We start from the raw sequence: 57,671 nt of genomic DNA, 5'->3' as shown, positions 1-57,671 counted from the left end.
TAAATGATTATTTTATCCAAAGCGAAGTTAGTAACAGCTCTGGTAATCTGTACATTTTTCCATCAGGTATAAATAGTGACACTACAAGTTACATTGATAAAATCTCAAAGATTGATTTTAATTCTACTAACTATAGTAATAGCTTTATAAAATTACTGAACCATATTAACAGCACTCTAAAACCAGACGTTATTTTTATAGATTTACGTGCAGGCATCAATGAATCAAATGGATTAGTATTGAATGATATATCTGGTACCAATCTGCTGTTTTTTAACAGCGAAGAGCAAAATGAAGATGGCTTAAACGTAGTACTAAATTCTATTGGTAATTATGAAAATAATTTTATTATGAATAGTACTATACGATTTTCTAGTTCAGATGTTAGAAGTATTAAAGAAAAAGCACTCTCAAATTATTTAAGTGATAATTTTAAGGCCTTTCCAAAAGATCATATAATTCCGATTCCTTTCCACCCTATTTTGTTAGAAAGTAACATAGATGACTTTAAAAACTTTGTTTCCACTCAATTCGAAATATCTAAAGCAAAGAAGGATACTTACCTTTCCAGTTTGATTAATGTCATTGGAGATAGATTAAATTTAAAAAACAATGGATTATCTTTAATTAAAAAAAATGATGAAGTCATAGATGAAGTCAATTTAGATCCTATTTTTAAAAAGCTCGAAAATGTATTCTCCCGTCTTACTGGAACTGAACAGTTTAAAAATGATGATGATAGTAAGTTTTTCTATTTGAAAGAAGATTTATCCAAAATTGTAAATGAGCAAATATTTTTAATTTTAGGTGCTAAAGGTAGTGGGAAATCAACCCTTTTTGAAATGTTTACTAAACCTCATCAAGCTATTTTAAAAAAACTAAACACTAAAAATAATTCATACATAGCAGGATTTTCAAAACCTATCCTAAATGACCTTACCCAAGATCATTTGTCGTTAATTTTACAAAAGTCAGTAAACAAAATACTTGATATCAAACGCTTTTGGAAATGTTTAACATTATTCCAACTAGAAAATCAATTACAGACAACAAGTAAATACTTTAATGATATTAACAACATAGTAGAAAGTTTCAATACTCCAGAGACAGGTATATCTGTTGATGAAAGATTAAAGTCAATAAATATAGAATTATATCAATCAGACAAATCAATTACATTAGTATACGATGAGCTTGATATTGGTTTTTCAGATACCGAATATCGACAAATATTTATTACAGCTTTAGTTTCATACTGGCAGGATAATATTTATAAATTTAGTCAAATAAGATCAAAAATATTACTACGAAATGATATATTTTCAACATTATCAATTGAAAATAAAACACACTTAGATTTAAATAAATATGAGCTGCAGTGGAGTGAAAAAGAGATTTTATCTTTGATACTTAATACGTTTATTTCTGCTTTATCATGGGATGAGTTAGAAGCTATTAATCTATCCGGTATCGTTAAAACTAAAAACCCAGTCAAAAATGAAGTCCTTGATGATATTGATGAAATTAGAGCTGCGATGTATCTAATATTTGATCGGAAATTAGCTGGAAATAGACCATCTATGGATAAATGGATAATGACCCGCCTTGCTGATGCTCAAGGATTAATTACTCCAAGAGTAATATATAAATTTATGTCTGAAAGTATAAAACATGAAAGAGCTTTGAGTCACCGTACAAATAAAAAACATCTGCTTACATCTTTCTCTAAAAATAATACCAGCATACTTAAAAAGGTATCAGAACATAAGCTTGTCGAATATAGGGCAGAGTACCCAGAATGCGTAGATTTATTTGTAAATATACAAAAAATAGGCCAAAGAACATTCAGTTTTGAAGAGTTTAAAAAATCTTACCAAACCCCTAATAAAGCATCAACAGAAACAGTGCTAAAAGGTTTAAACATGTTGATTAATAGTGGTTTTATTTTAATTAGTGATGAAAGGTTAAAGAAATATCAAGTTGCATACGTATACTTATATGCTTTAGGTTTAAAAATTAATCGAAGTAATACAGGTAAAAAACGTAAAAAATAATTCACTTTATGTCTACTTAGAAGTACGTTAAAACGGACTTACTTCTTACCAAGGTCAAACACCAATTACACGTTTAACACCCTTCCCCGTCATCACGCCCTGAAAATAAGCAATTGATGAGTAATATCGCGCATGGATGTGCGGTAAGGCGAAACTAGGCCATGGATGGCCTATCTTCGCCGTTTACGTTCACATCAACTGTGTTTTGAAGGGAATAGCGTGATGCTCGGGTGCGCTGAGAGTGTCCAGAGAGGGACCAGCGGCAGCCCCTCTTTGGCTGCCGTCGCCAGCGCGACAAACCTTGAATAAGGTTTTTAATCTTTAGAAAGTACCAAACGTATTCGCGTTATCTGTGATGATAACCTCAAACACCTATTTAAATACTTATTCGGGCTGCCGCCCGCGCGCCAGCAAGCTAAACGCCTACAATAAATAACACATACTCTTGGCTTTTGAGCGAGTAAGTATATTTGTGATTTGTTGGGTTTCGTTTCACTCAACCTAGAGGAAATACAGAGGGTCAGTCTTGCTTCTTGCCAAGACCAAACACTAACCTCACGTTTAACACCCTCCCCCGTCATCACGCCCTGAAAATAAGCAATTGATGAGTAATGTCGCGCATGGATGCGCGATAAGGCGAAACTAGGCCATGGATGGCCTATCTTCGCCGTTTACGTTCACATCGATTGTGGTTTGAAGGATTAAGCGTGATGCTCGGGTGCGCTGAGAGATGACGAATAACCGAAGCGCAGCTTCGCAGTATGAGGAAGTGAAGGCATGGATGCCGACAGTAACCCAGCTTCAAGGATGAATTACTTGCAGCAGCGTTAAGTTTGAAAATCTATAGCCCCTCTTTGGCTGCTGTCGCCAGCGCGACAAAACCTTGAATAAGGTTTCTAATCCCTCAATGAGCCAAAAGGAAACAAAGTATGCGCCTTCAATAATTAAACACCTTTTGGGCTGGGCCCAACACGCCAGCAAGCTGTGCGTCTACAATGTTTAAACACACACAAAAAAGCCGCTACATTGCTGCAACGGCTTTTTCAATTTTATAAATTCCCAATCTTTAATTGGAAATTTTAAAAATTATCAATCTCTATATGTCTCAACCGCTGGGCATGAACATACTAAGTTACGGTCGCCGTACACGTCATCAATACGTGTAACGGTTGGCCAAAACTTGTTTTTAGCCACTGCAGGCACTGGGAATGCAGCGTAAAAACGGTCGTACGCGCGGTCCCATTCGTTACCTAACACGTCGCCTTGTGTATGCGGTGCAAATACTAGCGGGTTGTTTTCGATTGACCATTCGCCAGAGATTACTTTTTCAATTTCGCCTTTAATTGACACCATTGCTTCGATAAAGCGGTCAATCTCACCTTTTGATTCAGACTCAGTTGGCTCAATCATTAATGTACCAGCTACTGGGAACGACATAGTTGGTGAATGGAAGCCGTAGTCTTGCAAGCGCTTAGCTACGTCCATTTCTGTAATGCCTGATAGCTCTTTAAGCGGACGCAGGTCAACAATACATTCGTGAGCAACACGGTTGTTACGGCCACGGTATAAAATTGGGAAGTGCTTGCTTAGCTCATGCGTTAAGTAGTTAGCATTAACAATTGCCATTTCAGTGGCTTGTTTTAAGCCCTCTGAACCCATCATGGTGATGTAAGCCCATGAAATAGGTAAAATAGCAGCTGAGCCGTAAGGCGCTGCCGATACCGCACCGTTACCGATGTTAGTACCTGGTACGTTAATTACGCTATGGTTTGGCATAAACGGCGCAAGGTGTGATTTAACACCAATTGGGCCAACACCTGGACCACCGCCACCGTGTGGAATACAAAACGTTTTATGCAAGTTTAAGTGCGATACGTCTGAGCCAATAAAGCCTGGGCTTGTTACACCAACTTGCGCGTTCATGTTTGCGCCGTCCATGTAAACTTGGCCGCCGTGCTCATGAATAATGTCGCAAATTTCGCGAATTGTTTCTTCGTATACGCCATGCGTAGACGGGTATGTGATCATGATGCACGATAAGTTTTCAGACACTTCCTCAGCTTTCGCTTTAAGGTCTGCCATGTCTACGTTACCGTTTTTGTCGCAGTTAACTACCACAATTTTCATGCTCGCCATTTGCGCTGATGCAGGGTTAGTACCGTGCGCAGAGCTTGGTATTAAACATACATTACGGTGTGCGTCGCCGCGTGACTCGTGGTATTTACGAATCGCGATTAAGCCTGCGTATTCACCTTGTGCACCAGAGTTTGGCTGTAGTGATACTGCATCGTAACCGGTAATGTTTACTAGCCAATCGTGTAGCTCGCCAATCATTATTTGGTAACCCTCTGCTTGATCTAGCGGGCAGAATGGGTGAAGGTTTGCAAACTCAGGCCACGTAATTGGGATCATCTCAGCAGTCGCGTTTAGTTTCATGGTACATGAGCCTAACGAGATCATTGAGTGATTAAGCGATAAGTCTTTGCTTTCTAGTCGCTTAATGTAGCGAAGCATGTCTGTTTCGCTGTGGTAGCTGTTAAAGTTTGGATGCGTTAGTACTTCGTCGTCACGTACTAAACTTGCAGGAATTGACTCGCTGCCATTTGCTTCAACGTCGGCTGCAATAGCGTCAACACTTAGGCCATGGCCTTCGCCTAAAATAATATCAAATAACTCAGTAATATCGGCGCGTGTTGTTGTCTCTGATATCGAAATTGAGTACTCGCCTTCGTGGTTTGTTGCAAAGTTTACGCCTTTTGCAATTGCACGTGCTGTTACGTCGTTTTTGTTGTCGCTTACTACTGTTAGCGTATCAAACCAAGTACTGTGCTTAAGTGCAATGCCTTTAGCTTTAAGGCCACTTGCTAAAATATCAGCAAAGCGATGTATACGCTGCGCGATAGTTTTTAAGCCTTGTGGGCCGTGGTACACCGCGTAAAACGCAGCCATGTTGGCAAGTAATACTTGCGCTGTACAAATGTTTGAGTTGGCTTTGTCGCGGCGAATGTGTTGTTCGCGCGTTTGCATTGCCATACGTAGTGCGTCGTTACCTAAACGGTCTTTAGATACACCAATAATACGACCTGGTAATGAACGTTTGTATGCGTCACGTGTTGCAAAAAATGCAGCATGAGGACCACCGTAACCCATAGGTACGCCAAAACGTTGAGCCGAACCAAGTACTACGTCTGCGCCTAGTTTACCCGGTGCTTTTAACAGTAATAAACTCATTATGTCGGCAGCAACACAGGCAATGGCCTTTTTGCTTTGTACGCCAGCAATTAGGTCAGTTATGTCTACCACTTCGCCTGATGTAGTTGGGTATTGGAACAATGCGCCAAAAATGTCGTGGTTAACGGCATCTTCTGCTTTACCGACAATTATTTCAAAACCAAACTGCTCGGCACGCGTTGTTACTACGTCGATTGTTTGTGTGTGTACGTCGTCAGCGATAAAGAAGGCATTGGCTTTTTTAGCTTTTGATACGCGTTTTGCAAGGCCCATAGCCTCTGCAGCCGCTGTTGATTCGTCAAGTAGTGATGCGCTTGCTAAATCAAGACCGGTTAAATCTAGGGTCATAGTTTGGAAGTTTAATAATGATTCTAAACGCCCTTGAGCAATCTCTGGCTGATACGGTGTGTACGCTGTATACCAACCTGGATTTTCTAGTACGTTACGTAAAATTACGTGCGGTACGTTAGTTGGGTGGTAGCCTTGGCCAATGTACGATTTGAAAACTTTATTCTTGCTTGCTACTGATTTTAGGTAGCTTAGTGTTTCAACTTCAGTACGACTTTCGCCAACTGTTAATGGCTGCTCTAAGCGAATGCTTGCAGGTACAGTTTGGTCAATGAGCTCTTGCACACTCGATACTTCTAAAGCACTTAGCATATCGCTTACTTGTGCTGGGCTTGGCCCAATATGGCGGCGAATAAAATCTTGCTTTTGCTCTAGTTCTTCAAGAGATTTGGCGTTTGACATGAATCCAGATTCCTATGATCCTAAATGCTAATGGGTAACTAGCATTAATTAAAATATTTGACGATTTAACAGCTCACTCAGTATGGGGTTGTGCGCTGTAAAATCATAAAAGCCCCATTTTTATACATTAAACGGGGCTTTTAGTTATCTACAAAAAATGATTATTCTTCGTCGATAGTGTGCGAGTAACCTTCAGCGTCTAATAAGTTGTCTAGCTCAGACTCGTCAGATGCTTTAATACGGAATAACCAACCGTCGCCGTAAGCGTCGTTGTTTACTGTTTCAGGTGAATCTTCAAGTTCTTCGTTAATAGCAACAATTTCGCCACTGATAGGTGCGTAAATGTCTGATGCTGCTTTAACAGACTCTGCTACTGCACAGTCTTCGCCGGCGTCTACTTCGTCGCCAACTTCTGGTAATTCAACAAATACCATGTCGCCAAGAAGTTCTTGTGCATGCTCAGAAATACCAACAGTAAATGTACCGTCGCCCTCGTTACGAACCCACTCGTGTGAAGGTGCGTATTTTAACTCGCTAGGAATGTTGCTCATTTTATTTGTCCTTTGGTTTATATTGGGAGGATACCAATCAAAATAATGATTGTGATTGGTATAACCAAATTATTTAAATTATTGATTTACCGTTACGTACAAAGCTAGGCTTTACTACTTTAACGTTTACTAATTTTTTACGCATTTCTACTTGAGCTGTATCGCCTGTTGAACGTGGTACACGTGCAAGGGCTACACTAAAACCAAGTGTTGGTGAAAAAGTACCTGATGTAATAATACCTACCCCACCGTCAACAATTACTTTAGAACCACTACGCAAAACGCCTTTTTCTTCAAACACTAAGCCAACTAGTTTGTCAGTGCTTTTTTCTGCGCGTTGCTTAACAAGTACGTCACGACCAATAAAGTCGCGATCTTCTGGTTCCCATGCAATGGTCCATGCCATGTTAGCTGCAAGTGGTGATACGCTTTCGTCCATATCTAGGCCGTAAAGGTTCATACCTGCTTCTAAACGTAGCGTGTCGCGTGCACCTAAACCAGCAGGCTTAACACCTGCGTCTAGCAGTTGTTGCCATAAATCGGCTGCTTGGTCGTTCGGTACTACTATTTCGTAACCGTCTTCGCCAGTATAACCCGTTGTGGCAATAAATAAATCACCTACTTGAACACCAAAAAATGGCTTCATACCTTCAACAGCGGCTTGTTGCTCAGCATTTAAAAGAGTGGCTGTTTTTGCTTTAGCGTTAGGGCCTTGTACTGCAATCATTGCAAACTCTGGGCGCTCTGTAACAGTTATGTCAAAGTCGCTCGATACGTTAGCTAAATGCGCTAGGTCTTTTTCGCGCGTTGCTGAGTTAACAACTAGGCGGTAAAACGTTTCGCTAAAGAAATAAATAATTAAGTCGTCTATTACACCGCCTTGCTCGTTAAGCATGCCTGTGTAAAGCGCTTTACCTGGTACGGTTAATTTTGCAACGTCGTTAGCTACTAGCTTACGTAAAAATGCTTTTGCTTGAGGCCCTTCAATATCAACAATAGTCATGTGTGATACGTCAAACATACCAGCGTCGGTACGCACGCTATTGTGTTCTTCTATTTGTGAGCCGTAGTTGATTGGCATTTCCCAGCCATGAAAATCAACCATTTTTGCGCCCGCTTCTAGGTGCTTAGCATGTAGTACAGTTTTAGAAGTCATAACATTCCTTCACGTTTAAATTAACCCTGTTTAGGGTGTGGCTTAAATAGATATAAAAACAGGCAAGCATTGTTATGCTTACCTGTTGTTTGTATTCGTTATGCGGCTTCACTATGCATAAGTGCAAAACCTTGCGCTTGCATGTAGCTTTGCCATTTTTGTAATTCTTGTTGTTTAGCGACTAATACAAAGTGTTGTTCGTCGTTATTATCAATGGCGGTAATAAATACATCACCGCTTTGTGCACCGTAACAAAGTTGCGCGTCAGAAAGGCGCAAACCTGGTGTTAATTTAAAAGCATTTACTAGGGTGTCAAATGCATTGCTACCGCTTAGAGTAAAAGTAGCTAGGTCGGTTCGCATTACATAATCGATATCAAAACGAAGTTGTTGCTCATTTATAAGCGCTTGTAATTGAAGGCTTGCGCTGTGTGGCAGTACGAATCTAAACGCAGTTTCACTAAAGTAATAAACAGCAAAGCTGTAGTCAGAATTATAGTCGCCATCAAGCGTGCCTTTTAAGCCTAAACCGCTGGCGGTAAGCTTAGTTAAATCAAGGCCTAAAATAGAACTTAAAAATACACTGGTTTCGGTGCCACTAAAATCCATTACAACATTGCTGCTGTTTGCTTGCAAAGCGTTAGTAACCGCACTACTTGCGTTGCTGTGGCGGGCAAACATTATTGGGTTAAAAGTCATAACAAACACCTGTGTATTTTCAATGCTAAAAGTATATTGCGCGAGGTGTGTAACAACAAATTGTAATTATTTATCAATTGATAAATAATACTTATATATATAGCCATATAAATTGTAATTATAAATATGAAAAACATATCAACCGACAGTTTACGCACCTTTGTAATGGTAGTTGAAGTGAGTGGTTTTGCTAAAGCAGGCGACTTACTTGGCCTATCGCAACCTGCGGTAAGCCTACAAATAAAACGTTTAGAAGATGTGCTTGGCTATAAACTATTTAAAAAACAAGGACAGCGCCAAGTATTAAACCAGTACGGCGAGCTATTACTGCCTATGGCAAAGCAGATGATGCAGCACAACGATGCTATTTTGCAGCAGTTCACCTCAGAAAACATTGCAGGTAAAGTGCGCTTAGGTATTCCGAGCGAATTTGCAGCGCGTATTTTACCCTCAATTATTGGCGACTTTGTGGCACTCTACCCAGAGGTATCGTTAGAAGTTAAATCGCGTTTAAGTAAACATTTGCTTTCGGCCTCAAGGCAAGATCAGTTTGATTTAGTGCTGGCGCTAAATGAGCGTCTCAGCTCTGAAAAATTCCCTATTTTTATGCAAGACAAACTCGTATGGGTAGGCGATTTATCACTTGCACAAAACGACGTGGTTACGCTAGTTACCGCACCAGAGGGGTGTATTTATCGTCGCCGTGCTACTGATGCATTAAAAAGTGCAGGTATAAAATACCGAATTGTCTATAGCAACGCCGATTTAACCGGTCTTATTGCCGCGTTAAAAGAAGGCTTAGGTATTACGGTACTTGCTAAAAGCACAGTACCGAGTGAACTTAACTATCAAGTTCAAACCAAGCATTTACCTGCTCTTGGTAATATTGGTATTAGTTTGGTTAAAAGTTCGGGCGAATCGGAAAATGCAGTAGATAAACTTGCTGAGTTTATCGCACTACGCTTAGGCTAACACCAATAAACATAACCAATTGAAAAATAAAATGAATTAACGATAATCACATCTAAACCAGTTAATATAAAGCGCTTAAAAGTAAATATACCTAGTTCAAACTTTATAACTAGTTAAGTAATTACAAACTGCTACAAAAGAAATAATTTAGTTAACTAAGTTGCATAAGTAGGTGTTTTTAGTTCTAAAAAACTGAATCATTAAATAGTTAATAACATTGATTCGTATTCGTTAACGTGTTCCAATTACGCCAATTTGGATAATTGACATAATTAGGAACACAATGAACCCTAAATTTTTAGTATCTACCCTAGCAACTGCGGTTGCTTTGTCTTTTAGTGCTACTGCAATAGCAAAAGACACCAGCAATAAAGAACAACGCTTTGAACAAATTACCGTTATTGGTTCACAACAAGCAATAAACGATATTCCTGGTTCGGCTACGTTTATTTCTGAAGAAGAGCTTCAAAAATTCCAGTTTACCGATATTTCTCGCGTTTTAGCGTCTGTTCCGGGCGTTTACGTGCAAGAAGAAGATGGCTACGGCCTTCGTCCTAATATTGGTATGCGCGGTACAGGTACTGGCCGTAACGATAAAATATCAGTAATGGAAGACGGTGTGTTAGTTGCACCAGCGCCATATTCGGCACCTTCTGCTTACTACTTCCCTACTATGGGTCGTATGGAGTCTATTGAAGTATTAAAAGGCGCAGCCTCAGTTAAGTACGGCCCTCGTACTACAGGTGGTGTTTTAAACTTACTTTCACGCAGCTTACCCACTGAGCCAAATAGCTCAAAAGGTATGGTAGATGCAGCCCTTGGTAGCGACGGTTACTACAAAGGCCACGCTTACTTTGGTAAAGAAAAAAATAACACAGCAGGTTTAATTGAGGTATTTACTTACGGCGCAGATGGCTTTAAAGAGCTGCCAGTAGGTAATGACAACACCGGTTTTGAAAAAACAGATTTACTATTAAAGTTTGGCCACACGTTTGGTCAAAACGATGCGCATAATCTTGAGCTAAAAATTAAGTACTCTGACGAAACATCAGACGAAACATACATGGGCTTAACTGACGAAGATTATAAACAGAGTCCTTACCGTCGTTATGCTGCATCGCAAAACGATGAAATGAATACGCGCCACAACGCATATCAACTTAACTACGCGTACCGTTTTGGTGATGGCTATGAGTTTTTAGCAACCGCTTACTTAAACGATTTTCATCGCAACTGGTACAAAGCCAGCAAAGTAAGCGAAAGCTACCTTGAGCAATACAGTGAATTTGAAGCAAACCCTACAAGCGAAGGTATTGAAGGTATTGGTATTAAAGCTAATAACCGCGATTACCAAGCTAAAGGTATTCAGTCTGAATTACATATTCCTGCAGGCGATCACTATGTGACTGTTGGCGTACGTTACCACGAAGACGAAATGGATCGTTTTCAGTGGGAAGACAAATACACACTTAATCAAGACCTAAGCTTAACGCTTACAGAGCAAGGCGTTCCGGGCTCTGATAGCAACCGTGTAGATAGCGCAGAAGCAAGCACCTTGTTTATTCAAGACGAGTGGACAATTGATGCATTAGTAGTAAGTGCTGGTCTTCGATATGAAGACATTACTATTACGCGTGAAGAGTGGTCTAAATCAGATCCAACGCGCAGCAACGGTTTAACTAAAGATGTGTCGAACGATACCGAAATTTTAGTTCCGTCGTTAGGTGCTACTTACACGCTTAACGAAAACGTAACGCTACTTGCGGGCATTCAAAAAGGTTATGCGCCAGCAGCACCTGGTAATGCAGACCAAGAAGAAGAAGAAAGCGTAAACATTGAGTTTGGCTCTCGCTTCAACATGGATAGCTTTAGTGGTGAAATAATTGCCTTTTATTCTGACTACGACAACATGCACGGTAACTGTACTGCAGCGGTTGGTTGTAGCGACGACAACATTGGCGACCAATACAACTACGGTGAAGTAGAAGTAGCAGGCTTTGAATTTAGTGCAGCACGTACGTTTGCAACTGATACAGCTATGTTCCCAGTTAAATTAACATACACCTACACAGACTCTGAGTTTAAAAACGATTTTGATTCAGAAATTTGGGGCGCGGTAGAAAAAGGCGATGCAATGCCTTACGTACCAGAAAACCAAGTAGCGTTATCGTTAGGTGCAGAGTTTTCTGCGTTTGTAGTTAACAGCCAAATACGTTACGTATCTGATGCGCATGCTAATTTAACGCAGTCGGGCTTAAACGCAATTGATAGCCGCGTAGTATGGGATTTAGCCGCTAAATACTTAATCGATGAAAATCAAAAAGTATACCTAAGCGTTGATAACTTGTTTGATAAAACATACGTTGCTAACCGTTCAAACGGTGGCATTCAGCCAGGTAAGCCGCGTACTGTTCAAGTAGGCTACACATACTCATTCTAAATTAAAAGCTGGTTAAACGGTTCACTAACAGCGTTAATAATTTTTTATGTAAAAGCACTACACATCTAAATTATTGCCTTGTTATTAAACCGTTTACCTGCGCTTTGTATAGGAGAAATAGTTCACTAGCTACGTTAAAAGTAACTCATATAAGAACACTATATTTTGTTATTTTTGCCTTATACCAATCTGCTTATATATGAGGTCTATTTAACGTTAAGAAAATTACACTAGATTGTTCTAAATAAAAAATTTTTAACGACGTTATAGTGCAATTTAATTCGTTAAATTGATCAAAGATTTATGCAGCTTGGTATTACTATAGAGCTATTTTCCTATCGCTATAATAGAGCATCAATTGGTGTAAAGTTAAAGCGTAAATTACAGAGACAAAAAAGCCGAGATTGAATTTCAATCTCGGCTTTTTTAATACTTAATTTAAATTAGGTATTATTTATTAGGTATTAGTTATTTGCGTTACGTTGGCGTAAAACTTCAAACAAACAAATACCCGTGGCTACCGATACGTTTAAGCTTGAAACTGTACCCGCCATTGGAATTTTAACAAGCATATCGCAATGCTCACGCGTTAAGCGTCGCATGCCCTCGCCCTCTGCACCCATAACAATAGCCATTGGGCCTGTTAAGCTTGCATCAAATACGTGGTTATCAGTTTCGCCAGCAGTGCCTACAACCCATACGCCTGCATCTTTAATTTCGCGAAGCGTACGTGCAAGGTTAGTCACTTGAATAAGCGGTACTGTTTCGGCTGCGCCACATGCCACTTTACGTGCTGTGCCGTTAAGCTTTGCAGAGCGATCTTTAGGTACAATGATAGCGTGAACACCAGCAGCGTCTGCACTACGCAGGCATGCGCCTAAGTTATGCGGATCGGTAATACCATCAAGCACCAGTAAAAACGGTGTGTCTTCTCGAGCGATTATCGCATCAAGATCTTTTTCGTTAAACGTTGGCGCTGCTTTTACGTTGGCAATAATACCTTGATGCTGCTCACCTTTTGATTTGCTATCAAGGGCTTTGCGCTGCATAAACTGTACTGAAATACCAAATTTACGTGCTTCATCAATAATCGGAGTTGAGCGTTTGTCGTCACGACCTTTAAGGGCATAAATTTCTACAAAGCGCTCTGGTTCGCTTTCTAAAATTGCTTCAACAGAATGAAAGCCAAAAATTAATTCATTACTCACGTATTGTCTGCTCCTGGGCTAGTACGTTTACGGGCATTTTTGCCTGCTCTTTTAGGCTTTTTAACGGCCTTTTTCTTCGGTTTTTTCTTTACGGCAGTGTCTGCTGCTTTTTTATCTGCAGGTTTTGTTGCAGACTTATTTGCAGGCTTGCCTTTATCTTTATTTGCTGGCTTTTTTTTACCTTTTGGTTTGTCATCGCTGTGCGACTTTTTACCCGGTACTTTGCCTGCTTTTAATTGCGAACGCACACTTGCTGGCGCATGCTCAGATTTTCCTGAGCCTTTTTTAGGTGCACGACGACGTGAGTATCTGTCTTGTGCAACATCGCCTTTAAGCGTTAAGTTTATACGGCGATCGTCTAAACTAACCGATGCAACTTTAACTGTTACTTTATCGCCAAGGCGATAAACAGTATGCGAGTGCTCACCTATTAGGGTGTGTTTTGCAGCATCATGTGCAAAAAACTCATCGCCTAAATTAGTAACGTGAATAAGCCCATCAATTTGTAAATCATCTAAACGAATAAACAAACCAAAGTTAGTGACCGATGAAATAACACCGTTAAACTCGTCACCTACGTGATCTTGCATAAACTCACATTTAAGCCAATCCGCTACTTCGCGAGTTGCATCATCGGCGCGACGCTCTGTTGTAGAACACTGCTCACCTAGTTGATCAACTTCGTCGTCGGTATAAGCGTATTCGCCAGACGTTTGCTGACCTTGTGCTTTTATAACTGCTTTAATAGCACGATGCACGACTAAATCTGGGTAACGACGTATTGGCGATGTAAAGTGCGCATAAGCCGATAACGCTAAACCAAAGTGACCAATGTTATCTGGCTGATATACAGCTTGTTTCATTGAGCGCAGTAGCATAGTTTGAATAAGCTCAGCTTCTGGGCGCTCACCTAATCGCGCTAATACTTGCGTTATTTCTTTTGGTGTTGGTTCGTCGCTTAATGTACTTTCGATACCTAACTCGCCTAAAAACTTAGTAAAGTTACCTAGTTTTTCTTGGTCTGGTTCGTCATGCACACGATAAAGCGCACTCGCTTCATGCTTTTCAAGAATTTTAGCCGCCGATACGTTGGCTAAAATCATACATTCTTCAATGAGTTTGTGCGCGTCGTTACGAATAACAGGCACTATTGATTCTATTTTACGTTGAGCGTTAAATACAAAACGTGTTTCTAGAGTTTCAAACTCAATGGCACCACGGTCTTGGCGTGCTGCTTTAAGTGCCATGTACATCTGCTGTAAATCAGTTAAATGTGGCACAACGGCTGAGTATTCTTCGCGTAGTTTTTCGTCGTTTTGTAAAATGGCATTTACTTTGGTGTAAGTTAAACGTGCATGCGAGTTCATCACGGCTTCGTAAAACTTATAACCCGAAAGTTTACCCGCGCTCGATACGGTCATTTCGGCAACCATACATAAGCGATCTACTTTTGGATTAAGCGAACATAATCCGTTAGAAAGCACTTTTGGTAGCATCGGAATTACTTGCTCAGGAAAATACACTGAGTTACCACGCAAAATTGCTTCTTTGTTAAGCGGCGTGTTCATTCCTACGTAATGCGATACATCGGCAATGGCAACCCATAAGCGCCAGCCACCTGATTTTTTAGGTTCACAGTATACGGCGTCATCAAAGTCGCGTGCATCTTCGCCATCAATAGTTACAAGTGGTAAATCACGTAAATCTACGCGACCTTGTTTGTCAGCTTCTTCAACAAATTCACCTAGATGAGCAACTTGTGCTTCAACTTCTTCTGGCCATACATGTGGAATATCGTGATTGCGCAGTGCAACTTCAATTTCCATACCTGGGGCTAAATGCTCACCAAGTACATCTATAACTTTACCTACCGCGTTCATGTTACGGCTTGGATTTTGCGTAATTTTAACCTGCACCATTTGGTTATGGCGGGCACCGTTTTCGTTGCCTGGTAAAATCATTATATCTTGCGTTATGCGCGGGTCTTCAGCGACTACCACAGCAACACCGTGCTCAACAAAGTAACGGCCAACAATTGGCGCGCGCTCGTTAGTAAGCACTTTTATAATACGTGCATCGCATTTTGAGCCAGAACCACGTTTAGTGCCTTTAGCTAGTACAATGTCGCCATGTAACACCATATTCATTTGGTGCTTAGCAATAAACCAATCTTTACTCTCGCCTTCAACTTCTAAAAAGCCGAAACCGTCTCTGTGGCCTATTACTTTGCCTTTGGTTAAACCGGCTTCGTCAATTAGGGCGTAGCATTTAAATTTATTGAAATACAGCTGTCCGTCACGCTCCATAGCGCGAAGGCGGCGTTTAAATGCTATTTGGCGTTCGTCATCGTTTACTGCTAGTTCTTCACATAATTGCGCGTAGTTAGCAGGCTTTGAACGCTCTTGAAGGTGAGTAAGTATAAACTCACGACTAGGGACTGGGTTTTCGTACTTTTCTTGTTCTCGACTGAGATTTGGATCTTGGTTTGACATTCACTATCTTGTTAGTTGGTTATGTAGGTATTTTAACCCATATAGTTATAATGAGACAGGTAAAAGCTATTAAACTTTTAAGAAAGCACTTTTACCTTACTGTTTACCTTGGTGTATAGTTGAAAAATCTAGCGCAATGGAGCTTAACGATCCCTTAACTGCAAAGCATTTAGTCATCTAGTAACAATACTAAGACTTATACTATTTTTTTTGTAGATTTTTCCACAGCAGTTTACTTATATTATCAATAAAGCTTGGGTCTTCTTCTTTCATCGTAAGTAAAATCTGCTTATTCATTTGTGTTTTATTTTGAGCGTAAATCCAACGGTTTTTATTAAACTGCTGGGCAAACTCAAGTGCACCCGCTTGTAGTTCGTCATTATTTGCAAACACAGCTTCAACTACTTTGTTCTCTAGCAGCTGCTCTGCACCAACCCGCTCTCCTGACATAGCTAGACGATTAAAGAATGTTTGCGAAATTGCTTTATTAATTATAGGAAACATCGACGGAACAAACGGCACCATTACATCCACTTCAGGAAAACAAAAAAAGCCTTTGTCTGATTTCATAAATCTAAAGTCGCACGCACACGCGAGTACAGCACCATTACCATAGGTATGCCCGTTTAACGCAGCAATAATAGGCATAGGAAAAGTAACGATGCGTTTAAATAAATCGCCTATTTGCACCATAAAGTCAGAAATTGCTGCTGGTAAAATACTTGGATTAGACATCCATTGAAGGTCGATACCCAATGACCAATTTTTATCACTCGAAGACGTTAAAATAACTGACTTAATATTTTGATCTGCTTCAATGTGGTCTAGGTGTAAATTAAACTCAGCCAAAAACGCTGGATTATGACGGTTTTCAGCGGTATTCATGGTGAGTATAGCGGTGTTATTTTTAGTTGTTAGTTCTATTAAATTTGCCATTAAATCCTCTTTTTTGCTTTTTAAGTTAACTTTAAGCGCAGTTCATTATTTTTATAGTTATCAATAATACCAACTCGATTAATTAAGTGGTCTATTTTGGGGCAAGAAAACCTTGTCGATTATAAGGCAAATTAGTTGTTCTATATCAGAAAATTTTAACACAGTTAGTGTCAGATTTAATCCCTCAAATTGATTAAGTATTATTGCGGATTGGTATAAGGCATGTTTATTTTTTGAGGTTAAATTTCCAGCGGTATGTTTAACTTGGCGCTTGTAATATTCGAGGTTTGGTAATTAATCGTCTTGAATTCAAGTGTTTAGTTTGGATGAATTTCAAAAAATAAGAAGCACTTAATTTAACTCAATATAAACATTAAAAAAGGCGCTCTTAAATTAAGCATCGTTCTTTACAAAACTTATTGTCGATGTTTTTACTTTCCTATCGCTTCTTTGGCGAACAAGTGTTTTATTGGCCCTAGGTTATCAACTAGCGACAACCCTACTCCGCGAATAAGCTTTTTAAACGGATTAGCCCCTTCAAATAACTCTTTTAGCCCTTGCATCATGGCTATGTGTTTTTGTGCGTCGAGCTTACGAGTGCGCTCGTAATCGCGCAGTGTGCGAGTGCTTGCAAACTCCTTGCTATCACTTGTTAAAAGCTCAATTAAATAAGCCGCATCTTTTAGGCCTAGGTTCATACCAAGCCCTGCAAGTGGATGGATTGTATGTGCAGCATCGCCAATGAGTACCACTTTGCCTGAAACCCATTGCTGGGCGTAGCGCATTTTAAGTGGGAAAGCCACGCGCTTACTTTGCACTTCACACAAACCGCATTGACCATCTATTGCAGCCATAACGGCTTTATTAAAGGTGTTATCATCCATAGCAAGGAGCTCATCGCAGTGGTTTGGGCTTGTAGACCATACTATTGAATGCGTATTTGCATCGCTCAGAGGCAAAAATGCCAGTGGCCCGGTTGGTAAAAACACTTGGCGTGCGGTATTTGCGTGCGGCTCTTTAGTTTTAACAGTCGCAACTAGCGCATGATGGTCGTAATCTTTAAAGCTCAGCGCCATATTAAGTTGTTTACGTATAGCTGAATTTGCACCATCAGCCGCCACCAGCAGTTTTGCAATAATTGGCTCGCCGCTTTTAAGCGTTATAAATACATCAGATTCGCTTTGATGTATTTGCTGATACTGCGTATCAAACATTAGTGTTGCACTGCTTTGTTGCTCTAGCTCTTTTATAAGCGCGTAGCGGATAATGTCGTTTTCAACAATATGGCCTAAATGTTCAAGCTCAAGTTGTTCGTTATCAAACGCTATTTTGCCAAAACTGTCGGCATCACGTACATCCATATGTGTATAAGCGCACGCTCGCTGTGCGATAATTTCGGGCCATACGTTTAATTGCTCAAGCAAGGTTTGACTTGCAATGCTTAGCGCACTTACGCGCAAACCATATTCGTCAGTTGGCAACGCTTGTGTTGGTGCGCCGTCGAGTACAAAGACGCTTATATCGGCTTTTGCCAATCCAAGTGCCAGTGTTAGCCCTACACAGCCACCACCTACAATACAAACCTGTGCTTGCTTCATAAACGCCTACCTTGTTTAACTTGCCCCATTAACTGTTTGGCTAATGGCGCTTTTAATGCGGGAAATAAATCCATCGAGAACAACCCAATACTGCGCCCCAATGCGAGCACTCGCGATGAATTTGAAAAAATCCTAACAAGTGCATCGGTTAAGCTCATTACGGTTTTTATATCATCACTGCGCTTTTTTGAATATTCACGTGTAAACGCATAACTGCCTAAATCGTGTTGGCTGTTTGCTATTAAATTACTAAGTACTTGCACGTCGCGAAGGCCTAAATTAAAACCTTGCCCTGCAATAGGATGAATAGCATGTGCAGCATTACCAATAACCACTGTACGGTGCGCAGTCAAAGACTCGACTTGCCCGTAAACGAGCGGGTAACTCGTGCGCATGCCTACTTTAGTAAATTGCCCACCGCGATAACCAAACGCGCTTTGCAGTGCACTTATAAAGCCTTGTTCATTAAGTGCCATGAGCTGTTCAACTTGATCTTGGTTCATACACCACACCAACGAATAACGGTTATTGCTCATGGGTAATAACGCCATAGGCCCGCTTTGTGTAAAACGCTCAAAGGCATGATTATTATGCCCACCAGCCACTTCTACATTAGCAATAATTGCGCCTTGTTCATATGGCTGGGTATTAAAACCAAGCCCGAGTAAATTACGTGTGGGTGATTGTGCACCATCAGCAATAACCAATAGCGCTGCGTTTAATTGCTCGCCGCTTTGCAGTGTGAGTGTATTGCTATGCAGTGTTTGCTCAATGGCAATTACGCTATCGGGGCACAAAAGCGTAATATTTGACTGCGTTAAACGCAGGTGGAGCGCTCGGCCAAAAGGGTTAACTTCTACTACGTAACCAAGTGAAGTCTTAGCAAATTCGTCGCAATTAATGTGCGCTTTGCCAAAGTGGCCTCTATCAGACACGCTCACTTTTTTGATTGCGGCGGTGTAAGGGGCATTTTGTTCAAATAAATTGAGGCTTTGTAAATACTCTACCGATTGCTGAGCAAGTGCAATGCTTCTGTCGTCAAAGCTTGGGTGGTAGTCGCCGGTAACTTGATTAGCTTCTACAACGGCAATATTTAACGCGGGATTAGTTTTAGCCACACTTAATGCGCAGCTTGCTCCCGCTAAACCACCGCCAATAATAACTACATCAAACTGCTTAGCCACTTTACTCTCCGAGCTTTATACGTTTTTAGCACTTTGCATAAGTGCTTCTATATCGCTAATTTTTTTAGGTACGCTTAGGGTCAAGTTTTCATGGCCGGTTTCGGTAACTAGCAAGTTATCTTCGATACGAATACCAATGCCTTTGTATTTTTGCGGTGCGCTTGAGTCTTCGCTGATATAAAGCCCAGGCTCTATGGTGAGTACCATACCCGGCTCAAATGCACGCTCAACGTTATTTACTTTGTAATCGCCAACATCATGTACATCTAAACCAAGCCAATGCCCAAGCCCGTGCATGTAATATTCTTTACATGCCCCTTTTGCCATTAGCTCGTCAAAGTCGCCGGTTAAAATACCTAAATCAAGTAAACCTTGAGTCATTACTTCCATAGCTAGTTTATTAGCATGCGACATGTAACCACCTGGTTTTACTTCATCAAAAGCAACTTCTTGCGCTTTAAGAACAATATTATAAAGCGCGGCTTGCTCTTCGCTAAATTGACCATTTACTGGAAAAGTACGGGTAATATCGGCTGCGTAACCTTGTAGCTCACAACCGGAGTCTATAAGTACCAGGTCGCCATTTTTTGATACGTCGCTATTTTGCGTGTAATGTAAAATATTGGCGTTGTCGCCACTACCAACAATTGTGCCGTACGCCGGGTGCGGCGCACCATTCATGGCATAATGATGATGCAGCTCTGCCTCTAGCTGAAATTCAGTAGCTCCGGGGTGTGAAAAACGCATAGCGCGCATGTGCCCTCTCGCACTAATTTCACAACCTTCTCGCATAACATCTATCTCGCTTGGCGATTTAAACAAACGCATTTCATGAATAAGGCCGCGTATTTCTTTTAAAGTACTCGGTGCTTTGAGGCCATTTCGCGCACCACTTCTAAGTGTACCTAGTAACGTAAACACTTTGGTATCAAATGAAGGATAAGCACCTTGTGCAAAATAAATCGCATCTTTTTCATTTAGTATATCGAGTAGCTTATCGTTTAATTCACTTAACGGGTAAGCTTCATCAAACAAGTAGTCGCTTTTAGCTTTATCAAAGCCAACTCTGCGGCCATGCCAAATTTCGGCAAGCTTGTCTTTATCTTGGCAAAATAAAGTACTGGGTGCATCGCTGTTGTTACATAGTACAAGTACAGCGTCGGGTTCGTTAAAGCCTGTTAAATAGAAAAAGTCGCTATCTTGTCTAAATGCATATTCGGTATCGCGGCTACGCGTCACTTCGCTCGCAGCGGGAATAATAGCAACGCTATTTTTATCCATTTGCGCAAGTAAACGCTCACGGCGTGCTTTAAATTCTGACTTTTGTACTTCAACCATTATTAACCAACCCGTTTAACTTTTTAAACTAATGAAGTGTTTTTTTAGTACTTTGCGTGTTTTGCTCTTTACCAAGCTCTGCAAAACAAAGTAGTGCTGATACGCGCACATATTCAATCACTTCGTGCAGCGCTTGGCTGTCTTCTTCGGTTTCTTCAAAAGTGGTATCTAGGCGAGTGATTTCGCTAAAGTCAGTAATAACTTCTTTAACATCGCTTGATAACTTACCGTAATCTTTTTGCTTTAAGCCAAAACCAAGCATAAAGCCTGCTACCCATGATACGAGGCCATTAGCCTGATCGATGAGTGTTTCGTCATCGTTTGGTAAAAATAAATCAAACTGAAATTCGTCATCATTAAAGCTCGCAACTACTTGCTTATAAATAGTGCCAAAAAACTGCTTTAAATCGTTACTAAATGATTCACCATCGTTAAACACATCGCTCAAAAGGCCTAAGTATTCTTTGTCGTCAATGGTTAAACCACACGCAAGTAAACCACTAATTACACCATGCGCTTCGGCAGGTGATACAAATATTTCGTTTTTTTCTAAAAGCAGTTGAGCTTTTTCGTAATCGGGTAAATCGTTCATAATCGAATCTTCGCTTTGCAAGTTAAGGCAATGCTACCACTCGATAAAAAGCAACTCCAATTAATTGTATGATCAAGCTCAAAAACCATGCGATAAAGTAAATGACGAGTTAAAGGTGCGGGAAAACTAAGCGAACGGTTTAATTTTTTACGTTTGGGGTTTAAGGATTGGATTATGTCTTATATACTTAAATTGTTCCCTGGGGTACCGGAGCTTGGTTAAGTCCCTGAGCCGATAAATTTTATACCAGGATTTCTGTTCGTCTACTATTGTGCAAGCTCGGCATGTACCGAGAAGCCTACGGTAAACCGCAGATTTCCGCCCTGAAACCTTCTGGTTTCAGGACTGAAACCGGGTACCGTATCTTGGGGAACACCTTCTTTTTTTTATACTCCCTCTTATTCATTTTTTTGCTATACCTTCGTACATTATTTTTATAATTTTTGGCAAAAAAAAGCTGCAAGCAATTTCTTACTTACAGCTAAATTTTAAATGCTTACGCTTATTTACTTAAACCAACCTTGAAAGCGCTCCATCATCATGTAGTTTATTGGCACTAACAATAAAGTAATAAAGGTCGCAAAAATAATCCCAAACCCTAAACTTACCGCCATAGGTATTAAAAACTGCGCTTGAGTCGCTTTTTCAAATAATAACGGCATTAAGCCAATAAAGGTCGTTAAACTTGTTAGCATTACAGGGCGAAAACGCGATGCACCTGCAATTTTAACCGCATCTAATAACTTTCCACCTTCACTGCGCTTTTTATTAATAAAATCAACTAGTACAAGGGAGTCATTTACTACCACCCCGGTTAAGGCGAGCATACCAAGCAAGCTCATAATGGTTAAATCCATGCCCATAATCCAATGCCCGACTACAGCACCTATCATGCCAAATGGAATTACACTCATTACTATAATTGGCTGTAAGTAAGATTTAAGCGGTATTGCTAATAGCGCATAAATTATGAAAAATACGAACACAAGCGCCCAAGCCAACGACCCAAACGACTCTCGCTGCTCTTTAGCCTCACCTTCTAGTTTGTAATCTACTCCAGGATATTGCTGCATTAATCCATCTAAATACTCCGTTAGGTCAGCCTGAAGTATGGTCATGTTGGTGTTATTTTTTTCAATATCCGCTGTTACATTTAGAGTACGGTAGCGGTCTATTCGGTTAATGGTTGATGGACTTTGCCCTGCGGTAAGAGTTGCAACATGCGATAACGGCACCGAGCCACCAGCTGGTGTATTTATAAGTATATTTTGTAAATCGGCTACAGAGCGACGCTCTTCAATAGGCAAGCGTACCATTACACGTACATCATCACGTCCGCGCTGAATACGTTGGACTTGCGAGCCAAAAAACGAGTTACGTACTTGCCCTGCAACATTGACTCTATTTAAGCCCAGCGCTAAGCCTTGCTGCGTAAGCTCTATTTGTAACTCTTCTTTACCATCAGACATGCTATCGGCAATATCAAACACCGTTGGGTAGGTCGATAAACGGGTTTTAATGTGATCAGCCACGTCTTGTAAAATAGTCAACGAAGTCCCGCTAAGCTGAACATCAATTGGGTCAGAACTTCGGCCAATTTCAGCTCTAAACGTTAAACTTTCGGCGCCTGGTATGACACCAATTAAATCGCGCCATTCGCTGGCAAGCTCTCTTGATCCTATGTCTGATTCACGCTTTTCAGCCGGTGTTATTTCAAAGCGTACAGAGCCTGAATTAGATACACCACCACGCCCGCCTGTTGTGGCTAATATATTTAAAATAACGCTTTCACCTGTATCTGGGTCGCGGTATTTTTCTTGTAATTGCTGCGCTTTTTGCGACATATCAATTACGTATTTATTAGTGACTTCAAACGGCGTACCTGTTGGTAGTGTTAAGTTAACGCGGACTGTTTCGCTTGGTATACGCGGGAAAAATACAAACTTAGTCCAACCGCTAGTGATCATGGTTAAAATTATAACAAATACACCAATAAACAAGCTTACCGAAGCCAATTTATGGCGCAGTGCTAAATTTAAAGTGGGTTGATAGTATTTTAAAATCGCGTTTTCAAATCCATCTGCAAAACGCTGTTGAATAACATCAAACTTTGAAGGTTCGCCTTTTTCGTGGCGTAGTTTTATATATTTTAAATGTGCTGGTAGTACAAATTTAGATTCAATCAATGAAAACAATAATACCGGAATAACCACTACCGGTATTTGTGCAAACAAGGCACCACGCGCCCCTTCAATAAAGGCCAAAGGTAAAAAGGCGGCAACGGTAGTTAACACACCAAATGTTACTGGTGTTGCTACTTCCTGAGTACCTAAAATTGCGGCTTGCTCGCCCGACGTAGCTGTTTTTAGGTGGGTGTAAACGTTTTCGCCGGTAACTATGGCGTCATCAACAACAATTCCCAGTACTAATATAAAGCCAAATAAACTCATAATATTAAGGGTTACGCCAAATATAGGCATCGCTATAAACGCCCCCATAAACGAAACCGGAATACCAATAAATACCCAAAATGCAATTGCAGGGCGTAAAAACAAAGTAAGTAAAGCAAGTACTAAAATACCGCCTTGTAGGGCATTGGTCGTTAGTGTGGCAATTCGACTTTTAACCAGCTCCGAATCATCATCCCAGTAACTTAGTTCAAACCCTTGTGGAAGCGAGCTTTGTTGCTCTTTTATATAGTTTTTAACATCGTCAGCAACAGTAATCGCACTTTGCGGACCAATTCGATATACGTCGATAAATGCAGCCTGCTTACCGTTAAAGCGAGTACGTACTGGAGTTTCTTCAAAATCGTCTTTAATTATTGCAATATCGCCTAAACGAATAATCGTGCCGTCAGCTTGGTTTTTAACAACAATATTGGCAAATTCATCTTTACGATATGCTTGCCCTTTAGAGCTTATAAGTACGTCCCCACCTTCAGTTTTTAAGTTACCAGCAGAAATATCAGAGCTTGAATTAGCAATGGCACTCGATATTTGTGCAAGGCTTAAATCGTACTGGCGAAGAACGTCTTGGCTTACTTCAATGGCAATTTCGTAATCACGAACGCCACTTAGCTCTACCTGTGTTACATTAGGTAAACGTAGAATTTGATCGCGTACTGTTTCCGCGTATTCGCGCGTTTCTTTTTCGCCGTAATCACTTGATACAGTAACCGCGATAACTTCGCGAATTCGCTCCGCAAGCGCGACTATTGGCTTTTCAGCATCGGCTGGAAAGGTGTTAATTGCATCTACACGACTTTTAATATCAGCTAAAAGCTCACGCGGGTCGTAGCCCGTTTCAACTTCAATTGTTACAGAGCCTGAGCCTTCAGAAGAGCGGCTAAATATTTGCTTAATACCTTCTAAATCTTGTACGGCTTCTTCTATACGAATTGTTACGCCTTGCTCTACATCCTCTGGTGTTGAGCCACGCAAACTTACGTTCACGCTTATCATGTCGGTTTCGAATGAAGGGAATACTTCAAGCGGTATTTTAGTCGATAAACTAAAAAGCCCCGACAGCAGCAACGTTACTAGCAATAAGTTAGCTGCAACATGGTTTTTGGCAAACCAAGCTATCATGGCTTATCTCCTTGCTTTGCTGGACGGCGTTTTTTTAACTCTTCAACACTAATACCAAGCTCTTTTGCTTTTTGTTCAAGCTGCTCTGGAGTCGGGCGCTTTCCTTTACCTTGCCCATTCGCTCCACGGCTTTTAGGTTGATCTGCACTTTGTTCACCTAAAATACTTACTTGAGTTCCTGAACTCACTTGCCCAAGCGGCGTAATAACAAGCTTGTCATTTGCGTTTAAACCGGTTTTTATCATCGCCTGAGTCGCATTTTGCCAAGCTAGTGTGATGTCTTTGCGCTTAAGTACGCCACCTTCAACAATGTAAACGTACGTTCCTTGATAAATTGTACTGTTAGGAATTATAAGTGCGTTAGATACTGTTCTGCCGGTAATTTGCGCTTTTATATACTGCCCAATTTTTATTGGGTACTGGTTATTTGCTGTTGCTTTATACGGGTCATTAATTTTAGCAACGACATAAAGCTGCTGTGCGCCTTCATCTATAGCACCTTCTGTGCGTGCTAATTGACCTTGCCACGTTTGCTCACCTACTAAGTCAGAAGTAAATTTAACAATTGAACCCGCTTGGTTTTTAGCACCATCGCGATACTGCTCTGGTAAATTTACAAATGGGAGATCTTTATTTTTAATTGGTAGGCGAATCTCAACGCTATCGATTGCGTAAATGGTGGCTAGCTGTGTGTTGTTAGTAACAACTTGCCCTAAATCAACACTACGGCTAAGTATACGCCCCGCATATGGCGCCGTTACTTTAGTGCGCTCTAAATCAAGCATCGCTTTTTCAAGTGCTGCCTGCGCCGATAAAACCTCCGCTTCAGCGGCTGCTAGTTGTGGCTCACGTAGTACTAAGCTGCTTGCCTGATTTGAGCCGCCAAGGCGCTTCCAATCGGTAATAGCTTGTTGCCCACGCGCCTTCTCTTCTAGCAAACCTTGCTCTGCGGTTAATAAATTGGCTTGAGCAGATTTAACTTCAGCCTGATGATCTCTGTCGTCTAGTTTTAAAAGTACATCGCCTTTTTCAAAAAAACCGCCTTCTCTAAAGTCATCACTTACTTCAATTATTTGCCCAGATGCCTGAGCCACTAACAAACTTTGTGTACGCGGTTTTACCGTACCGTAGCTGTCTATCATAACTTGATAATTTTGTGGTTTTAGCTCAAGCGCAGCCACACTTATTGATGCCTTAGGAGGTGCCCCAAAGCGTTTAGCCTCTGGTGGATTCCCCTTAATAAACATAACAATTAAAATTGTGGCAACAATAACCACCGCTGGAATAATAATTTTTGCTGTTTTAGTTTTCATCGTTATTGCTCTTTAGTTCACTTGAGGGCTTTGCAAAATCACCACCAAGGGCAATGTGTAGGTTAATTCTATTGGCTATTAATTGGTTTTTAATATCGATTAAGGAGCTTTGCGCGTCAAAAGAACGATCTTGGGCATCAAGCACTGTCGTGTAAGTTACCAAGCCACTTTGATACTGCTCAAATGACAATTGCTCTGCAGCAAGTGCGTTTTCTTGCGCTTCAAGAGTACTGCTGTATTGCGCTTTAAGGGACTGCTGCTGCGAAATTGCATTTTCAACATCGCCAAACGCGTCATAAAGCGTTTGTAAATAAAGCTGCTCTTGCTTTTGAGTATTAAGACGCGCTATTTCTTCGTTGGCTTTTAAGCGCCCTCCTTCAAAAAGTGGCGCTGAAATACTACCTAATAAAGACCATGCAAGGCTTGATGGAGAAAACAAGTCGCTTACTCGGTCTGTACTATCACTTAATGAAGCTGTTAAATCTAAACTTGGAAAGCGTTGTTTATGCGCATATGCCAATGATGCGTCGGCTGCTAAAAGCTCATACCAACTTGCACGTAGAGTAGGTTTTCGCGTTATAAGCTCAGAAGGTAATCCTAGAGGAATATCGGTATTAATAACAGGTAAGTCACTACTAGCAGTAATAGCGCCTTTTGGGTATTCACCAAGTAAACGCTCAAGTACACGTGCTGATGCCGATAAACTCGCTGTTTGAGTGGCAATGCGAGAGCGTTCATTATTAAGCTCATTACGCGCTAAATACACATCGAGCGCTTCGTTTATACCTTGGCGATAGCCAGACTCAATAATATCTAGATTTTGTTGTGCATTGGCTTCGCGGCGCTTAAATAAATCCAGTAATTGCTGCGATGTAACCACATCGAACCAGCCTGTTACTACATCAGCAACGAGTTGCTGTTTAGCTTGCTCAAATCGTGCCTGTTGCGCTAAATAGTTAAGATTAGCTTCGCGCTTAGCGTCAGAAAGCTTACCCCATAAATCAACCTCGTAAGTTAAATTTAAACTTACGGAGCTTGCGTTGTCGTAACTTACAGGGCGGTTGTCTTTACTACGGCTTGTACGTGTTGATAAATCGAGGCTTGGCCAAAGTGCAGCGCCCGAGACTATAAGTTGCTGCTTTTGAATTTCAACATCATAACTCGTTTGCAAAAGCTGTTGGTTATTTTTAAGTGCTTGTTGTACAAATTTGTTAAGCGTAGGATTTTGTAATTGTGTAAGCCATTGCTCTTGTACTTTTAATGCTGAGCTTGATGCTTCTTGCTGCCATTGCTGAGGCATATTATTAGGCGCTTGCATGCGCTGCGACGAGTTCAAATCACTCGCACAGCCGCTAAGCAGCATCACACTAATTGCCAATAGGGTTGGCTTGCATTGCCAAATCATAATTAAACCTAAATTACTGCTATTTATGAGGTTAATTCAAGCACTTTGGCAAATTTTGCTCAACCTACTTTACATAACATTACATAGCTAGCGATGAACTAACATAATAGCCAGTTATACGGTAAAAATGAGCAAATGATCAGCAATTTTTAACAATAAAAAATTAATTTTTTGTAATGTGTTTAAGAGATTAAATATACAAAAACAAAAAAGCCCCGCTATAAGCGAGGCTTTAAATAAATGTGCCGACTAACCGACTCGAGCAGGTAACTTATATAGACTACTGATTACAAGTCAGTTGCTTTAAGTTACCTAAATAAATGGTGCCGACTAACAAAGTCGAGCGGGTAACTTATACAGACTACTGATTACAAGTCAGTTGCTTAGCTCTTAACTATAATACGTTTAATTCTAAAATCGAAAACAAAAAAGCCCCGCTATAAGCGAGGCTTTTAAATAAATGGTGCCGACTAACCGAGTCGAACGGTTGACCTACTGATTACAAGTCAGTTGCTCTACCAGCTGAGCTAAGTCGGCACACAAAACTGTGTGCTAAGGCACGTTCAATTTTAAAGATTGATAACTTTTATAAAGCACTTAAAATAAAAAAACCTTGCATAAGCAAGGCCTTTCAATAAATGGTGCCTCGACGCGGAATCGAACCACGGACACGAGGATTTTCAATCCTCTGCTCTACCGACTGAGCTATCGAGGCACATAAACTGTGCTAGTTAACTAAATTTTCTAAGTTAACTTTTTACTAAACTAGTTTAGTAAATAAATGGTGCCGACTAACCGAGTCGAACGGTTGACCTACTGATTACAAGTCAGTTGCTCTACCAGCTGAGCTAAGTCGGCACACAAAACTGTGTGCTAAGGCACGTTCAATTTTAAAGATTGAGAACTTAAATTAAATGGTGCCTCGACGCGGAATCGAACCACGGACACGAGGATTTTCAATCCTCTGCTCTACCGACTGAGCTATCGAGGCACATAAACTGTGCTAACTAAAAGTAAAATAATTATTTAACTTTTAGCTTTATAAATGGTGCCGACTAACCGAGTCGAACGGTTGACCTACTGATTACAAGTCAGTTGCTCTACCAGCTGAGCTAAGTCGGCACACAAAGCTGTGTGCTAAGGCACGCGTAATAATGTTTAAACTGTTGATTAAACACCACTACTTTAATAAATGGTGCCTCGACCCGGAATCGAACCAGGGACACGAGGATTTTCAATCCTCTGCTCTACCAACTGAGCTATCGAGGCACTTAAACAGTGCTAATTAAAAATCTTAAATGATTTTTAATTCAATTCCCACTCATCTCTACCGACTGAGCTATCTGGGCGTGCGGCGTATTAAACGAGTTTTGCCCTTACAAGTCAACTTTTTTTTTATCCTTTATAACCGTTTGCACGGTTTTCAGCCAACCCTGTACATTTTTTATTAACAATGTTTATTTTTCCTACAACAAAAGTTGATGTAGCATATAAATACACTGAAACCAGACTAAAAACGTAGTGAATTATTTTTTTTAGGTGTTACGATTACTCAGATAAATACGATAAGGACTTATCGTAGTAAAATATACCAACGGGAACAATCAATGCAGAGTAAATATTCTTCGCCGGTAAAGGGCTTACTACCTCTTTTTTTAATCATTAATATAGTAGTGACATCGCTTGCTATTGTTGCCTATTCGCTTTACTCACAAAATCAAACTCGTTCTGAAAAAATAGAGCCGTCTATAAATATTGCAGATCTCGCAGCTAGGCTTGATTTACCTATGGTCGATGCTTTAACTATGTATGGCCAAGGTAAAGTAAGACAGTTACTCGATTTAACCTCATTATTAAATAATGACTTTCATTACACTTTGTATCGCTTTAACTCCACTTCACAAACAGAATTAGTATATAGCAGTACCAAACCAGCAATCGCTTCTATTAAACTAAATGAACACCTAATTGACGATGGTGTTTTACATCACTTACTAATGTTAAACGACCAACCTATTGGAGAGCTTATAATTAAGCAAAAGCAATCCAACCTTTTACTTACCATGCAGAACTCCCAAGTTGTTACCTATCTAATCGCTATTGCCAGTGTTATAGCACTGTTTATATTTGCATTAATATTTAATATGTATATAAACAATCGCTTACGTGCAAGCACTGGTTTGCTAACCGAAGAGCTTCAAGCCATCGCTGAGAACGGTAACTACGATAGTAATGTAAGTGAACAACTTGAAATAGGTTTAAATGTTGTTGCGCAAAATATTAATCTGTTGCTGCAAAAAGTACAAACGGCAATGACAAATAACGACACAGCCCAAAAAGAGCTACAAAAGCTTCAAAACAGCTTAGAAACAGAAGTGCACAACCGCACACTGGCCCTTGAACAAGCAACGTTAAAGGCCGAACGAGCAAGTGAAACTAAAACAACTTTTTTAGCGACTATGAGTCACGAAATCAGAACACCGATGAATGGTGTTATAGGTACTATTGATTTACTTCGTCAAACAGAGCTTGATGGCGCTCAGCATCGTCTGAGTACCATTATTCGTGAGTCTGCATTTTCTCTATTAAGTATATTGGACGACATTTTAGATTTCTCAAAAATTGAAGCTGGTAAACTCAATATAGACCCAATCCCATTTTCAGTAACTGATACTATTGAAGAAGTTGCTCGAGTGCTTTCCTCAGTGGCAAAAAAACGTGAGCTTGATTTAGAGCTATCTATTGCCCCAGACATTCCGATTAACCTTATAGGTGATACTATTAGAGTACGCCAAGTACTCTATAACTTATGTAGTAATGCAATTAAATTTACTAGCACGGATGAAAAAACGCAGGGCCATGTGAAAATTTCAGTTGAAGTTGCACATAATACAGCCGATCACTTCACTTTACGTTTTTGTGTAACCGATAACGGTAAAGGGATGACACAAGCTCAATTGCGAGAAATATTCAATCCATTTATTCAAGCAGAAAACTCAATCACAAGAGAATATGGCGGTACCGGTTTAGGCTTATCTATTTGTAAAAGCTTAACAGAGCTAATGCTTGGAACCATACACGTAAACAGCCATATTGGCATTGGTAGTGAATTCACTGTTGAGCTCCCATTTAGCACTTCGGGGAAAATAAAATATGATCACAAAGGAGCATTAAACGCTAAACACATTGTTGTTGTGAGTAATCACCTTGAGCGTCAAAAAGTAATGTATCGTTATTTATCATTTATGGGTGCTAAAATAACGAATGTGTATAATGAGCAGGAAATTGAAGAGCATCAATATGATCCGGATATAATTTGGGTCGTTGACGGTATCGACAATATGGATAAAATTAACGCACTTTTAAGACGTTTGCTTTATTCTTTGGAAGATAATAACCAACAAGTGGTAGTGCTGAGCAAACTAGATGAAGCAGCCATAAATCATAAAAATATTTTTTATATTAATGCAGCTCCATTATGTAAATCTAACTTTATGCTTTCAATACTTGTTGCCGCTGGCCTGCACCAACCAAAACAGATTAAAAAAACTAAAACGCTTAACAACTATTTAAATGTTGAGCAAGCCCGACAAGCTAACAAACTAATACTACTTGTTGAAGATAACCTCTTAAATCAACAGGTATTAACCGACCAGTTACACATATTGGGTTACGGAGTAGAAGTTGCCAATGATGGCGTAGAAGGCCTTAATATGTGGCGTAAAGGCAATTACTCACTTATTTTAACTGATTTACATATGCCTAAAATGTCTGGCTACGACATGGTTGAAAAAATCCGAGGTGAAGCTGAGTTACTAGAAGCAATCGATGCCCAGCCTTATATTGTAGCCGTCACGGCCAATGCTTTAAAAGGTGAGAAAGAGCGCTGTTTAGCAGTAGGTATTAATGATTTCATCACTAAACCCATTGAATTGAATGCATTAGAAAGTACTTTAAAACGCTGGAGCGATAAACAAAACAACGGTAAAAATGTTGTTATTCATCAAAATACCACTTTACCTGTTGATATGGATGCCGTTGCTAAATATGTAAACGGTGATAAAGCTAAACAAATGCGTTTTTTCAAAATGTATTTAGAACAAAGCCAAAGTTTAATTAAATCTATTAATTCGGGTGTTATGGTAAGTGACTTAAATGAAATAATTGAAGGCTGTCACCAGTTAAAGTCAATATCAAAGACAATCGGTGCGCAAATGGTGGCCGATTTAGCAACGTCATTTGAAGATAAATGTAAGGCTGATGAACTAACAAGTGATGAGCTAATTGATTTAAGAGATAAGTTAGAGATTGAATATTCAAAAGCGGCTCAATTTTTAAAAGAACAAGTGAAAATTGCCGCACAAGACGATGAGCTAATTTAGCTATCGTTTAACAAAATTAAAAAGGGCTGTTAGACAGCCCTTTTTAATTTAAAGTAAAATTACTTTTCTGGAGGTCTATAACCTTCAATTTCTACATCTTTATTTTCAAACAAAAAGCCAACCATCTGCTCTTCTAAAAATATACGATGTTCTGGATCCATCATATTTAAATGCTTTTCGTTAATCAGCATTGTTTGCTTATGTTGCCACTGAGCAAATGCTTCTTTGGAAATATTATTAAAAATCTTTTCGCCAATTTCACCTGGGTATAATTGAAACCCAAGACCTTCTGCTTCTTTTTGTAACTTTTGACAAAATACTGTACGTGCCATAATTAATTCTCTTTAGCGATAAATGCAAACAGTTTAACCTATTGGTGCAATTTGTTTAACCAACTTTTTAGTCGGTGCGGCCAAACCAACTTCTATCGACTGATCTAATGGATACCATATTAACTGTCTGTCATTAACAACATCAGGAATACCCTCTATATTCAGTACGTATGGATTTATCGTTAGTTCAAAATGCGAAAATATATGTGCAAATGGATCAAGCTGTTTTAGCTGAGCCTTAAACCCTTGCTGCGCCATAAATACTTCTAGATCTGCGTACTCAGCAAATTCAAAAAAGCCAAATAACCCCCCCCAAATTCCCGAATTAGGTCGCTTTTCCATTAAAACTTTGTCATTACACTTAATTATTAACTGATGACAGCTTTTTTTAGGCGTTGTTTTTTTAGGTTTTGAATGTGGGAACTCTTTTACCTTGCCTGCATTAAAAGCACCACAGCCTGAGTTTAATGGGCAAGCCTCGCAATCAAACCGACTGCGTGAGCAAACACTCGACCCTAAATCCATCATAGCTTGATTAAACTCGGTAACATTATCTTTAGGCGTTAACTGCTCTGATAAATGCCAAAGCTGGTTTTCGACTTTTTTAACGCCGTACCAGCCCTCAATCATAAAATAGCGCGCTAAAACTCGCTTAACGTTCCCATCTAAAATAGGGTGATGCTGCCCAAGCGACAATGATAAAACAGCCCCAGCAGTAGAGCGCCCTATTCCAGGTAAATCCATTACTTCATCGAGTGTTTTCGGAAACTCACCTTGGTATTTGTCACGCACTATTTTGGCTGTTTTATGTAAGTTACGCGCACGTGCGTAATAACCCAAACCAGTCCAGTGGTGTAATACTTGATCTTCATCAGCATCGGCTAAAGCTATGATATCTGGAAAGCTCTCCATAAATTTCTCAAAATACGGAATAACAGTAATAACTTGGGTTTGCTGCAGCATCACTTCAGACACCCACACTTTATAAGGAGTTTTACCTAGTTGCCATGGAAGCGTTTTACGCCCATGAAGGTGATACCAATCAACAACTTGATTAGAAAACCAGTGTGACTGTTCTTTATTTAAATCCAACATTTTTAACTTTTACTGATGCCCAATGGCGGCTCAGTCTATTGCAGTTAACAAAAAGATCAAGCTATACGGGGTGTAAAACCAGCTAATACTTGTGATTGCGGGCTCGGTCAGGGATAATATGCAACCATTTTTAAACACATTGTTTTTGTCAGGCCAATAATATGAGTGAATCAAGCAACACTAACCTTGAGCAAGCTAAGCAAGAAGGTAAATACATCCGCACCATTCGCAGTTTTGTAAAACGCGAAGGTCGATTAACCAAAGGCCAAGCCGCTGCAATCGAAAAATGCTGGCCAACAATGGGCCTAGAGCATAAAAACGGTATGCTTGATTTAAGCGAAGTTTTTGGCAACAACAACGATGTAGTCGTAGAAATTGGTTTTGGTATGGGTAAATCGCTTGTCGAAATGGCAACAAATGCCCCACATCTAAACTTTATCGGTATTGAAGTACACCGCCCAGGCGTTGGTGCTTGTTTAATGGATGCCGATGAAGCAGGCATTACCAACTTACGTATTTTTGAACACGATGCAGTTGAAGTACTTGCAGATTGTATACCTAATGAAAGCTTAACCACACTGCAATTATTTTTCCCTGATCCTTGGCATAAAAAACGTCATCATAAACGTCGTATTGTACAAGCTGAGTTTGTTGAAAAATTAAGAGCTCAATTAAAAATGGGCGGTGTTTTTCACATGGCTACAGATTGGGAAAACTACGCAGAGCATATGCTTGAAGTTATGAAAGTAGCGCCAGGTTTTAAAAACCAATCTGAAACAAACGATTATGTTCCACGCCCAGATTTACGCCCCCTTACTAAGTTTGAGCAACGCGGCCATCGTTTAGGCCATGGCGTATGGGATTTAATGTTTGAGCGTACTGAGTAATTAAATTTTAATTACTTAATCTCACTTTTAATAAAACTAAACATACTGTAAGGCAAAGCCATTTATGAGCGTATTAACCAACCCAAGTTTACTGTTACTTCGAAATAGCGAGGCACTAACGGGTAAATCTATCTTGGTGGTCAACTTTGTTCAAGATGGCTTTTTAACAGAGCTTAAAGAACTTAACCCGCAAAGCAAAGTAACTGCGTTTAGCTACAACCATGCTAACGGCGAGTTTGCTAAAAACACCAAAGACGTTGAGATTCATGTAAGTCATACAATACCTGGTAACGGCTACGATTTAGTTATTCTTTACTATCCTAAATCAAAACCAGAATTACTTATGGCACTTGATAATATCCGCTCTGCTATTACTGATGATGCCGAGCTATTGGTGGTAGGTGAAAACAAAAGTGGTGTTAAATCAATTGAAAAACAATTAGCTGGTAAAGCTGAGTTTAGTAACAAGATTGATTCAGCTAAGCACTGCGTTCTTTACTCATTTGCTGAAATAACCAAACACCCACACTTTGATATTACGACCTATCACAAAAAGTTTATTGTTAATGTTGCCGACACTGAGTTTACAGCTATCAGTGTTCCTGGGGTATTTAACCACGGCAGTTTGGATGCAGGAACAAAAATACTACTTGAAAACGCACCAACGATAAAACAAGGTAAAGTGCTCGACTTTGGCTGCGGCGCAGGTTTAATAGCAACCTATTTAGGACTGCAAAACTCAGCCCTTGAGTTTGTCTGTAGCGATGTTAGCGCCTTAGCAACATATGCAACAGAACAAACTTTAAAGCTAAATGGTATAAAAGGCATTGCTATATTAAGCGATGGTCTGAAAAATATTAGCGGAAAATTTGATTTAATTGTAAGTAACCCACCATTTCATACTGGTATTGCAACTGATTACACTGTTGCTGAAACTTTTCTTGCAAACGCAAAATTACATTTGACGAAAGTGGGCAAGCTGAATATTGTTGCTAACAGCTTTTTAAAGTACCCGCCTATTCTAGAGTCTCAATTTGCAGACTATCAAACGGTATTTAAAAATAATAAATTTGCTGTTTATAGTAGCTAATTTAAATATTTAACTGATTGAGCACGTTAAGTGCTCGCGCTAACTTTCGAATAAATATAAGAATTAGCCTCGTTTTTTCCTTCATTTTTCTGCGTCTTTGCTAAACTATAATCTTAACTAATTAAATTAACTCAGGCGACGATCAAACAATGCCTAAAAAAGTACATCAAAGTAGTATTCGCAAAGCGCTAATAAACTTAATTATGCTTATAACAGCTATTTGCTTGTCGTTATCTATTTCTATTTCAACTTATTTAAGTGTTAAAGAACAAAAGCAGTTAATTATTAGCAAACTGGTTATTCTTTCTGAAATTGTTGCTTTTGATGCAGGAAACTCTGTAATAACAAACAATAGAAAAAATGAAGAAAGACGGCTTAAATCGTTTGATAAAATCCCACTTGTTAAAAACATCCATATTTATTCAATAGAAAAAACCTCACAAAAACCAGTTTTTTTTATCAGTTTTAATGCAAAAAAAACACCTCCGGTGCCACTTAGAATAGATAGCATTGACGAATTAGAAACACCACGTATCAACAATGAATATATTGAGCTTATACGCCCAATTTTAAATGATGAAAAATTAGTTGGCTACGTTTACATGCGTGGAAGTCTTGAGAGCCTTGATGTATATATAAAACAAAAAATACTAATCGATATATTTTTAACGCTACTAATACTTATTGTGGTGTACTTTATTGCTATAAAAGTACAAAAACGGATTGCAAAGCCAATTGAGCATTTAAACAGACTATTGCAAGACGTATCAAAGAACCATAATTACGACGCACGAGCGCCATCAACCAATGTAAAAGAAATTACCGCGCTTTCTAACAGTTTAAATATCATGCTTGCCCGAACTCAAAAGCAACTTACCCGACACGAAAAAGATAAAGAAGAAATAAAACAATTAAACCAGAATCTAGAAGAAAAAGTAAATCGACGTACTATTGCACTTAGAGAAGCAAATCAAGATCTTTTAACGACACTTGAGCGTATGCACCAGTATCAAACACAAATTGTAGAAAATGAAAAAATGGCCTCACTTGGGCAAATGGTTGCAGGCGTTGCTCATGAGGTTAATACACCGATTGGACTTGGGATCACCGGCTCTACATTGTTGCGTGATAAACTCGCTGATATAAAACTAAGCTTTGATGATAAAAAACTTACGTCTAACCAATTAAAAAACTTTATAGATGAAGGTATAGAAAATCTTGATTTAATTTATCGTAACTTAAATCGCGCTGCTGATTTAATTTCTAACTTTAAAAAAGTTGCGGTTATCCAAGATGATGGTGACAATACCAATTTAAACATCCATAAGCTTATCAGCGATGTTCTAACATCAATGCAATCAGAGCTTACCGATAAAAACCCTGTCGTTACTATTAATTGTCCTACTGATTTAGCCATACAGAGTAAATCAGAGCCGTTACAGCAAATATTTCAACAGCTATTACTTAATTCTGTAATTCATGGTTTTTTAGATGCTGAAAACAACGAAATACGCTTTGATATTGAGCTAATCGGGAAACAACTCACTATCGTTTATAGTGACAATGGCCAAGGTGTAGATAACAGTATTAAGCATAGAATTTTTGACCCCTTTGTTACCTCTAAAAGAGGGCAAGGTGCAAGCGGTCTTGGAATGCATCTAGTTTATAATTTAGTTACGCAATCACTTGGGGGGCGAATACTCTTTGATCTAGAAGAACAACAGGGTGCACGCTTTATAATTACAATTCCTTAATGGAATATAACTAAAAAGTACATTAATTTAAAATTTAGTCCTTGAATTACTACTTAATGACCACATAAAGAGTGCATGTGGTAAAATACGTAATATTAAATAATTAATACGAAGTCATTTGTGAACTTTATCATCTTTGTGATATCACATACATTGATGAAAGGTTAGATGATGATATAATTTCGCTTTGAATTGGTTTGATTATTTTAAGCACTTTTACATAATTGATGGATGTATCGATTATTAAAAGAAAATGGCTTCGACTTTACTATTCAAATGAGTACATCCGTAGATATATCTATTAAACAGTAGTTTTTGCACGGCCCTTTTTAGTAAACTTTGAATACGCTACTGTTTAAAATTTATCCACATTGTTTTTTCTTGTTAACAATTGGATATAATCCTATAATCTCTAGTAATCGGTTTTATGTGTAATACCGATTTTTTTGTAAATAATCCAAAAGGTTAATTAATAATGCAAACGCCAGTCATTCTAATCGTAGAGGATGAAGACGTAACTCGACTAAACCTCGTTAGTTTATTTGAAGCTGAAGGTTACAAAGTTATTGAAGCCATTGATGGCGATGACATGCATGACAAGCTTACAAATAACGATGACGTTAATCTTGTAGTTATGGATATCAATCTTCCAGGTAAAAACGGTCTTATATTAGCTCGTGAATTACGCCAAAAGCGCAAAGTGGGCCTAATCTTCTTAACGGGTCGAGATAACGATGTTGATCGTATCTTGGGGCTTGAAATTGGTGCTGATGATTATATCACTAAACCGTTTAACCCACGCGAACTGACAATTAGAGCGCGTAACCTAATTACACGTACAGCGCTAGGTGGTGAAGAATCAGCACTAGAAACAAATGGTGTTATTACATTTAATGGTTGGGAACTTGATGAAAACAGCCGTTGCCTAACATCTCCCAATGGTGATGCTAAGCGTTTACCTAAAGGTGAGTACAGAGCACTGCGTTTAATGCTTGATTCTCCTGGCCGCATTTTTAGCCGTGAGCAATTAATTAAACACATGACGGGCCGTGAGCTTCGTGCAAACGACCGTACTGTTGATGTTACAATTCGTCGTATTCGTAAACACTTTGAAAGCGACAACTCAACATCAGAGTTAATCAGCACTATCCATGGTGAGGGTTATCGCTTTATTGGTAAAATTGATAGCTAATTAGAACGAACATTTACTCTAATTGCTGTAAAAATAAATGAAGGGCTTGTTGTCCTTCATTTATTTTATCTGCTAGAACATCTAACCATTCGTTTAAAACTTCATCAGTTTCATCAATAGCGCCATATTCCATTACTTTTGCATGAAGTTGCACATCATTTAAACCAACAGATCCAGCGGCTCCTTTAAGCTTGTGCGCTACCGATTTGTACTCTTCTCTATCACCGCTATTTAATGAAGCAAGTAACTCTTGTTGGTATTGTGGGTTTAACTTTTCAAACAACTGACTACTGCGTTTAAATACAACCACTCCCATTGAGTTAACAAAGTCTTCTATTGTCTCAACATCAAGTAAATGAGCATCAATGCCTTTAAGTGCTTCTGCACTTACTTTTAACTGAGGCGCTTTATTCTCTATTTTTTTAATATCGAATAGGTCAGCAAGCATTTTATCAAGCTTCACTGTATTAATAGGTTTAGCAAGTGCTCCTTGTATTGATATTCCCGCAAGCTCTTCTTCTGCGCTTCGAACGTTAGCAGTAAGTGCAACAATCGGTAATTTATCAAAATAACTATCTGCTCGTATCTGCCTAGCTACTTCGTCACCATTTATATCTGGTAATTGCATATCAAGTAAAATTAAATCTAAATCGTCTTCAGTTTCAACAAAAGATAGAGCATCTTCACCTGTTTCGGCCCATAATACTTCGTGTCCTCGCTGCTCTAATAAGTTAGTCGCAATCTCTGCATTGAGCGGCACATCTTCTACCAGTAAAATATGCAGGCTTCGACCAACATAACCTTGTTCCGTTGGAGCAATACAGAGGCTTAACGGTATTTGAACCGTAAAACAACTGCCCTTCCCTTCGGTACTATCGACAGTGATAATACCATTCATAGCACTCACTAAGGCCTTCGTAACAGCAAGTCCTATTCCTGAACCAATTGCATTAGTCCCTTTTATATCTGGTGCTTTATAATACATATCAAATATTCGTGGGAGTTGCTCTTGCGGTATGCCTTGGCCTGTATCTGAAATTTTCATGACTAACCAAGCGCCTTCAGAGCGATTTTCTCTACGGCAAACAAGCTTAACTTCACCTTGCTGAGTAAACTTAACAGCGTTATTAATTAAGTTCCATACAACCTGGCGCAATCGGGTCGGATCTAACTCTGCATATACGTCAAGCACACCATGACGCTCAATATTAAACTTTAGTTCTTTTTGTTCAGCAATAAGCCCAGCAAAATTCACAACGTCATTAATAAAGTCAGAAACATTAATTGAATTAGTGGCTATATCGAGTTGTTCTCTATCTATTTTATCTAAATCTATAATATCGTTAAAAATATTACCTAATGTTTCAGCACTCGAGAAGACTGTATTACACCAACTGCGTTGCTGTTTATTAAGATCCGTATCAAGTAACATCCGAGTTAACCCAACAATACCATTTAGCGGAGTACGTAACTCATGACTCAATGTTGCAATAAACTTCCCTTTATCTTTATATGCTGTTTCAAGTGCTTGCGCGGCTTCTTTTCGGCTGGTGATGTCACGGCCAAAGCCAAGTAAACCTATGTAATCGCCCTCATCATTAATAAAAGGAAGTTTACGTAGTTCAAACCAACGAGTTTCACCGTTTACTTCGTAACCAACATCGATAGTTAGGGGTTGATGGTTTTGCTCTACTTCTTTATCGGTTCTTAAAACTTCAGATAGAAAATCACTTGGAAATATTTGCTCAACTGTTTTACCAATAAGCTCACTGCTGGACTTTCCCATTACTTCTTCAAATACTTTATTACATCCAGCAAACACACCATTGTTATCGCGGTAATAAAATAAATCAGGTGATGAGTCAACAATAGAGCGTTGCAACATACTTTGTTGTGCTAACTCTTGCTGTGTTTTTTTACGTTCTGCTATTTCTCGGCGTAACTCTTCAATAGCGCGATGCTTAGCATGAAATGCCATTTTACGTTCATCAATTTCAATATTTAATCGGCTGATATTATCTTTAAGCGTCTGATTTAGTAATTTTTCTTGTTTGGTTGCGCTATCTAAATATGCATATGAGGCGTCTAACTGACGGATTGAATTGAGTAGCACACTAATAATTAGCGGAGACACAACAGCAGCAAAAAAAACCACGGCTAAAATATCAACAAAGTGAAATTCACCTATTGCGACATAATAAAACATGCTCGATAAAATAAGAGATGCGGCTAATAATAAAGAATAACAAATAGCGGCAGTTTTAAACTCACCAAATCGTGTTATTAAGCTGGAAAGTACCCGAACCCAAGGGCTCAAAGAATAATCGGTCATACGTAATTTTATCTCTTAGCGGTGTGCTTAAACATAAGTAAGGCAGTAAAAATTGCTAAACATACTATTTTTGCCGATTTTAGCATTTTTCTATTAGCTATTTTCATGTTGTGCGACAAAAACAGAAAAAATTCATGCTCGAAAGTAAACACTATTAAAGTCCTCATTTCAGGAGATGATTATTTCGTGTAAAATACGACGCCTTATCATTGCAATTAACGAGTAACATACCATGCAAACTAATATGCCCGATATAGCTGACACCGCCCCCGCTTTACAAACAGGTAAATTAGACTGGGTTGGTATGGGTGAAATTGAGCTGCCATTCATTTTCGAATCCCGTGATTTAGCGCCTGTTACTGTTAATGCTAAAGCCCGTGCATTTGTTAACCTTCACAAAGAAGAGGCTAAAGGCATTCATATGTCGCGCCTATTTTTAGCCCTTGATATGTTGTCTACTGAGCAGCAAGTTAACCCTCAAACTATAGCGCAAGCACTCGATACATTTATTACTAGTCACGAAGGCCTGAGCGATAAAGCACAAATTGAATTTAAATTTGAACTACCATTACGCCGTAAATCACTACTAAGTGGTAAAACAGGTTGGAAAAGCTATCCAATTACGCTCACTAGTACACTTGAAAATAACAATATTCATTATGAGCTAACAGTCGACGTTACTTATTCTTCAACCTGTCCCTGTTCAGCGGCGCTTGCTCGTCAGCTGATACAAAATGCATTTAGTGAGAAGTTTAATCAAGAAACACTGAGCCAGAAAGACGTACATGAGTGGCTTGGTACAACGCAAGGTATTGTTGCCACCCCTCACTCACAACGCTCTATTGCTAATGTAAAAGTAAAACTTAATAGCAAAACTGATGAATTTGACGTCGTAAATTTAATAAACATGCTTGAGGAGGAACTAAAAACACCTGTTCAAGCCGCAGTTAAGCGCGAAGATGAACAGGAGTTTGCTCGTTTGAATGGTCAAAACTTAATGTTTTGCGAAGATGCTGCACGTAAAATAAAAGCATTACTTGAACATAATAATTACGCAGATTATTGGCTACAAATAAACCATTATGAATCACTCCATGCCCATGATGCAGTTGCTATTGCAGTTAAAGGGCTCACTAACGGTTATCAAGCTTAACCATAAACTGAATAAAGCATAAAAACGCGATAACAATAAAACCTTAATACACATTATTTAGGCACACTAATTGCTTTAGTTATGCAGTGTCAATTTGTTGTTATGAGGTTACCGTATGGAATTCGCTTTATTATCTATTTTAGTATTAGTTGTGGGTGCGTCTGTTGTTGTATCAAAATTTAGTGACGATGGTGGGAATCCGTATCCATTTACTCGCAAGCAGAGCGTATTTACACAAGTAGAGAGTGCCTTTTTAAGTTTATTAGAACGTGCTGTTGGCGATCAATACAAAATTGTAAGCCGCGTAAAATTAGTCGATGTAATTGATTGTAAAGAAGGCTTATCACCTAAATCTAAACGTGCAGCAATTGCTAAAGCAAAAAATAAACAACTTGATTTTGTATTAATCGATAAAGATAAAATGACTATTGTAGCCGCAGTTGATTTAGTTAATAACGCAAATAAAGATGGCCACAAAGCACAGCGTGATTGGTTTGTTAATGGTGCACTTGAAGCAGCAGGTATTCCTCATATTCGAATGAAAGTAAAGTCGGGATACCGCCCTTCTGAAGTACGCGATGCTATTATGTATAAAATTGGTAAACCTGGCGCCTCTCAAGCAAAACGCCCAATTCGTAATCGTGTTCATAAACCGGCAGTACTATCTCCTTCTCAAGCAAAGGCACAAACAACAGCTTTAGCTGAAATTTAGTAATACTCTGAGCTAAACACGTTTCTAAAAGTATTTTAAGCGAGCCGTGAAAACTGCTCGCTTTTTTGTTTTTTATGGCTAACTTCACGTATAATCAAGTCATTCAAACTCAGGAATTAAACATTATGAATGTTGGTATTATTGGCGCAATGGAGCCAGAAGTTAAAATTTTACGCGAAGCTATGCAAAATCCACAAATTTTAACTAAAGCAGGTTTCACTTTTTACACTGGCGAACTAGCTGGCAACACAGTAACACTTGTTCAATCTGGTATTGGTAAAGTGGCATCAACTATTGCAACCACCTTACTTATCGATAACTTTAAACCTGACTGTGTAATTAACACAGGCTCAGCCGGTGGATTCGATCCATCGCTAAGTGTTGGCGACGTAGTCATTTCGTCAGAAGTACGTCACCATGATGTAGACGTCACTGCTTTTGGTTATGAGATTGGCCAAGTACCACAAATGCCAGCAGGCTTTGCAGCTCACCCTAAATTGGTTGAAGCAGCAGAGCAAACAATCGCAAAAATTAGTGATGTTAAAACATTAGTGGGCTTAATTTGTACTGGCGACACATTTATGTGTGACCCTGTACGCATTGATAAAGCACGCAGCGATTTTCCTACAATGCTTGCCGTTGAAATGGAAGGAGCTTCAATTGCACAAACATGTTTTACGCTTAATACACCATTTGTGGTTATTCGTTCGATGTCTGATATTGCAGGAAAAGAATCACCGCAGTCATTTGAAGAATACCTAGAAACAGCATCAATCAATTCATCTAAAATGGTCGTCGCACTTTTAGAAAAGCTAACGGCAGTATCTCTGTAAATGCTTAGCAATATTGTTCAGAACCATTTGGACTTTATTGCCTTTATTATAGCGCTCTTTGCTGAGCGCTTTATTCCTCTTGTTAGTTGGTATCACCCCAATACAGCGTTAAATGCTGTTTTTAGTGCTATTGGTAAGCGTGTATATAAAAGCAAAGAACCTAAAAGTTACCAATATTTAGCTGCAACACTCGCAAGCACGCTTATTTTAAGTGTCATTCTCATTATTGTGGTGCTATTGCTTGAATTCGCTTTTTACCCTGAATTACTCGCAGGCCTTATTTTATATTTATGCCTCGAAAGTAAAAGTATTGATAAAAAAGCGCTGCGTATTGCAAAACTAACTAAACAAAATCAAAAATCGACAGCACGCGAATTACTAAAACCACTGCTTGTCCGTGATGTAAGCAGACTTTCATCTGCTGGTATTATCAAAGCATTAATAGAGAGTTTAATACTGCGCACTGCTCGATACTATTTCGTAGTTATATTTATATTTTTAGCTTTTGGCCCCATTGCCGCCCTTGCTTATCGACTACTTACCTTAATACTGCAAGCATGGCGTGGAGATATCTCTCCTAACAGCCCGTTTTTAAAGCCACTTAAAGTAAGTTTGTTTATCATTGAGTTTATTCCTATGCGCTTACTCGCTTTAACTATTGCAGCGAGTAGAGCAAGCAAACAAGGCATGCATTATATAAAGCATTATGGCCGGCACTTTTATCAAACAAATACGGGCTGGCTACTCAGTACATGCTCTGCATCTATTGGGGTACAACTAGGCGGACCAGCTGTTTATTTTGGAACTCGCTTTAATAAAATGCGTATTGGTACTGATAGATTACCCACACCCAATGATGTACCCGTAATAATTAATAGACTGAATCAGGCACGTGTATTTTGGTTGTTAGTGATAGTCAGCATAGAAATATTAAAAGTGATTTAAAGAGCTCAAAATACGAGCACAAAAAAACCAGCCGAGGCTGGTTTTTACGTTTTTAAACTGTGTTTAAGCTACAGTGATGTTTGCAAACTTACGTTTACCTACTTGGTAAATAGCCGTTGTGCCTTTTGCTATTTCAAGTTTGGTATCGGTGATTTTATCTTCACCGTTAAGTTTAACTGCACCTTGCTTAATCATACGCATTGCTTCTGATGTACTTACGACTAAGTTTGCTTCTTTAAGCAAGTTAGCAATTAAAATAGCATCTTCGGCAATTGTTACTGTCAGCTCAGGGATTTCATCTGGCAGCGCTTTTTTCTGAAAGCGTTGAATAAAATCATTATGAGCAGCTTGTGCATCTTCTTCACTATGAAAACGCGCTATTAACTCTTTTGCGAGCTCAATTTTAATATCGCGCGGGTTAGTACCTTGCTCAACACGTTCTTTTTGAGCTGCAATTTCCTCAATAGAAAGCGCGCTTAATAAATCGTAATAACGCCACATTAGCACATCACTAATTGACATTATTTTACCAAACATATCGTTTGGCGCATCAGTAATACCAATGTAGTTACCAAGCGACTTAGACATTTTTTGAACGCCGTCAGTGCCTTCAAGTAATGGCATCATTAATACTGTTTGCGGCTTTTGACCCTCTACTTTTTGTAGCTCACGGCCCATTAACAAGTTAAAGCGCTGATCAGTACCACCCAGTTCAACGTCAGACTCTAGTGCAACCGAATCCCAACCTTGTACAAGTGGATATAAAAATTCATGAATCGCAATTGGCTGACCGCTACCGTAACGTTTTTTAAAATCATCACGCTCAAGCATACGCGCAACGGTTTGATTAGCAGCAAGTTTTATCATACCTGCAGCGCCTAACTTTTCCATCCAAGTAGAGTTAAACGCAACTGTTGTTTTTGCTGGATCAAGTATTTTAAATACTTGCTCTTTATACGTTTCAGCATTGGCCAGTACATCTTCACGAGTAAGTGGTTTACGCGTTACATTTTTGCCTGTTGGGTCACCAATCATGCCTGTAAAATCACCAATTAAGAAAATAACCTCATGACCAAGATCTTGAAAGGTTTTCATTTTATTAATTAGTACAGTGTGCCCTAAATGCAAATCGGGTGCTGTTGGATCAAAACCCGCTTTTATTTTTAGCTTTTTACCCGTCTTTAGTTTTTCAACTAATTCGTCTTCAATTAATATTTCTTCTGCACCGCGTTTTATCTCTGCAAGAGCGGTTTGTAAATCCACTGTGTATTACTCCAAAATTCTGCCAACGAAAGAGGCGACTAGCTAGTTGCGTTATCTCGATTTAATACAGGTTTAAACCAAGATTATATATGTAACTAACATAACAAATTTTACCTAATTAAAATAACTTTTTAAGTGATTAATGCAACTAAACATAATACGTATAGTCTGAGTTAACGAAGCAGTTAAAAAAGGTCTTCAAACCTCGATTCTAGCGCAATTCAGCGTTAGTTTAAATCTACAAAACACTAGTATTCGCACATTATTAGGTATATCCTGCAATATTATGTATTTATTATCTTGACAGCAGAAAAAGGCACGTTATGGTTCACGTGGTTAACACCCTCCCCAAAAAACACAAATTGCTTATTCTAGGTTTGGTTTCTGCTATTGCCGGCTTGCTCTTTCTTCCTTCTGAAAAAGCAACTGCATCTAAAGATAATAGTGTAAATGCACTAGAGATTGGTAAGCGCTATGAGTTACAAGTTAAAGTTGATAACAACGAAAAATTAACTGAGTTAAATTCAGAGCAAGCAGCAGAAAAGTTACCAGAATACGACTTTGTCGATCATAAAGTTAAAAATGGCGACAATTTAGCAATTATCTTTAAGCGTGCTGGTTTTTCGGCTCAAACGCTTCATAAACTAATTAACACTAATGCAGAGACTCGCAAACTGACTAAAATTCACCCAGGTGAAATACTTAGTTTTGCGACAGCTGAAGATGGCTCCTTAGCTCAACTGCGCTATGTAATTTCAAAAACAGATACTTTATTTGTTACCTTAAATGAAGAAGGTAACTACGATACAGCTATTGATAGCAAAGAAATTGAAACGCTAACCAAAACCGCTGGCGGCGAAATATCTAACAACTTTTGGACTTCAGCAATTGCAGCTGGTTTAAGCGAACGCCAAATAATGAACTTTGCTGACATATTTGGTTGGGATGTTGATTTTGCAAACGACATTCGTAAAGGCGATGTATTTGGCTTAATTTACGAGTCTCACTATGTTGATGGCGAGTTTATTGGTACCGGTAAGATTATTGCAGCTGAATTTGTAAACCAAGGTCAGCGCTTTGCAGCTATTCGCCATACTGACGGCAATTTTTATACGCCTGAAGGGCGTAGCATGAAAAAAGCATTTTTACGTGCACCTGTAAGCTTTAAGTATATTAGTTCGAGCTTTAATCCTCGCCGCTTACACCCTGTTACTGGCCAAGTTAGAGCGCACCGTGGTATCGACTTTGCAGCACGCACCGGTACACCAGTTGTTGCATCTGGTAACGGTAAAGTAATTAAAGCGGGTTACAGCAAGTACAACGGTAACTACGTATTTATTAGCCATGGTACGCAATATGTAACTAAGTACTTACACCTAAATAAGAAGCTAGTTAAAACGGGCCAAAAAGTTAAACAGGGCCAACAAATTGGTACTGTAGGTTCTACAGGTCGTGTTACTGGTGCACATTTACACTATGAATTTTTAGTAAATGGCGTTCACCGTAACCCTAAAACTGTAAAACTTCCTAAGTCAGAGCCATTACCTCGCTCAGAACTTGCCAAGTTTAAACCTATTGCTGATAACTTTATTGCCCAGCTTGAGCGCAATCGCGAGCTACAGTTAGCACTTAAATAAAGTTTATTAATAAACATTAAAAAAGCCTTTGCGGGGTTAACCTGCAAAGGCTTTTTTGTATACGCTATAAACCATTAGTACATTAGTACATATATGAGCTGAATAACTAAAGACACCATCACTAATGGCCAAATATATTTACTGTATTTGGTTGCGCCGTTGAGCCCTATTTTAGTTTGATACTTTTCAAGTAACGGAATAAGCACAGCAAGTGCTACAAACAAACCAATTAAAATAACGAATATATTCATATCAGTGCCCTACTTATGGTAGCTCATGCCCTTTAGCGCTCACATAAAGTGCATACCAATGATCACGAGTTAGCTCTACATTTACAGCATCACAAGAGGCTTTAATTCGCTTAGCGTTAGTCGTCCCAATAATTGGTTGGATCGATGCGGGATGGCGAAGCAACCATGCAAGTACAATTGCCTCAGCAGAAGTACCATAAAGTGCTGCCAGCTTATTAACTAAAATACTGGTGTTTATATCGGCCTGCGATGCATTTGATAAATCACTACCAGTGTACAAACCTTGGCATAAACTACCCCAGCTTTGAATTTGGATTTCAAAATGGCGACAGTACTCAATACTGCCTGGTGTAAAATTAAGATCTTTACCGTCACTGTTACCGGCATATATGCCTTCATCAACAAACTGATGTTTTTGCAGGCTCGCTTCTATTTGATTGGCAACAATTGGCATGTCGAGCGCATGTTGTAAAAAGTTCATTTGGTGCTGCTGCATATTAGATACTGCAAAATTGCGTACTTTGCCACTTTCTTTTAAACAACTAAATACACGTGCAATTTCATCAACTTCCATGAGTGGATCAGGGCGGTGCAACATAAGTACATCTAAGTACTCTGTGTTTAATCGCTTTAAGGACGCTTCGACTGATTGCTCAATCCATTTAGCTGAAAAATCATAACGCTTCGGCCCTAAGTCATCTTCAAATCGAATCCCACACTTAGATTGAATATATATATGTTCTCTAAGCTCTGCTCGCTCACTTAGCGCTTTACCAAATACTTGCTCGGCCTTACCAAAGGTATAAATATCAGCATGGTCAAAAAAGTTAATACCACTTTCAATGGCGTTATCTATACATTCATGAGCTTGCTTAACATGTGCGTCAGTGATTGCGTCTTTATTCCAACCGCCGCCCAGACCCATACATCCAAATACAAGCTTACTAACATTAGGTAAATATTTTGCTAAAGGTGTGTGGAGCATTATGACTATCCTTAAAATTGCGAAGAACATCCACTTTAAACAAAAATACAGAAACAAGAAACTATTAACGACGAGAAATAAAAGCAAAAAAAAGCGCAGTAAACTGCGCTAAATCATTTATTAACTACCACTTTAATTATTAGCCAACAAGTGCTAATAAAATACCCGCAGCAACGGCACTACCAAGTACACCTGCTACGTTTGGTCCCATTGCATGCATAAGTAAAAAGTTATGAGGGTTACTTTCAAGGCCCACTTTATTAACTACTCGTGCCGCCATTGGCACAGCCGATACACCTGCCGCCCCAATTAATGGATTTATAGGCGTTTTAGATATTCGATTAAGTCCTTTTGCCATAAATACGCCAGATGCAGTACCAATTGCAAAAGCCAGTGCGCCAAGCACTAAAATACCAATCGTCTCAACAGTTAAAAACTTATCTGCAGCAAGCTTTGAACCTACAGCTAAGCCTAAAAATATAGTTGTAACATTGATGATTTCGTTTTGAGCACTGTTACTTAATCTATCAACAACACCCGACTCCCGCATTAAGTTACCTAAACAAAACATACCTACAAGCGGTATAGCAGCCGGTAAAAACATTGCCGTTAAACTAAGTACCATAAGGGGGAAAATAATCTTTTCCTTTTTAGATACCTTACGTAATTCAGGCATCTTAATTTGGCGCTCTTCTGGTGTCGTTAACGCACGCATAATTGGTGGCTGAATAATTGGCACAAGTGCCATGTATGAATATGCAGCTACCGCTATTGCGCCTAGTAAATCAGGTGCCAGTTTTGATGCTAAAAATATTGCCGTTGGCCCATCGGCACCACCTATAATGGCAATAGCTGAGGCATCTTGTAAGGTAAACTCAAAACCTGGTACATAGTTAAGTAATATAGCGCCAAACAATGTAGCAAAAATACCAAACTGTGCAGCCGCACCTAATAACAACATACGTGGGTTTGCAATAAGCGCGCTAAAGTCAGTCAGCGCCCCCACTCCCATAAATATCAACAGCGGAAAAATCCCCGTATCAATACCCACATAATAAACGTAGTACAAAAGCCCACCTGGGTCTGACAAACCTGCCACTGGTACATTTGTTAAAATTGCACCAAAACCAATAGGTAGTAATAATAGTGGTTCAAAGCCTTTAGCTATCGCTAAAAACAGTAATAAACACCCTACCGCAATCATTATTAACGATGGGATTGTAAAGTTAGCAATGCCTGTCGCATTCCAGAGGTTTAAAATACCGTCCATCCTCTATTTACTCCTAAGCTAATGCAATCATAGCGTCGCCGGTAGTTACAGCATCGCCTTCACTAACTAACACTTCAGCAATTGTTCCGGTATGCGTAGCGCGTATTTCAGTTTCCATTTTCATGGCTTCCATAATAATCACTACATCACCTTCGTTAACAACTTGCCCAGCTTTTACCTTAATCTTAAAAATATTACCGGCTAGAGGCGCGTTAAGTGTTTCACCTGATGCAACCGAAGCAGACTGAGGCATATGCTCAGAGTCTTTTAATGTTACTTCTTTAAGTTCACCACCTTGCGCTACTACTACGTCATAAACTTTACCATCTACTTTTACGCTGTATTGCTCAGCCTTCACTTTGTTACTATTTGAAACTGATTTAGAAGGTGCTTTACTGCTTTTATCTTCAATAGAAGGGACTGGTTCAAATGCATCTGGGTTATTGCGATTTTTAATAAACTTCAAACCAACTTGCGGAAATAACGCATAAGTTAATACGTCATCAATTTGATCATCAGCCAGTGTTAAGCCTTGCTCTTGCGCTTCTTTTAATAACTCAGCTTCAAGCGTTGCAAGCTCAGGTGCAATGTTATCTGCAGGGCGACAAGTAATAACTTCTGCTCCATCAAGCACACGCTCTTGTAGCTCTTTATTCATTGGTGCTGGTGTTAAGCCATATTCACCTTTTAATACGCCAGCAGTTTCTTTAGTAATTGTTTTATAACGCTCGCCTGTTAGCACATTAAGTACCGCTTGAGTGCCTACAATTTGCGACGTTGGTGTTACTAAAGGTAAAAAACCAAGATCTTCACGTACACGTGGGATCTCAAGTAAAACCTCATTAAGCTTATCGGCTGCGCCTTGCTCTTTAAGTTGGTTTTCCATGTTTGTAAGCATGCCACCAGGTACTTGAGCTAGTAAAATACGCCCATCAACCCCTTTTAAGCTACCTTCAAATGCCGCATATTTTTTACGCACATCTCTAAAGTAAGCAGCAATTTCTTCTAGGTGGTTTAAATCAAGCTCAGTATCACGCTCAGTCCCTTCAACTATCGATACGATAGTTTCAGTTGCAGAATGTCCATATGTCATACTCATTGATGAAATAGCGGTATCGAGCATATCAATGCCTGCATCAATCGCTTTTTGGTAAGTAGCAGTACTTAAACCTGTTGTAGCGTGGCACTGCATAGCAATAGGAACCGATACGGTTTCTTTAAGTGCTTTAATTAGTTTTTCAGCATCGTAAGGCTTTAATAAGCCCGCCATATCTTTAATACAAATTGAATGACAGCCTAAATCTTCTAATTGCTTAGCAAGAGTCAGCCACATATCAAGTGTATGAACTGGGCTAACTGTGTACGAAATAGTACCTTGAGCGTGCGCGCCTACTTTTATAGCCGCTTTAATCGCTGTTTCTAGGTTACGTACATCATTCATTGCATCAAATATACGAAATACGTCAACGCCATTTTTATGTGCGCGTTCTACAAATTTTTCAACTACGTCATCAGCGTAATGGCGGTAGCCTAATAGGTTTTGACCGCGTAATAGCATTTGCTGTTTAGTATTAGGCATCGCTTTTTTAAGCGCACGAATACGCTCCCACGGATCTTCGCCTAAATAACGAATACACGAATCAAATGTAGCACCGCCCCACGATTCAATAGACCAATAACCTGCATCATCTAACTTGCTAGCAATCGGTAGCATATCGTCTAAACGCATACGTGTTGCGAGCAATGATTGGTGCGCATCGCGTAATACCAATTCTGTTAATTTTAATTTAGCCATGTGTGTGCCCCTTATTTATTATTTGATTTGTACTGAGCAATGGCAGCACTAATAGCAGCGATGTGCTCATTAGGCACACCTTGAGATTTAAAAGACGGTGATTTAGCTGGTGATGCTTCTGGTTCGCTATAGCGCGTCACCAAATTAGACATAAGCGTTACTGCACCAATTAATATCGACAGAAATACAAACACCCCAACCATACCAGTAAGCATTAAGCTACCAGCCGTTGTGAGTAGAGCACCTATATCCATTTTTCTCCCCCTTGAAACCCATATCGAAAATAAAAAATCGATTTAATTAAATATTTATTCACTGGATAATAACAAAACTAATTATTTTGTCTACTCCTTGTAAATTGGTAAAACCAATTAAACTATAATCAACATAAAACTCAACTAATTTACATACCAGAACCTTGCAATCACGCAGCCTACAATAGTTACAGGAAATAATGACTATAGCTAATAGTTATATATAAGTTGTTAATTAACTATCCGGTTAAATAAAAAAAACATGAAAAATCATAGGAAACACAAAAACAAAGGATAAATTGTTAATTGGTCTTACCAAAACAAATGTATTTAGTGAATATTTACCAGCAATGTGTAACGGTGTGAATAACTTACATAGCAAAGCGTAAAAGTTACTAATCAACTAATTACCCAAAACACACAAAAAACATAAGTGCATGATATTAAACAACAATACACTTTGGCATGTAACTGGCATTAGTTATTGTGAGCAAAATTTATAAACCAAGGAGAAAACAATGTTACGCTGGACAATCACATTTTTAGTTATTGCTTTAATCGCTGCAGTGTTAGGTTTTGGTGGCATCGCAGGTGCCGCAGCTGGTATAGCAAAAATTATATTTTTTATCTTTTTAGTACTTTTAGTGATTTCATTAGTTTCAGGTGCACTACGTGGTAAATCACCCAGGTAGATAACCCATAGGACTAACAAACACTTATACTTAATTAACATTACAAGGAATTACATTATGAATTCAACAACTGTAAAAGCAGCACTAATCGGTCTATTCGCAAGTTTTTTCATCATGGGTTGTGAAGACAATCATGCAGAAGACGCAGGTGAACGTATTGACGAAGCAGTAACTGACGTGCAAAACAAAGTAGAAGATGCATGTGAAAATGTTAAAGAAGGCGTAAACGCTGAAGAAACTAATTGTTAATTCTTCTTTTACTAAAAAAGCGGCTCTCAAGAGCCGTTTTTTTGCCTGTTTATAAGTATCGAACAACTTCCCCCATTTTAGCTAATGAGTCAAACCGCACTGATACCAATCCGTAATAATACTTAATCAATTTGAAGGATTAAATCAGACACCAACTTCGTTAAAAATCTCTGATATAGAACAACTAAATAACGAAATTTTTACCTTGTTACCAACACGGTTTTCTTACCTCAAAATAATTGATTGATCAACTACTAACGCACCGCCGCATCGTAAAATCCATAGATATAACTATGAAACATGGATTGGCGCAATGTTAGGTGAGAGTATGGCTACAGATAAGACAGTGTTCTTAAATAAGCTTAGAAATACAAAAATGCTTATTAGAACAGGCATGTTACCTGCTAGAATATTTGAAAAAAAGGATGAGTTATGGAAAGGGATCTAGTAATTTTCAAAATACATAAGCCATCAAAAACATACGACATAATCGACCTCACGACTGTTTCTATGGCAAAGCAAATTGCTAAAGAAAAAGAGAGCAGTTTTAACGAGGCAGTGAAAATAGCTATGGATGATTTCCCAAGAGGGAAAGCTAAAATATTAGACGTTGTAGAAAATGGGTTTAACTGTAAAGTTGAGAAAGAAGCTGAGCAACAAGACTATGATATAAACTTATTTTCGAGTTACTTGGTGTTAAATAAAAAAGCTTACACGGCCATAGGTAATCATTTACAAGGCTGCGGGGAATTTGTTCCATTGAATTGTGAGAAAGAATTATTTTTATTCAACCCACTAATTTTTGAAGAAGAAGAAGAAGATAAAGATTTGACGGAAAAAGCTTATCTAGATGGATTTGAAGATGGTCTAAAATCTCTGGCCTTTAAGTCCGATCTAAATCTAATTTTTAAGTCGAGCATACAAGGTGGTAAATCAATTTACTGTAATGCCGCATTTAAAACTCTTGTGAAAGAAAATAATTTAACTGGGATTACTTTCAATAGTGACTTACTTAGCATTTTTGCATAGCAGCCTCTAAACGCAGCTTTATAATTCGGAATGCCCTCACTCACGACTATAAAAAGTATCCTTGAAATATTAAGCCTTTGCCAACTAACGTTAATATGTATTAACGTTAGTTGGGCCTCAAAGGAATTAACAGGGAAGAGCTATTCTCCTGACTTTGATAAATATTCAAACTAATTAGCAAGTCAATTTTAAGTAAGCATGCATGGCAATTATTAATTTAACTAGGTAGCGAAAGCCTGACACCAATAATTATTAAGTCTATAACAATAAAAATAGCTAAAATTAAGTACACAACTAAGTGAAATTTAGCCTCTTCACTTTTACATTTAGCGTCATCATAGCTGGGACTATCAAATAATTGATTAAGTTCTACTTCACAGAGCATATTTTTATATCGGCTATAAAGCTCATCTTTTTGCTTTTGATGAAAAATAACTTTTTTGTTTAATTCGCTCTCTACTAAGTTTGTATATACTAGTGCCACGATAAAAAATGCTAACGAAATATAACAAAAAAGGTCTATCGCTGAATCAAAATTACTCCTAGACATTCCTCTGATAGCAACCAAAGTCACTATATAAGATAGTATGGCTACTAAGTTAACTTTATTTGAATTGTAGTAAGAGTCGTATGATTCAGACATTTTATTACTAAGGCCAAATATAAAATCTACAACCTTATTTTTTATCTCAAAATATTGTTTTACATTGTCTTCTTGATACAACTGGTGGTTGGACTCTATTGCGTATATAGTTTCTTGTGAAAAAGCATTTCCTAATTCAGTAAAGCCATTAGTCGTAAATATGTTGCGGATTATAGATATTTTAGCAACAGCCCCAGTGTCTTCAAAAACCCAGTGAAATAAATCGTGAACCTCTCTTAAGATAGTTCCCGTATCATTATCGAAATTAACTTTTAGGGCAATAGAGTTAGCACCATTAAAAAAGAAGTGATACAACTCACCTTCTTTCTTGACTTTATTACTAAAAATCACAAGAGACATATAGGTTGTTAACACATTAAATATATTGTCTGGTGTAATTGAGTTAAGTGCTCTCCCCCAAATAAACAAATGTTCAGGTGTAATTCGATGCTTGATATCGAAATTATACCTATGAAAAATATTTTCAGAGTTGTAGTTACTTTTTACGGAAGATTCAAATGATATTTTTTTATTATTAGCAAACAGGGATACACAATCATAAGAGCTAGTTATTTTGTCAACTTCACTTAAAGCCTTTTTTAAATTGCAACTTAGAGCACCTTTAAAGTTATCGTAAGAATAGAAGTATAATGAACCTGAACTCGGCTTATCAATTTCAACTCTTAAACTAAACTCAGTGTCTTCTTTTGATAGACTCAATAAATTTTCAGTTATATAATCTAAAGCCACCCCGACATTTAATTCTAAATATTGATTCCATTCATTATTCTCATATAAAGATATTTTAGTAGCTGACATTTGAGAAACGAACCTTATATATGGCTCTGATTCTCGAATAATGTTGTCTCTATTAAAGTTTTTCTTAAAACTTATATCTAAATTTAAGTCGGCTAAAGTTTCCTCTAATTCAATCATCTGACACATCCAGCTTTTTAAAGTTTCCGTATCCCGATTTAGCTTTTATAGCGATAAAGTTATTTTTTTGATGTTCAAAGTGATAGATTTTTGACACATCACCGCTTTTTATTTTTAGTTCAATATCATCATCAATTTTAATAGTACGTTTTAATTTCGATTTGATCGGTGTTATGTCTATCTCAAATGAAGTATCAAACTTCCCTTTACTACAAGTTTTTTTTAAATCATCTTTAATTTTGTCAGTGTTAACTTCCTTACTTTCTGGCTCATAATTTCCGACCACACGCTCAATCATTTCGTCAGGGTTAAAGTGAGTTGCCGTAGTAAAATAAGATGTGAGGTTCCCTTTTAGATAAGCATGATCAACAGGGGACACTTTGTTAACCTGACTTAGGGTAGAGCTTAACTGGCTAAAGGCTAGGTCGGTATTTAACTGTGAGTCTCGAATAAACTCACATTCTAAAAACGTATTCCACCAAAATTTGGATATTGTTGAATTCGTATCTGATAAATAAATTTCTTGGCCAAGTTCGTTAACATTTACATTAACCAAACAGGTTTTATAAACACCTTTATCTAGAGGTAAACCTTTTAATAGCTTTAAGTGCTCTGTTTCAAAAAAGTTCTCTACATCAATTTTGGCTATTAAAATATAGTTTTCCCCTTTATTCTCAAAGTTAGAAACTAATAATGAACCTTTCCTAATCTCGTTAAAATTGCCATGCTTCGAGTTATATTCAACTTCACAAGATAAAAGGTGTTCAGCTATTTTTGAAATACTACTTTTATCTTTTTTGTCAATTAAGGAATTAATTAGATTATTTTTTACAGCAGAGTTGTCAAGAAAAGTAGCTTGTCGTTGAGACGCTCCATATCTAGCGTCATTGGCAAGCTTTTTAACAAAAACTAATACATCATTTGCATCTGCATCGTCTAAATCTATCTTTCGCACTGAATTTGAATCGGACGATATTTCAAAAATTTGATAAAACTCAATAGTACTTTCTGCTGCTTCAACCATGTATATCCCTTACTTAATTAAGAATTTTATTATTTTTTCCATGAAGATTATTACTTTTCAGTAATAGAAATGCAATGTCCCTTCTGTCTTACTTTCATAATGATAAGAGTAATGGCTAGCTTTTAAATGACCTTTAATCTAAGTTTTTATCAAAATAGTTAATTAACTATTTAACCTACCTAGTTTTGCAGCTAAGGTTTACGGCTAAAAGTTTGCTTAACTTAATAATCGCTTAATACTAAATGCAACTACATACATTTCAATTATTGCATCACAGTTCTAGCTGAAAGTTAAAACCTATAGGCATAAGTAGCTGCTGTATACGATATAAGTCGCTATGGCTCTATTTATATAAACAGTAAGCTTAAACATTAAAGGCAAAGACTACTTCATGCAGCCTCTTCAAGCTAGCTCCACCATGCGTATATTTATCTGTTATCCCACCTTTTGAAAGTTCATGACCAACTATTTGCTGAATCAGTGAAAGATCAAACGACTGGTTATTTCTTATGTTACTTATGAACGTATGCCTAAAGCTGTGATAGCTGCGTAGCTCATCTAATTCATTCACACTAGGTATTTCAAGCTCTATAACTAAACGACCAAACCAACTAGTGATACTCTCAGCCGAGGTTATTTCATATAAAATACGTTCTTGCGTTTGCTCTACGTATTCTAAAAAACCAAGTTCGATTAAGCGTTTATGGATAGGAATTTTGCGTTTAGCGTTATTCGTTTTAAGGTGTTGGGATTCATGCTCATCAGTTACTAATATGTAGTTAATACCATCTTCAATACGAATATCTGGTTTTCTTAACTGGTATATCTCTGTTCGTCTTGCGCCTGTATACATGGCTAATAATAGTGACCACTTTTGCCATGCATATTTTGTTTGTATTGCAAAGGCTTCAAACTTTTTAAGTTCTTCGCTATTAAAAACACCACGTATACGCTGTTTAAAGTCTCGCTTTATAGTACATGGTGAATGCTGAATATATTCAACAGTATCTCTTTTAGCATACGCGAATACCCCCTGTAACCACTTGTAATAGCCTTGAACTGTTTTAGGTGTAACTAAGTCATCTTCTGGCACATCAAAGTCTAGGCACTCTTGTAGGCTCATTTTACTGTATGGTGCGCGATTCTTTTTAGGTAGCTGATAACAACGGTCAATAAAGCGACCTATATCACTCGCTTTATAACTTTCAACAGGTTTGTCTTCACTCAGTAAAAACCATGCTTCGTAGTGGCGAGCATATTCTTTTACAAGCCGATCGCTTAAACCTGCCTTTACTTTAAAATCTAAAAACTCGGCATACACTTCTGAAAATAATGGGCCTTGAGATCGCCAGGGTCACCCATTAGAAAATTCCGGTCAAGCAGGCAGCTGTGTTTTCTTGATCTTTTTATTCAAAAACCAAGTGTTCT

The 57,671-nt window shown here is 38.7% G+C and carries 42 protein-coding genes, 6 tRNA genes and 1 other RNA gene (1 of these 49 running past the window's edge); 17 read left to right on the top strand and 32 right to left on the bottom strand.

Annotated elements, in window-relative coordinates; all coding sequences use genetic code 11:
* Positions 1-2,054: the 3' portion of a P-loop ATPase, Sll1717 family gene (locus NRL14_RS16875; protein WP_306725181.1), read on the top strand. Its footprint begins 526 nt before the window's first position; the window shows 2,054 of its 2,580 coding nt (coding positions 527-2,580); its start codon lies beyond the left edge, outside the window; its stop codon occupies positions 2,052-2,054.
* Positions 2,055-3,143: 1,089 nt separating this feature from the next.
* Here NRL14_RS16875 and gcvP read toward each other — a convergent pair.
* The 4 genes from gcvP to NRL14_RS16855 all read right to left on the bottom strand — a co-directional run bounded on the left by gcvP (position 3,144) and on the right by NRL14_RS16855 (position 8,440).
* Entirely contained in the window at positions 3,144-6,035 is a 2,892-nt protein-coding gene (gene gcvP, locus NRL14_RS16870; protein WP_306725180.1) for an aminomethyl-transferring glycine dehydrogenase, read from the bottom strand.
* 161 nt (positions 6,036-6,196) lie between these two features.
* Positions 6,197-6,586 carry a glycine cleavage system protein GcvH gene (gcvH, locus tag NRL14_RS16865; protein WP_002958029.1) on the bottom strand — a complete coding sequence of 130 codons (390 nt, stop codon included), beginning with the start codon at positions 6,584-6,586 and terminating at the stop codon, positions 6,197-6,199.
* Between the two features lie 73 nt (positions 6,587-6,659).
* On the bottom strand, positions 6,660-7,742 hold the full coding sequence (gene gcvT, locus NRL14_RS16860) for a glycine cleavage system aminomethyltransferase GcvT (protein WP_306725179.1): 1,083 nt from the start codon (positions 7,740-7,742) through the stop codon (positions 6,660-6,662).
* A 98-nt stretch (positions 7,743-7,840) separates the two neighbouring features.
* Positions 7,841-8,440: a hypothetical protein gene (locus NRL14_RS16855; RefSeq protein WP_007378850.1), complete on the bottom strand. Its 600-nt coding sequence runs from the start codon at positions 8,438-8,440 to the stop codon at positions 7,841-7,843.
* A 126-nt stretch (positions 8,441-8,566) separates the two neighbouring features.
* On the opposite strand from NRL14_RS16855, the gene NRL14_RS16850 reads away from it, so the two are divergent.
* Both NRL14_RS16850 and NRL14_RS16845 read left to right on the top strand, forming a co-directional pair.
* Positions 8,567-9,412 (top strand): LysR family transcriptional regulator, encoded by an 846-nt coding sequence (locus tag NRL14_RS16850; RefSeq protein ID WP_007378851.1) that lies wholly within the window; start codon positions 8,567-8,569, stop codon positions 9,410-9,412.
* 283 nt (positions 9,413-9,695) lie between these two features.
* Positions 9,696-11,852 (top strand): TonB-dependent receptor domain-containing protein, encoded by a 2,157-nt coding sequence (locus NRL14_RS16845; protein WP_306725178.1) that lies wholly within the window; start codon positions 9,696-9,698, stop codon positions 11,850-11,852.
* 464 nt (positions 11,853-12,316) lie between these two features.
* Here the strand turns inward: NRL14_RS16845 and rlmB are convergent, their stop codons facing one another.
* From rlmB to NRL14_RS16810, 7 genes are all read right to left on the bottom strand, one after another.
* A complete protein-coding gene (gene rlmB / locus NRL14_RS16840) occupies positions 12,317-13,060 on the bottom strand; it encodes a 23S rRNA (guanosine(2251)-2'-O)-methyltransferase RlmB (protein WP_007378377.1) in 744 nt (247 codons plus the stop codon).
* Positions 13,057-15,552, bottom strand: coding sequence for a ribonuclease R (rnr, locus tag NRL14_RS16835; protein ID WP_149606952.1), 2,496 nt, complete (start codon positions 15,550-15,552; stop codon positions 13,057-13,059). Before rnr ends, rlmB begins: the two co-directional genes overlap by 4 nt.
* 201 nt (positions 15,553-15,753) lie before the next feature.
* On the bottom strand, positions 15,754-16,488 hold the full coding sequence (locus NRL14_RS16830; protein ID WP_306725177.1) for an enoyl-CoA hydratase/isomerase family protein: 735 nt from the start codon (positions 16,486-16,488) through the stop codon (positions 15,754-15,756).
* Positions 16,489-16,919: 431 nt separating this feature from the next.
* Positions 16,920-18,086 (bottom strand): FAD-dependent monooxygenase, encoded by a 1,167-nt coding sequence (locus NRL14_RS16825; RefSeq protein WP_306725176.1) that lies wholly within the window; start codon positions 18,084-18,086, stop codon positions 16,920-16,922.
* The gene (gene ubiH, locus NRL14_RS16820; protein WP_306725175.1) at positions 18,083-19,270 is read right to left on the bottom strand and encodes a 2-octaprenyl-6-methoxyphenyl hydroxylase; all 1,188 of its coding nucleotides are present in this window, start codon (positions 19,268-19,270) and stop codon (positions 18,083-18,085) included. The genes NRL14_RS16825 and ubiH overlap by 4 nt, the downstream gene beginning before the upstream one ends.
* A gap of 15 nt (positions 19,271-19,285) precedes the next feature.
* Positions 19,286-20,608: a Xaa-Pro aminopeptidase gene (gene pepP / locus NRL14_RS16815; protein WP_306725174.1), complete on the bottom strand. Its 1,323-nt coding sequence runs from the start codon at positions 20,606-20,608 to the stop codon at positions 19,286-19,288.
* Between the two features lie 28 nt (positions 20,609-20,636).
* Positions 20,637-21,200, bottom strand: a complete 564-nt coding sequence (locus tag NRL14_RS16810) for a UPF0149 family protein (RefSeq protein ID WP_002962745.1) — start codon at positions 21,198-21,200, stop codon at positions 20,637-20,639.
* Between the two features lie 193 nt (positions 21,201-21,393).
* On the opposite strand from NRL14_RS16810, the gene ssrS reads away from it, so the two are divergent.
* A non-coding RNA gene (ssrS, locus tag NRL14_RS16805) (6S RNA) lies at positions 21,394-21,576 on the top strand.
* 130 nt (positions 21,577-21,706) lie between these two features.
* Here the strand turns inward: ssrS and NRL14_RS16800 are convergent.
* The 9 genes from NRL14_RS16800 to NRL14_RS16760 all read right to left on the bottom strand — a co-directional run bounded on the left by NRL14_RS16800 (position 21,707) and on the right by NRL14_RS16760 (position 28,777).
* On the bottom strand, positions 21,707-24,790 hold the full coding sequence (locus NRL14_RS16800; RefSeq protein ID WP_306725173.1) for an efflux RND transporter permease subunit: 3,084 nt from the start codon (positions 24,788-24,790) through the stop codon (positions 21,707-21,709).
* Positions 24,787-26,103: an efflux RND transporter periplasmic adaptor subunit gene (locus NRL14_RS16795; protein WP_039490230.1), complete on the bottom strand. Its 1,317-nt coding sequence runs from the start codon at positions 26,101-26,103 to the stop codon at positions 24,787-24,789. Before NRL14_RS16795 ends, NRL14_RS16800 begins: the two co-directional genes overlap by 4 nt.
* A complete protein-coding gene (locus tag NRL14_RS16790) occupies positions 26,093-27,508 on the bottom strand; it encodes an efflux transporter outer membrane subunit (protein WP_306725172.1) in 1,416 nt (471 codons plus the stop codon). Before NRL14_RS16790 ends, NRL14_RS16795 begins: the two co-directional genes overlap by 11 nt.
* A 461-nt stretch (positions 27,509-27,969) precedes the next feature.
* Positions 27,970-28,045 (bottom strand) — tRNA-Thr (locus NRL14_RS16785).
* 102 nt (positions 28,046-28,147) lie between these two features.
* Positions 28,148-28,223, bottom strand: a tRNA-Phe gene (locus NRL14_RS16780).
* Positions 28,224-28,290: 67 nt separating this feature from the next.
* A tRNA-Thr gene (locus tag NRL14_RS16775) sits at positions 28,291-28,366 on the bottom strand.
* Positions 28,367-28,423: 57 nt separating this feature from the next.
* A tRNA-Phe gene (locus tag NRL14_RS16770) sits at positions 28,424-28,499 on the bottom strand.
* Positions 28,500-28,554: 55 nt separating this feature from the next.
* Positions 28,555-28,630, bottom strand: a tRNA-Thr gene (locus NRL14_RS16765).
* 71 nt (positions 28,631-28,701) lie between these two features.
* A tRNA-Phe gene (locus tag NRL14_RS16760) sits at positions 28,702-28,777 on the bottom strand.
* A 338-nt stretch (positions 28,778-29,115) separates the two neighbouring features.
* Here NRL14_RS16760 and NRL14_RS16755 point away from each other — a divergent pair.
* The gene (locus NRL14_RS16755; RefSeq protein ID WP_306725171.1) at positions 29,116-31,890 is read left to right on the top strand and encodes a hybrid sensor histidine kinase/response regulator; all 2,775 of its coding nucleotides are present in this window, start codon (positions 29,116-29,118) and stop codon (positions 31,888-31,890) included.
* A 59-nt stretch (positions 31,891-31,949) separates the two neighbouring features.
* Here the strand turns inward: NRL14_RS16755 and NRL14_RS16750 are convergent, their stop codons facing one another.
* Together NRL14_RS16750 and mutY are read right to left on the bottom strand one after the other, a co-directional pair.
* Entirely contained in the window at positions 31,950-32,222 is a 273-nt protein-coding gene (locus tag NRL14_RS16750; protein ID WP_007378389.1) for an oxidative damage protection protein, read from the bottom strand.
* Between the two features lie 33 nt (positions 32,223-32,255).
* Positions 32,256-33,317: an A/G-specific adenine glycosylase gene (mutY, locus tag NRL14_RS16745; RefSeq protein ID WP_306725170.1), complete on the bottom strand. Its 1,062-nt coding sequence runs from the start codon at positions 33,315-33,317 to the stop codon at positions 32,256-32,258.
* A gap of 161 nt (positions 33,318-33,478) precedes the next feature.
* Between mutY and trmB the strand changes: the two genes are divergently transcribed.
* From trmB to arcA, 4 genes are all read left to right on the top strand, one after another.
* Complete coding sequence (gene trmB / locus NRL14_RS16740) at positions 33,479-34,204, top strand: tRNA (guanosine(46)-N7)-methyltransferase TrmB (RefSeq protein WP_149606945.1); 726 nt, start codon at positions 33,479-33,481, stop codon at positions 34,202-34,204.
* Positions 34,205-34,268: 64 nt separating this feature from the next.
* The gene (locus NRL14_RS16735; RefSeq protein WP_149606944.1) at positions 34,269-35,294 is read left to right on the top strand and encodes a methyltransferase; all 1,026 of its coding nucleotides are present in this window, start codon (positions 34,269-34,271) and stop codon (positions 35,292-35,294) included.
* Positions 35,295-35,443: 149 nt separating this feature from the next.
* Complete coding sequence (locus tag NRL14_RS16730) at positions 35,444-37,048, top strand: sensor histidine kinase (protein ID WP_007378394.1); 1,605 nt, start codon at positions 35,444-35,446, stop codon at positions 37,046-37,048.
* A gap of 475 nt (positions 37,049-37,523) precedes the next feature.
* The gene (gene arcA, locus NRL14_RS16725; protein ID WP_007378395.1) at positions 37,524-38,240 is read left to right on the top strand and encodes a two-component system response regulator ArcA; all 717 of its coding nucleotides are present in this window, start codon (positions 37,524-37,526) and stop codon (positions 38,238-38,240) included.
* 13 nt (positions 38,241-38,253) lie between these two features.
* Here arcA and arcB read toward each other — a convergent pair whose 3' ends face one another.
* On the bottom strand, positions 38,254-40,572 hold the full coding sequence (gene arcB, locus NRL14_RS16720) for an aerobic respiration two-component sensor histidine kinase ArcB (RefSeq protein ID WP_007378396.1): 2,319 nt from the start codon (positions 40,570-40,572) through the stop codon (positions 38,254-38,256).
* Between the two features lie 232 nt (positions 40,573-40,804).
* Here arcB and folE2 point away from each other — a divergent pair, with 232 nt between their 5' ends.
* From folE2 to NRL14_RS16700, 4 genes are all read left to right on the top strand, one after another.
* Positions 40,805-41,725, top strand: a complete 921-nt coding sequence (gene folE2 / locus NRL14_RS16715; RefSeq protein WP_008133794.1) for a GTP cyclohydrolase FolE2 — start codon at positions 40,805-40,807, stop codon at positions 41,723-41,725.
* 115 nt (positions 41,726-41,840) lie between these two features.
* Positions 41,841-42,437, top strand: coding sequence for a DUF2726 domain-containing protein (locus tag NRL14_RS16710; protein WP_007378398.1), 597 nt, complete (start codon positions 41,841-41,843; stop codon positions 42,435-42,437).
* A gap of 125 nt (positions 42,438-42,562) precedes the next feature.
* Complete coding sequence (gene mtnN, locus NRL14_RS16705) at positions 42,563-43,270, top strand: 5'-methylthioadenosine/S-adenosylhomocysteine nucleosidase (RefSeq protein WP_008133796.1); 708 nt, start codon at positions 42,563-42,565, stop codon at positions 43,268-43,270.
* Complete coding sequence (locus tag NRL14_RS16700; RefSeq protein ID WP_306725169.1) at positions 43,271-44,215, top strand: cobalamin biosynthesis protein; 945 nt, start codon at positions 43,271-43,273, stop codon at positions 44,213-44,215.
* A 63-nt stretch (positions 44,216-44,278) separates the two neighbouring features.
* Here the strand turns inward: NRL14_RS16700 and tyrS are convergent, their stop codons facing one another.
* The gene (gene tyrS, locus NRL14_RS16695; RefSeq protein WP_007378401.1) at positions 44,279-45,478 is read right to left on the bottom strand and encodes a tyrosine--tRNA ligase; all 1,200 of its coding nucleotides are present in this window, start codon (positions 45,476-45,478) and stop codon (positions 44,279-44,281) included.
* Between the two features lie 323 nt (positions 45,479-45,801).
* On the opposite strand from tyrS, the gene NRL14_RS16690 reads away from it, so the two are divergent.
* The gene (locus NRL14_RS16690; protein WP_096793703.1) at positions 45,802-47,115 is read left to right on the top strand and encodes a peptidoglycan DD-metalloendopeptidase family protein; all 1,314 of its coding nucleotides are present in this window, start codon (positions 45,802-45,804) and stop codon (positions 47,113-47,115) included.
* Between the two features lie 74 nt (positions 47,116-47,189).
* Here the strand turns inward: NRL14_RS16690 and NRL14_RS16685 are convergent, their stop codons facing one another.
* The 5 genes from NRL14_RS16685 to NRL14_RS16665 form a co-directional block, all read right to left on the bottom strand.
* Positions 47,190-47,366 (bottom strand): hypothetical protein, encoded by a 177-nt coding sequence (locus tag NRL14_RS16685; RefSeq protein WP_007378927.1) that lies wholly within the window; start codon positions 47,364-47,366, stop codon positions 47,190-47,192.
* Between the two features lie 13 nt (positions 47,367-47,379).
* On the bottom strand, positions 47,380-48,351 hold the full coding sequence (locus tag NRL14_RS16680) for an aldo/keto reductase family oxidoreductase (protein ID WP_007378926.1): 972 nt from the start codon (positions 48,349-48,351) through the stop codon (positions 47,380-47,382).
* Positions 48,352-48,490: 139 nt separating this feature from the next.
* A complete protein-coding gene (locus NRL14_RS16675) occupies positions 48,491-49,621 on the bottom strand; it encodes a sodium ion-translocating decarboxylase subunit beta (RefSeq protein ID WP_007378925.1) in 1,131 nt (376 codons plus the stop codon).
* Between the two features lie 13 nt (positions 49,622-49,634).
* Positions 49,635-51,416, bottom strand: coding sequence for a sodium-extruding oxaloacetate decarboxylase subunit alpha (gene oadA / locus NRL14_RS16670; protein ID WP_306725168.1), 1,782 nt, complete (start codon positions 51,414-51,416; stop codon positions 49,635-49,637).
* An 11-nt stretch (positions 51,417-51,427) separates the two neighbouring features.
* Positions 51,428-51,670: an OadG family protein gene (locus tag NRL14_RS16665; RefSeq protein WP_007583814.1), complete on the bottom strand. Its 243-nt coding sequence runs from the start codon at positions 51,668-51,670 to the stop codon at positions 51,428-51,430.
* 518 nt (positions 51,671-52,188) lie between these two features.
* On the opposite strand from NRL14_RS16665, the gene NRL14_RS16660 reads away from it, so the two are divergent.
* The 3 genes from NRL14_RS16660 (at position 52,189) to NRL14_RS16650 (ending at position 53,640) form a co-directional block, all read left to right on the top strand.
* Positions 52,189-52,362, top strand: a complete 174-nt coding sequence (locus NRL14_RS16660; RefSeq protein WP_002961939.1) for a DUF1328 domain-containing protein — start codon at positions 52,189-52,191, stop codon at positions 52,360-52,362.
* 57 nt (positions 52,363-52,419) lie between these two features.
* A complete protein-coding gene (locus NRL14_RS16655) occupies positions 52,420-52,611 on the top strand; it encodes a hypothetical protein (RefSeq protein WP_007378921.1) in 192 nt (63 codons plus the stop codon).
* A 510-nt stretch (positions 52,612-53,121) separates the two neighbouring features.
* Entirely contained in the window at positions 53,122-53,640 is a 519-nt protein-coding gene (locus NRL14_RS16650; protein WP_306725167.1) for a hypothetical protein, read from the top strand.
* Positions 53,641-53,857: 217 nt separating this feature from the next.
* Here NRL14_RS16650 and NRL14_RS16645 read toward each other — a convergent pair whose 3' ends face one another.
* The 3 genes from NRL14_RS16645 to NRL14_RS16635 form a co-directional block, all read right to left on the bottom strand.
* A complete protein-coding gene (locus NRL14_RS16645; RefSeq protein ID WP_306725166.1) occupies positions 53,858-55,219 on the bottom strand; it encodes a hypothetical protein in 1,362 nt (453 codons plus the stop codon).
* The gene (locus NRL14_RS16640) at positions 55,212-56,243 is read right to left on the bottom strand and encodes a nucleoid-associated protein (RefSeq protein WP_306725165.1); all 1,032 of its coding nucleotides are present in this window, start codon (positions 56,241-56,243) and stop codon (positions 55,212-55,214) included. The genes NRL14_RS16645 and NRL14_RS16640 overlap by 8 nt, the downstream gene beginning before the upstream one ends.
* A 364-nt stretch (positions 56,244-56,607) precedes the next feature.
* Positions 56,608-57,564, bottom strand: coding sequence for a DUF3258 domain-containing protein (locus tag NRL14_RS16635; RefSeq protein ID WP_306725164.1), 957 nt, complete (start codon positions 57,562-57,564; stop codon positions 56,608-56,610).
* Between the last annotated feature and the right edge of the window lie 107 nt (positions 57,565-57,671).

The organism is Pseudoalteromonas sp. 20-92 (genome assembly GCF_030847595.1).
Lineage (GTDB): Bacteria > Pseudomonadota > Gammaproteobacteria > Enterobacterales > Alteromonadaceae > Pseudoalteromonas > Pseudoalteromonas fuliginea.
Note: the sequence above shows the minus strand (reverse complement) of the source record. Positions and strands in the feature narration are given on the sequence as shown.

Excerpts from the sequence above, each read along its gene's own strand:
- gcvP (WP_306725180.1), bottom strand. The coding sequence starts at position 6,035 with ATGTCAAACGCCAAATCTCTTGAAGAACTAGAGCAAAAGCAAGATTTT.
- gcvH (WP_002958029.1), bottom strand. The coding sequence starts at position 6,586 with ATGAGCAACATTCCTAGCGAGTTAAAATACGCACCTTCACACGAGTGG.
- gcvT (WP_306725179.1), bottom strand. The coding sequence starts at position 7,742 with ATGACTTCTAAAACTGTACTACATGCTAAGCACCTAGAAGCGGGCGCA.
- NRL14_RS16855 (WP_007378850.1), bottom strand. The coding sequence starts at position 8,440 with ATGACTTTTAACCCAATAATGTTTGCCCGCCACAGCAACGCAAGTAGT.
- NRL14_RS16850 (WP_007378851.1), top strand. The coding sequence starts at position 8,567 with ATGAAAAACATATCAACCGACAGTTTACGCACCTTTGTAATGGTAGTT.
- NRL14_RS16845 (WP_306725178.1), top strand. The coding sequence starts at position 9,696 with ATGAACCCTAAATTTTTAGTATCTACCCTAGCAACTGCGGTTGCTTTG.
- rnr (WP_149606952.1), bottom strand. The coding sequence starts at position 15,552 with ATGTCAAACCAAGATCCAAATCTCAGTCGAGAACAAGAAAAGTACGAA.
- NRL14_RS16830 (WP_306725177.1), bottom strand. The coding sequence starts at position 16,488 with ATGGCAAATTTAATAGAACTAACAACTAAAAATAACACCGCTATACTC.
- NRL14_RS16825 (WP_306725176.1), bottom strand. The coding sequence starts at position 18,086 with ATGAAGCAAGCACAGGTTTGTATTGTAGGTGGTGGCTGTGTAGGGCTA.
- pepP (WP_306725174.1), bottom strand. The coding sequence starts at position 20,608 with ATGGTTGAAGTACAAAAGTCAGAATTTAAAGCACGCCGTGAGCGTTTA.
- NRL14_RS16810 (WP_002962745.1), bottom strand. The coding sequence starts at position 21,200 with ATGAACGATTTACCCGATTACGAAAAAGCTCAACTGCTTTTAGAAAAA.
- NRL14_RS16800 (WP_306725173.1), bottom strand. The coding sequence starts at position 24,790 with ATGATAGCTTGGTTTGCCAAAAACCATGTTGCAGCTAACTTATTGCTA.
- NRL14_RS16795 (WP_039490230.1), bottom strand. The coding sequence starts at position 26,103 with ATGAAAACTAAAACAGCAAAAATTATTATTCCAGCGGTGGTTATTGTT.
- NRL14_RS16790 (WP_306725172.1), bottom strand. The coding sequence starts at position 27,508 with ATGATTTGGCAATGCAAGCCAACCCTATTGGCAATTAGTGTGATGCTG.
- NRL14_RS16755 (WP_306725171.1), top strand. The coding sequence starts at position 29,116 with ATGCAGAGTAAATATTCTTCGCCGGTAAAGGGCTTACTACCTCTTTTT.
- NRL14_RS16750 (WP_007378389.1), bottom strand. The coding sequence starts at position 32,222 with ATGGCACGTACAGTATTTTGTCAAAAGTTACAAAAAGAAGCAGAAGGT.
- mutY (WP_306725170.1), bottom strand. The coding sequence starts at position 33,317 with ATGTTGGATTTAAATAAAGAACAGTCACACTGGTTTTCTAATCAAGTT.
- trmB (WP_149606945.1), top strand. The coding sequence starts at position 33,479 with ATGAGTGAATCAAGCAACACTAACCTTGAGCAAGCTAAGCAAGAAGGT.
- NRL14_RS16735 (WP_149606944.1), top strand. The coding sequence starts at position 34,269 with ATGAGCGTATTAACCAACCCAAGTTTACTGTTACTTCGAAATAGCGAG.
- NRL14_RS16730 (WP_007378394.1), top strand. The coding sequence starts at position 35,444 with ATGCCTAAAAAAGTACATCAAAGTAGTATTCGCAAAGCGCTAATAAAC.
- arcA (WP_007378395.1), top strand. The coding sequence starts at position 37,524 with ATGCAAACGCCAGTCATTCTAATCGTAGAGGATGAAGACGTAACTCGA.
- arcB (WP_007378396.1), bottom strand. The coding sequence starts at position 40,572 with ATGACCGATTATTCTTTGAGCCCTTGGGTTCGGGTACTTTCCAGCTTA.
- folE2 (WP_008133794.1), top strand. The coding sequence starts at position 40,805 with ATGCAAACTAATATGCCCGATATAGCTGACACCGCCCCCGCTTTACAA.
- NRL14_RS16710 (WP_007378398.1), top strand. The coding sequence starts at position 41,841 with ATGGAATTCGCTTTATTATCTATTTTAGTATTAGTTGTGGGTGCGTCT.
- mtnN (WP_008133796.1), top strand. The coding sequence starts at position 42,563 with ATGAATGTTGGTATTATTGGCGCAATGGAGCCAGAAGTTAAAATTTTA.
- NRL14_RS16700 (WP_306725169.1), top strand. The coding sequence starts at position 43,271 with ATGCTTAGCAATATTGTTCAGAACCATTTGGACTTTATTGCCTTTATT.
- NRL14_RS16690 (WP_096793703.1), top strand. The coding sequence starts at position 45,802 with ATGGTTCACGTGGTTAACACCCTCCCCAAAAAACACAAATTGCTTATT.
- NRL14_RS16685 (WP_007378927.1), bottom strand. The coding sequence starts at position 47,366 with ATGAATATATTCGTTATTTTAATTGGTTTGTTTGTAGCACTTGCTGTG.
- NRL14_RS16680 (WP_007378926.1), bottom strand. The coding sequence starts at position 48,351 with ATGCTCCACACACCTTTAGCAAAATATTTACCTAATGTTAGTAAGCTT.
- NRL14_RS16675 (WP_007378925.1), bottom strand. The coding sequence starts at position 49,621 with ATGGACGGTATTTTAAACCTCTGGAATGCGACAGGCATTGCTAACTTT.
- oadA (WP_306725168.1), bottom strand. The coding sequence starts at position 51,416 with ATGGCTAAATTAAAATTAACAGAATTGGTATTACGCGATGCGCACCAA.
- NRL14_RS16665 (WP_007583814.1), bottom strand. The coding sequence starts at position 51,670 with ATGGATATAGGTGCTCTACTCACAACGGCTGGTAGCTTAATGCTTACT.
- NRL14_RS16660 (WP_002961939.1), top strand. The coding sequence starts at position 52,189 with ATGTTACGCTGGACAATCACATTTTTAGTTATTGCTTTAATCGCTGCA.
- NRL14_RS16655 (WP_007378921.1), top strand. The coding sequence starts at position 52,420 with ATGAATTCAACAACTGTAAAAGCAGCACTAATCGGTCTATTCGCAAGT.
- NRL14_RS16650 (WP_306725167.1), top strand. The coding sequence starts at position 53,122 with ATGGCAAAGCAAATTGCTAAAGAAAAAGAGAGCAGTTTTAACGAGGCA.
- NRL14_RS16645 (WP_306725166.1), bottom strand. The coding sequence starts at position 55,219 with ATGATTGAATTAGAGGAAACTTTAGCCGACTTAAATTTAGATATAAGT.
- NRL14_RS16640 (WP_306725165.1), bottom strand. The coding sequence starts at position 56,243 with ATGGTTGAAGCAGCAGAAAGTACTATTGAGTTTTATCAAATTTTTGAA.